Origin of the sequence: Acerihabitans sp. (genome assembly GCF_036398755.1) — a bacterium.
Taxonomy (GTDB): domain Bacteria; phylum Pseudomonadota; class Gammaproteobacteria; order Enterobacterales; family Enterobacteriaceae; genus Acerihabitans.
Genome location: NZ_DASWOM010000073.1, coordinates 1 through 54,982 on the forward strand (window position 1 = coordinate 1; position 54,982 = coordinate 54,982).

The window sequence follows — 54,982 nt, forward strand, 5'->3', positions numbered from 1 at the left end:
GGCCAATCATCCGCTGCCGCAGCAGATAACGCCGCAGGCGCGGGCCACGGTCGAGACGCTGACCGGCATGAAATACGAATCGCTGTGGGGCAATAACAATATCGGCTACCTTAACCGCCATAAAGGCGCGCCGGAAAAAGCGCTACCGCAGGAGCATACCGTTTAAACGCTAAAAAGAATAAGCCATAAAAAAATTGGCCTCATGGGTCAAGGGATAAATATGGGCATAACGCAGCAATTCACTCTTTTATTTCAATTTAAAATTAATTAAGGGTTGGTATAAAATGAAAACTTCTTATTTATGGTTGGTATTACCGTTAGTTTTTATCGCCGGCAACGCAAGCGCGGCGGAAATTATCAATAAAGACGGCAATAAGCTCGATCTGTATGGCAAGGTCGATACGCTGCATATGTTTAGCGATAATCCGGGCATTGATGGCGACCAAACCTATTTCCGTTTTGGCTTTCGCGGCCAGACACAGATTAATTCGTCCCTGACGGGCTACGGCCAATGGGAATATCAGGTCAACGCCAACCAGGCGGAAAGCGCCAGCAGTACCAGCGTGACCCGGCTGGGGTTCGCCGGCCTGCGCACCCAGGATTACGGGTCGGTGGATTATGGGCGTAATTTCGGCGTGCTGTACGATCTGGGCGCCTGGACGGATGTGATTCCCGAATTCGGCGGCGACGCCTACGGCATTGATAATTTTATGTTTAAACGCACCAGCAATCTGCTGACCTATCGCAATAATGTCCTGGTTGACGGCCTGAAGCTCACCGCCCAGTACCAGGGCAAGAACGGCAGCGCCACCGAAACCAATAACGGCCGCGATGCGTTGCGCCAGAACGGCGAAGGCTACGGCGCGGCGCTGATCTATGACTTTGGCGCGGGCATCAGCGCCGGCGCCACGTTCACCAGCTCCGATCGCACCGAGGGACAAAACAACCTGGCCTATGGTCATGGCGATAAGGCTGACGCCTATCGCGGCGCGCTGAAATATGACGCCAACCAAATCTACCTGGCGGCCACCTATACCGAAACCTATAACGCGACGCCGTTCGGCAGCAGCGGCCATAGTGTGTACGGTTTTGCCAACAAGGCCCAGGTAGTGGAACTGCTGGCGCAATATCAGTTCACAAACGGTCTGGCGCCGATCGTCAGTTATTTGCAAACGCGCAGCAAGAATATAGAAGGCTATGGCAACCAGGATTCGTTGAAATATCTGGCCGTCGGCGGCGCTTATTTCTTTAATAAGCGCATGTCCACCGACGTTATCTATAAAGTCAATTTGCTGAAGAATAATGACTTCACTAAAAACAGCGGCATTAATACCGACGATGTGCTGGCGGTGGCGCTGATCTACTATTTCTAATCCCGTCAATCGGCGTTCGGCTCACCGGGAAGTGGACCGAACGCCCGCCGCTACGGCCATCCTATCCCCGGCTTCATGGCCCATTCCCGCCTAACCCTGACGGCAGGATATCGCCGTCCACCCGCCAGCCGCCGCCGAGCGCGCGATAGAGATCGATCTGCGCCAGCAGCAGGTTGTTTTGCAATTGTATGACGCTGAGCTGGGTGGCGAACAGGGTCCGCTGGGCATCCAGCTCCTCCAGATATGAGGCGTAGCCGTTGCTGTAACGATTATGGGCAATGCGCAACGCTTCGCTGACCACCTGCGCTTGCCGCGTGGTCTCCCCCAATTGTTCCTCTAGCCGCAGGATGGCGTCCAGGCTGTTATTGACCTCGCCAAACGCCGATCGCACCACGTTTTCATAATTGTATAACGCCTGATTACGGGTGGCGGTGGTGATATCCACCTGCGCGTTCAGCGCCTCGCGGTTGAGCAACGGCGCCAGTACGCTCCCACCGATGCTCCAAAGCCTGAAAGGGTTATCAATAAGCTTTTCCAGGGCGTTGTCTTGAAGCGTGCCCGAGGCGGTAAGATTAATCGAGGGCAGCAAACCGGCGCGGGCGGAGTCAAGCGTCGCGTCGGCGGCAACCAACTGCCGTTCGGCCTGGATGATATCCGGACGGCGTCTCATCAGCGTCGAGGGCAGGACGGTGGGCAAGGGCAGGGGCCGCAGTGAATCGGCGTCGCCCCCGCGGCGGATGGGACCGGGGTTATTGCCCACCAGGATGCTCAGCGCGTTCTCCTGTTCGGTGATCTGATGGGATAATTGCGGTATCTGCGCGCTGGCGGCCTGGTATTCCGCCTGCGCCTGCACGTATTCCAGCCGCGACGAGTAGCCGGTTTCAAACTGTCTGCGCGCCAGGTTCAGCGAATTTTGCCGTGACTCAAGAGTGGCGCGGGTTAACGCCAACTGCCGGTCCAGGGCATGCAGCGTCAGGTACCCCGAGGCCACCGAAGAGGCGACCGTCAGCATGGCCGCCGCCGCCGCGGCCTGCTGCGCCTCCAGGCTGGCGCGCGCGGCGGCGGCGGTATCGGCCCGCCGGCCCCAAATATCCACCTCATAACTCGCCTGCAGCGCGCCCTGGTAAACCGTGCTGTAGACCGGCAGGCCGGTGGCTGACGACAGCACCCGGGCACGCGTGCCGTTGACGCCGGCGTCCAGCGACGGCAGACGATCGCCGTTGGCCGCGCGCAGGCGGGCGCGATACTCGTCAACCCGGGCGCGGGCGGTGAGGATATCGGTATTTTCGCGCAGGGCCTGCTCCACCAGCCGGCTTAATAGCGGATCGTTGAAAGACCGCCACCAGCGCGCCTCCACCGGCGCCGCGGGGCCCACCTGCCCGCGCCACTGCGTCGGGATAACCAGGCTGGTCTGGGCCACGCCTTCGCGGCCGGAGTGGCAGGCGCAGAGCATAAGGATCAGGCAGGACAGGGATAAACGCAGCGGGACGATCTTCGCCGGCATCAGCGTACCTCGCCTTGCCGGTTCTCGGCATTCCGGGTATCGATGCTGACCTCCACCGACATGCCGGGACGCAGACGCTGGAGGAAACGGCCGTCATCGTGGAGTTTTATCCGTACCGGGATGCGTTGGGCTATTTTGACGAAGTTGCCGGTGGCGTTATCCGCCGTAATGGCGCTGAATTCCGATCCGGCGGCGGGAGAGATATTTTCCACTTCCCCGCTAAGCGTGGCGTAATCCAGGGCGTCCACCCGCAGGCTGACCGGTTGCCCCAGCCGGATGCCGGCCATTTGCGTTTCCTTCATATTGGCTATCACCCACATCTGTTCGGGCACCAGCGACGTCAGGTGGGTGCCGGCGGTGACATAGGCGCCCTGCCTGACCGAAACCTGTCCCAGCTGGCCGTCGCGCGGAGCATTGATATGCGTATTGGCCAGGTCGATTTGCGTCAGTTCCAGCGCGGCCTGCGCATTGGCGACGTCCGCCTCGAGCGAAGCGCGGTTAACGATAACCGTTTGCAAATCCTGGCGCGACATTTCCAGCGCCGCCGTGGCCTGGGCGATATCCGCCCTGGCCTGGCTAAAGCTGGCGCGCGAGGCGTCGCGCTCGCGCACCGATAACGATCCGTCGGACATCAAATCCTCGACGCGCTTTAGATCCAGCCGCGCTTTTTCCGCCTGCGCCTGGGCATTGATAACCGACGCCTGGTTGCGCGCAATCGCCGCCTCGCTGCTGCGCCGCTGCTGGATATTATTGGCCAGGGCCGCCTTTTTCATCGCCAATTGCGCCATCGCCTGGTGTACACGTTGCTGATAGATGCGATCGTCTATGGTCATCAGGGGATCGCCCTGGCGTACCCGGGCGAAGTCCTGCACCAGGACCTGGGTGATATAGCCGCTGAGCTGCGGGCTGATAACGGTTACCTGGCCACGGACGTAGGCGTTATCCGTGGTCTGCGCCTGGCGGGTAAACGGCGGCAGTTGCCAGGCGTACAGGATAACCAGTACCCCGACGATGGCGATGGCCACCGCCACCAGGGTGGTCAGGATGCGGGCATAGCTGCTTTTTTCCTTTTCCGGCGCGGTGACGGGGCCGTCGGATTGCTGACTCATTGTTGCTCCATTTTTTAGTGAACCCGGCGCCGCGCCAGCATTCTCAGCCGGAACAAGCGCCACAAAACCCAGACCAGCGTCGCAAGCGCAATGGCCGCGGTCAGCATATACACATCGTTATAGGCCAGCGTGTTGGCTTCGCGGGTGGCGACGGCCTGTAGCTGCGCCAGTCCCTGCGCGCTCAGTAAATCAGGGTCGTTCAGCACTCCGCCATAGGCGGCGCTATAGCTGCCGACCCGCTCGGCCACCAGAGGATTTTGCAGGCTCAACGCGTCGACAATCTGGCTGGAGTGGAATTTCTCGCGTATGACCTGGAACGTGCCAAGCAGGGCGGAACCCATCAATCCGCCCAGATTCTGGCTCATGCCGAACAGTACCGAGAAGCTCACCAGGTTGCGCGGCTCCGTTACCACGCTGCCAATGCCGACCAGCATTGCCGGGGCCAGGAAAAAGGCGCTGCTGAAACCGAGCAGAAACTGGCTGAAATAAAAATTATCCGCTCGCGTCAGGCTGTTGGACCGCGCGTCCAGTAACGAGGCAAAGGTCATCAACACTAATGCAATAATAATAGGCTGGCTAAGCTTTTTGGGATTGATCGTCAGGGCGCTGATGACGATGCCGGCCACGATGCCGGTCAGGATCGCCAGGGATAAGCCGCGCATTTGGTCGTTGAGCAGGCCGATTTGCTGCAGGTAGCCGATGGCGCCGGTGTTTTGCTCGGACAGGACGATGCGAATGAGCAACATGATAAGCCCGAGACGCACGATGGCGCCGCTGCTGAGCCAGCGGGTGTTCAGCAACGGATTGCGCCGGTTGCGCTCCACCAGGATGGCGCCGGTTATCAACGCCACGGCCAGGGCCAGCGAGACGCCTATCCAGGGTGCCGACAGCCACCAATCAATGCGGCCAAGGGAAAGGACCGCGCAGATGAGGCCCATGCCGGGCGCCAGCAGCATAAACGTCAGAAAATCCTTTTTCTCAAAGACCTTAATGCGATCGCTCGGCGGCAATTTAAGCAACAGCACGCCGCCGAGCGACAGCAGGGCCAGCCCCAGTTCAAACAGATAAAGCCCGCGCCATTCGTTAAGCGCCAGCAGTTCCGACGAGAACAGCCGCGCGAGCGGAATAGCCACCTGGGACGCGCCGATGCCGATGGTCAGCCCTTTCAGGCGATGCCGGGCCGGGAACGCCTGGATCTGGTAGTAAATCGACAGCGAGCTCAACGCCGCGCCCACCATGCCGTGGGCCGCGCGCACCATAATGGCGGAATTAAGATCGTTAACAAACAGATGAAAAAACGCCACCAGTACATAGAGCACCAAAAAGGCTTCGGTAAAAACCCGCAGGCCGTACTGTTGACGAAACTTGACCAACAACAGGTTTATCGACACGTTGGTCATCAGGTAAACGGCCGGTAGCCAGGCAATTTCATTGGAGTAGGCGGCGAAGGTGCCTTGCAGATTGCTCAGGTTGGCCGTGACCAACGCATTGCCCAGGCCGCCGGTTATCGACACCAGTACGCCGACCACGCCATACGCGACGCGTTTCGGCACCGAATGCAGCGGTGTCGAGGGCGAACCGGGCAGCACGGGTTTCTCGTGCGCTAACCATTCGCGCGGGGCGTAGGGATCTCTTTTTGCCATGGTCCTCCGGCCGCTTAATGACCGATCGTGGGTAAACACCAATATTTCTTATCATTAGACAGAAAATTAAACCTAACATGACATATTAGCGGTTCAAAGCGGGTTAGCCGGTTTTTCTGCATTTCGGGCTTTTTTTACTTTAAAGCGTCCATTACGCAAGCGTTGAGGATTCTGCGCCGCATTCCGCCAGCGCTGTCTATACTTAAAAAGAAAAACAGGCGGCGAAATGGTGTAGCATCTGACGAATCCGGATGCGCGATCACAATTCTTTTACCTTTGGCTGTACAGGACTGCGTTGTCCAGGCCGATACTGACTTGATGCATTAAATAATTACTTTTTTAATTATTACTATTGACGTAATTCGCAGAGGCACACATGAATTATCCGCCGTCGGACAGGGATGAGGAAAAACGTCTTGCCGTGCTGGAAGAATACGGTATCCACGCCACATTATCCGAAGCAGGCTTTAACCGGTTGGTCCATCTGACCGCCAATATCTTTAATGCGCCTATCGTGCTGATTTCGCTGATCGAAACCGAACGCCAGCTGTTCGCCGCCAGTATCGGCGTCGCCACCTGCGAAACGCCGCGCGATATTTCCTTTTGCGCGCACGCCATTCGCCAGCCCGATATCATGGTGATCCAGGATACCCACCAGGATGTACGCTTCCGGGATAATCCCCTGGTGACCGGCGAGCCTTTTATCCGGTTCTACGCCGGTATTCCATTGCGCAACCAGGAGGGGTTCGCCCTCGGCACGCTGTGTATTATCGACCGCGTACCCCGACAGGGACTGAGCGTCGGCGATAAGCAAAACATGTGCGATTTGGCCGCGTTGGTCATGGACCGGCTGGAAATGCGCCGTTTGGAACGCGCGCGCAGCGCCAGCCAGTACCGTTTCGAAAATATCGCCCATACCTCGCCCGACGCCATTATCTGCGCCGACGAATCAGGCACCATTACCTTTTGGAATGCGGCGGCGGGCAAGATGCTGGGATATGACGCCAACGAGATTATCGGCCGCAACGTCAGCGTGCTGGTGCCTGACGGCCTGGTCGGCCGGCTACAGCGGCTGGCCGGCGCCAGCGGCGGCGCGCGGCCCGGCAGCACCCTGGAACTGAAGGTCCGCTCGGCGGCCGGCGTCTGGATCCCGGTGGAACTGTCCGCGTCCACCTGGGTTGACCAGGATCGGGTCAGCTTCGGCGCCATCCTGCGCGATATCACCGAACGCCGCCGCAACGAAGAACGCCTGTTCCAACTGGCGCATATGGATCATCTTACCGGCCTGGCCAACCGCACCCTGCTGGGCTCCTGCCTGGAGCAAACGCTCAGGGACGAGGACGCCGCCATCATCATGCTGGTGGACCTGGACGGCTTTAAGGATGTCAATGATAACCTGGGCCATGCGGGCGGGGACGCGGTGCTGGTGGACGTGGGTTTTAAGCTGCAAAACTGCGTACGCTCGGGCGACGTGGTCGCGCGTATGGGCGGCGACGAGTTTGCCCTACTGTTGCCCGGGCTGTCCGATGCCAAACGGGCGGCGGAAATCGCCGATCATATCATTGATGAAATCACCAAGATTGTCACCGTGGACGGCCAGCCGGTCAATATAGGCGCAAGCGTCGGCATCGTGCTGTATCCCATTCACGGGCTGACCATCCAGGAACTGCTGACCAGCGCCGATCTGGCGCTTTACCAGGCCAAGGCCGAAGGCCGCCACTGCCGTCGCTTTTTCACCCGCGAACTGCGCGAATTATCCCAGGCCAAGCGATCATACCAGGGCGAACTGGGCAGGGCATACGACCAGGATGAGTTCGAGCTGTTTTATCAACCGCAGGTGCGGCTGGCCGATGGCGCCATCGTCGGCGCGGAAGCCTTGCTGCGCTGGCGTCATCCCCAAAAGGGGCTGCTGGGTCCGGCGGTGTTTCTTCCGGCGCTGGAGTCAGGCCCCTGGGCCGAGCGCGTGGGGGAATGGGTCATCAGGACCGCCTGCCGCCAGGCGGCGGCTTGGCGCGATCGGGGCGTGAGCGATTTTCGCATCGGGGTTAACCTGTTCAGCGCCCAGTTCAGGACCGGCACGCTGGCGCAGCAGGTGCGCGCCATCCTGCGGGAAACCGGCTTATCGCCACAGGCGCTGGAGCTGGAAATTACCGAAAATATCATTCTGCGCCAGGATGAACATATGCTGCGGCCGTTGCGGGAACTGCGCGCGGACGGCGTCGGCATCGCTTTTGACGACTACGGCACCGGCTATGCCTCCCTGAGTATGCTGAAACATTATCCGGTGACCCGGCTGAAGGTAGACCAGACCTTCGTGCGCGCCATGGTGGATTCTCCCCCCGACGCCGCCATCGTGCGCGCCATTTTATATTTGGGCAGCAGTTTTAAACTGGAGGTGATAGCCGAAGGAGTGGAAACCTTTGAACAATGCGAACGCCTGAAGAAAAAAGGCTGCCTGGAAGCGCAGGGTTTTCTGTTCGGTAAACCCATGCCGGCCGCAGAGTTCGCCGAACGCCTGGGACTGGAACGCTGAGACGGCGTCAAAAGGGCGCGACCTGCGCCGATGCCGGCCAGAGAAGCCGCAGAGACGTTTTTATGCCTCTTATTGCGGCGGATAACATAGCAAGCGGTCCCGCAACGTCTGAGTATCTTTTTTCAAATGCGTCAGCAGTAGGTGCGTTAAGCTGAAAATCGTGAAATTATTTTCGAGGCCGCGATGGTTAATTCCACGGCTATCCGTATCTGACCGCGCCCCCGGCCGTGATTCACGATTCAGCGCAAGATTGTAATCTGCGCAAAGCCAGCAAAAATAGCACTGATTAGCGGTATTGAAATCGGCTGTCTTGAGTGTGTTGGTATGAAAATGCATGTCAATTTCCCCAGGGCGTGCTAGCTGCGCCAACTGCTGCCGAAGCCTGAAATTAAGCGACAGCATATCGGCGAATTCAGATTTTATCCGGCTGATATGTGATGGTGTATCCAGAAGCTTATCCAATTGAGCAACATCAATGCGGGGCATGTCGTTACCGGCAATCGAAACGACCGGGTCGAGAGTCATGGCTGCCGTAATCTTCTCCCATGAGAGGTTTTGCATTTCCGGGTGACCTGAACCGTAAGCGGTTAAAGGATAATGCGGCAGGCCGTCGAGCAGGTTATCACTATCCTTTTTTATTATGGAAAGCAGCTTATGGGTTAATTTGAATACCTTAACGTTTAAATTGCGCTCATCGACATCATATTCCACCGTAGGGATGCCGGGCTGTTTCGTCAGGTTCGTTAAGCCACGGAAAAAATTATTATAATCTTTCCAGAGCACGCAAATGCCGCATTCAGGCGAATTGTCCACATCGGCGGACTGAACAATTAAAGTATGCACGTGGCCCACGGCGTGGGAGGTCAAGGGGCTTGTCTTCATCAGCCGGCGAAGATTGGCATTTTGCGCAAGCGCCCGGTTTAAATCAATTATCAGCACACTGATATGGTCATTAATCCGCCATGTTTTCTCAAGTTGCGCCGGATTTACGCGCAGCATCCTATATCGACGCGTAGCAACCTCCGGACTGGCGGGGGATGCGGCGTTTTTTGCCGGGTGATTCGACTCGGGCAAGCCCGTGGCGCGAATCGCGGGAAGGGACCGAATACCGTCGAGCAGGATATCGGTGTCCTTTTTGACCAGGTGATGCAACGCGCAAGCAAGCGCTAACAGAACAGGGGCGCTATTGTGTTTTTGACCATGCTGATTGATGAAAAAATCGCCGGATGGCGCCCTTGAGGCTTTAATGGCGGTGAGTACCTGCTGGTAGTTTGCCCAAAGGCCACATATCCGGCATGGGGAAGACGCGCCGGGGGCCGCGGACGTCATCTCGGGCGCGTGCAGATGTTGCTGTCTGTGTGCGTGCGTCTCGTCGGTTTGCCGGATCAGTTCGCGCAATAGGGCGTTGCGCAAAAGGTCCTTTGATAATTGTGCTTTTAACGACCGCAGCTCCCGCTCAATGGGCCAGTGGAGGTTCATGTTTTCTGGCTGCAAAGGGTTTATCGGGAATGTATGCCTTAACCGCGCCGGGTTGGTTATAGCGATATCCTGCGGTTTAGGCGGAAATGACCGGGTTGATGTGTTGGAAGGATGAATATCATTAAGCAACGTCTGGCCGCCGGAAAAAGCATTGCCGCGTATGATAGTGCTGTCGGCAGGATGGCACAGGTTTCGGGCGCCGGAATATGATGTGGCTGTTGTCGATCCCGCATGCGCAAGAATACGGTTTTTTTTTGCCGGGACGGAGGGGGAATTGGTTATTTTTTGCAGCTTATGTTTGAGCAATGATCGCCCGGCGTTGTCTTCCTTATACCGGTTGACCCGGTGTCCCTTGATGACGCCGGAAATAAAACCCACGGAGTAGGATGTTTCGTTCATTGAATAGCCTGCCTTGTCGCAGCGGTAAAAAATAAAACCCATCGACTGTTTATTTAATTAAAAGTGTATGCTAATTATTTTTTGGGATTATATAAAATATTGTATTATCACAAAATTCATTCGTCCCTGATGTTCTGACTTACCTATTTTAAATAATGGGAGCTATACCTATCAACAATGAGTGTTTAACCCGTTGACTTGCCGCGCGGTCGTTTAAATACGCAGTGCTTACCGGCGGCGCGGGACCTGGCTACAAATCAATCCGCTCGAAGCGTAGGATCATGGCCAGCGCCAATCCCTGGGCCGGATCATAGCTATGGGAGAGAAAGCGGATTTGCGTATGGCCGTAGGCGAAAGAGAGGGTGGTGCGGCGCGCCGTGGCCAACACCTGTTCGGTAAACAGCGACGAGGTATTATAGGCGCAGTCGATAAGCAGGGTGCGCGGGTTGACCAGATGGATTATCTGGCTAAGCGCCTTGCCGAGCAATTCGCCCGCGCGGCCGATAACCTGTTCCACCACCTGCGGCGCCAATGCGCGACTGGCCCACTGCAACCCCGGCTGAAGCTGCCCCAGCTGCGCGTTAATGGCTCTCAGCCCGATCAGCGATTCCAGGCAGCCGCGTTGTCCGCAGGTGCAAAGCGGCCCGTCGGCGGCGACGTTGAGGTGCCCGACCTCGCCGGCGGTCCAGCTGCCGCCATAATAAACGCCCTGTTCGGTCAGCAGCGTGCCGCCGATGCCTTCGGCGATACGCAGGTAAAAACTGGGTTCGGCCCCCGGCTGCCGGGTGCCTTGCTGGCGCGATACCAGCGCCGCCGCCTTGACGATATTCATTACGCCGACCGGTATCGGCACGCTATGGCCCAGGACCGCCAGGAGATCGAGCTGCCGCCAGCCCAGGTGCGAGGATACGTGCATCAGGCCGGCAAGCGGATCGATAATGCCGGGAAAACCCACGCCGATGCCGATAAGCTCGGGATAACGCCGGTGCATCCATTGGACGATGCGGGTGATTTCCGCCAGTACCGGGACGGGATCGGTGGTATCGATAGCCAGCGTTTGCTGCTCGATGACCTCGGAAAAATAGTCATATACCGCCCAGTGCAGCTGCTGGCGCTCGACCATAATGCCCGCCGCCTTCATTTTATCGGGCAGCAGCGCGATATGGATTTTGGGACGGCCGATGGCGTTGGACTGGGCCGCGCCAAGTTCGGCCACGTAGCCCCGGGCGATAAAATCATCCACGATCAGCGAAATGGTATTTTTGCTTAATGACAGCGCGCGGGCAATATCCAAACGCGAACTGACGCGCTGTTGACGCAAGAAGGACAGGACATGCTTCTCATTGTACTGGCGCAGCAGCGCGGGTCCCTTTCCTGGCTCTTTCATCGGCTGGCTTACCCTAACCTTCGGCTGAATATCAGCGGGCATTATGGCATAACCATCGACGCCCGGAAAAACCTATTCATCCCGCCAGACGCATGCTCCCCGCTGATAAACGGCCTGCACGGACAATTCGCCGCGCCGGTCTTCGCCGAGCGCCACCGCGTCCAGCGGCGCGCCAACCGCCAGGCCGTGCCGCGTCGGCAGGTTCAGCAGCGCGGAGGGCCGTACCGATGCCATATCCCAGGCTTCGCGGCGCATGGCCAGGCCTTGGCGGATCAGGGTGTTGACGCCATACAACAACGAGCGCGCCGACCCGGCCAGCAGCCCTGGGTTATCGGCCAGCGACAACCGGCCCTCCGGGCTGAGCATGACCTCGCCGCCGATATGCAGCCGGTAGCGTCCGGGCGGCATGCCGGCCAGACTGGTGGCGTCGCTTACCAGGATGCCGCGTTCACCCTTGACGCGCATGAAAACCTTGATTACCGACGCCGGCAAATGTTCGCCGTCGCCGATCATGGCGCACCACAGCCGGTCCTGCGCCAGTTGCTCCCAGATATAGTTGGGGTGGCGCGGCAGCAGCAAATGCGCCCCATTGCCCAGATGGGTGGACAGGGTGGCGCCGGCCTCGACCGCCGCGTCAATCTGTTGCGCGTCGGCGGCGGTATGGCCCAGGGAGACCACCACTGCGTCCTGCACGCAGCGGCGAATGAACCCCGGGGCCTGGGGCCATTCGGGCGACAGGGTCAGCAGGCGTATATCCCCCTGCGCCGCGCGCTGGAAACGTTGAAACAGCGGCCAGTCCGGCGCCATGACAAAAGCTTTATCATGGGCGCCGCGCGGTCCGTCCTCAGGGGAAATAAACGGACCTTCCAGATGGATTCCGGCCACGCTTTGGCCAACCGGGGCAAAACGCCTGCGGGCATGGGCTATCGCCGCCACCATGCCGGCAATCTGCTCATCGCCGTTGGTGATGACCGTGGGCAGGAAGGTGGTGACTCCCTGCCGCCATAGCTGCCGGGTGACCTCCAGCACCGCCTGTTCTGCAATCGGGCTACGGTTAAAATCCACCCCCGCATAGCCGTTGACCTGTAAATCAACCAAACCCGGCGCCAGGATGGGCAGGCTATCGTCCTGCGGCAGCGCGCGGATTTCACTTATCAGTCCGCCGGCGGCATGGATTTCCACGGTGGTTAAATCCCGGTAGTCCCGGCCCCGGATACAGATATTACCCATGCGTGATCTCTCCATACGCGTCCAGGTCGGTAAACAGTGAACAGGCGGGGTGGGTTCGCAGGACGGTGGCGGGGCAGGCGGTGGTGACCGGCAGCGTTAGCATGCCTTGCAGCGCCGCGCGCTTGTTGATGCCCGGCACCATGCAAAACAGGCGCGATGCCGCCATCAGCGTGGGAATGGTCAGGGTAAGCGCATGGGTGGGCACCGCGTCGACCTCGGGGAAGCAGCCGTCGTTTACCTGCTGGCGGCGGCAGACCGGATCCAGCGCCACCACTTTCATGATCTCGGTATCGTGAAAATCCGCCACCGGCGGATCGTTAAACGCCAGATGCCCGTTTTCCCCCACCCCCAGGCAGACCATATCCACCGGCGCCCGGCCCACCAGCGCGGCATAGTCGTCGCAAACCCGCCGTCCCTCGCCCGCGGGTATCAGATGGACGTGTCCGGGACGGACAATATCGAACAGATGCTGGTTAAGATAGTGGCTAAAGCGCTGCGCCGAATCGGCGGGCAGGCCAATATATTCATCCATATGAAACGCCGTCACCCGCGACCAGTCTATATCCCCGGCCGCCGCCAGGGTGGCCAGAAACTCATTTTGCGATGGGGCGGCGGCAAAAATAATCCGCACGTTATCCCGGGCCTTAAGGCATTCGCGCAGCCAGGCGGCGGCGGCCTCGCCGGCGTGGCGTCCCATTTGCCGGCGATCGGCAAACACCTGGATGGATAAATTTTCGCACCGACGGCTCAGTAGCGGCAATGACATATAAAGCTCCTTAGTGTTGGCTGGATTCCGGTTTAGGCAGGCCATTGATGGGATCGGCGGCTTGGTGCGGGTCTTGATCCTGGTTCAACGCGTCCAGCAGGATATCCACCTGCGCACTGACCGGGCCGCGCCGCAGCATGCCCGCCAGCGTATAGACAATCAGCGAGGTGATGACCGGAATAGCGACGATTTGCGTGGTGCTCATGCCCGGCACCACGAATTTGACCGAGAAGAATGCCGCGATCCCAAGCGCCCAGGAACCGATGGCCGCCGTCGGACCGCACTTTCTGAACCAGGGCAGCAGGCCGAGCAGCATGGGAATCGAAATGGGTCCGACCAGGCCGCCGAACCAGACGATAAGCAGGGTAAGCACGCCGCCGAACCGGCTGGCGTTAACCGCGATAAGCAGGGTGGTGAGGATAAACAGCACCACGGTGACCCGCGCCACCACCAGGGAGGATTGGCCGTTACCGAACCGGCGCGGAAACAAAACCGGCAGGATATCGCGCGTGACCACGGCGGTGATGGCGTTGGAATCCGATGAGGTCATCGACAGGGTATGGGTAAACATCGCCACCAGCACCAGGCCTATCAGGCCGTTGGGCAATAGCTGCATCGCCATGATGGAATAGGATTGCGACGGATCGGCGATATGGGGGAACAGTACCGGCGCGGCCCACATCGGATAAAACAGCACCAGCGGCCATACCAGGTACAGCACCGAGGACAGCAGGGCGGCCTTATGCGCGTCCCGCCCGCGCGGCGAGGCGATAAAGCGCTGCGCCAGGTTCCAGGTGCCGCCGTTGTAGCTTAAGGTATAGATAATAAAATAGGCGAGCATAAAGCCCAGGGTGTAGGGCTCGCGGATAATATCGGTATGCGCCGGCGGCAATCGGTCCCAGACGGTCAGCAGTTCGTGCGCGCCGCCCAAATGGGACGCCACCGCCACCACCATGACAATCGCCGCGATAAACTGCACCACGAACTGGCCGAAGTCGTTGCAGGCATCGGCCCACAGGCCGCCCATGACGGTATAGAACAGGCACAATGCGCCGGAAATGGCGATGCCGTATACCGGCGCGAGTCCGGTGAAGACATTGATGATAATGGCGATGGCCGCCCACTTGGCGCCGACATCAAAGGTTTTCAGCAGCACGCCGCTCCAGGCCAGCAACTGCTGGGTCGGGACGTTGTAGCGTGTGGCGAGATATTCCATCGGCGATTCGATATGCATATGGATGCGCAGCCGGGCCCAGCGCGGGGCAAAAATAAACGAGCCGAGAAAGACCGCCACTGAAATCGGCAGCGCCCACCAGAAATAAATGGTGATGCCATAGCTGTAGGCCACCGCGGCGTAAGCGACGAACACCGCCGCGCTATAGCCCGACATATGGTGTGAAATGCCGGAAAGCCACCAGGGCATCTTACCGCCGGCGGCGAAAAAGTCCTTGGTGCTGCCCACTTTGCGCATGGCCCAAAGCGTGATCGCCACAATCATCAGCGCATACAGCGCCATGACCACATAGTCTGTTCCGTTCATAGCTCACTCCGGTAGCGGATAGGGTCAGCGCAGCGTGACGGGAACCGTGCGCCCACCTGGTGGATGATTTAGTCCTTTATTAGGACTAATTGATTAATACTTTACATGATCCCCATGAGGACATGTAACTGTTAGTCCTAGTTAAGGACTAATGCAACATAACATCCCCGTCAGGAGATGAAAGAGAGTTATATCACAATTATTCGCGAGCGCGGCGGGCGCGGCCATAGGACTTTTATATGACCTCGCCCGCCGTGGCGACGGCGATGAGTCCGCTACCGATGGCGGCTAATAATTACCCGGTTTATGAACCGACCCGAGCATCTGGTCATAGACATCGGTACGCCGGTCGCGCAGCACCTGGTTAAAGGCGTTCCAGTTGCGATGACGTCTGGCGTCGGCCAGGTTAATGGTCGCCATGATGATGTCGGTGTCCGTGGCGCTGGCCGGCCCCGCCACCGGCCAGCCGGTATAGCCGGCTATCAGGCTTTGGCCGATAAAAGGCTGGTTGCGTTCCACGCCCACCCGATCCGCCGCCGCCACAAACACCGAATTGGTGTGGGCCGCCGCCATGCAGATAATATTGGCCATGGCCTCGCGGTGGGGATCCTGTCCCGGGATCGGCACCCAGTTGGTGGGCACGCAGACAATCTCCGCGCCCTGCAGCGCCGCCAGCCGGAAGCTTTCCGGAAACCAGCAGTCATAACAGATATGGCACCCCAGGATGCCGATGCGGGTTTTGAATACCGGGAATCCCAGGTTGCCCGGCGCGAAGAAAATGGCTTCGTCTCCCCACAGATGCACTTTGCGGTAGCGGCCGATAAAGCCCTCCGGTCCGATAACGGCCGCGGCGTTATACAGCAGCTCGCCCTCGCGCTCGGTGATGCCGGCGACGATATACACCCCCAGCCGCCGGGCGCAGTCAATCCAGGCGCGGCAGCTGGCGCCGTCGGGCAGCGGTTCGCCAAGCGAAAAGGCTTCGTCGCGGGTGGCGAATACATAGCCGGTATTGCACAGCTCAGGCAACACCATCAGGTTTGCGCCCCGCGCCGCCGCCTGTTCAATCATGGCGATCGAGGTGTTGACATTACGCGCGGTCTCGCCGAATACCGGCTCCATTTGCAGGCAGGCAACGGTCACGAGGGCTTCAGTCGGTTTAGACGCCATGGCGGTCTCCGGGTGAGTCGGTTAAAGGATTGCCGGTAACCCGCGGCCTATCGGCTGGTCAGCCAGCCCAGCATATTGACAAGCAACTGTTTATAACCCGGCCAGTCGATAAAGCTCTGCGGCAGCCAATGCGGGCTGATGTCCGAAGTCCAGACCAGCGTCCGTCCCTGGCCAAAACCGCCGGTGACCAGCAGCGGATGCCCGCCCAGCTCGTCCGGCAGGCGCGCCAGCACCTCGCTGCCCGGTTTGGCCCTCACCTCGTTGGCGCCCAGCAGCAGCGGCCATTCGCCGCTGATATCGTTAAACAGCGCATGCGCCTGCTTCAGCGGGTCGATAACCGGACGAAATCCCTGCGGCACCTCGATGCGATCGTCATAAGGCAGGCATTCCACGGGCAGCGCCTGCTCCACCGCGGTGCGATGCCAACGCGCCTTGCCGTCGATGCCCTGGAAGCTCAAATAGCCGCCGAACATGGCCAGGGCGCCGCCGCCATAGGTCCAGTCGCGCAGCACGTCAAGGCGATTGGCCACCGTCTTGCCGTGCAGCCAGACATCGGGATGCAGCAGCAGCGAGTTGGCGCCGATATCCGACAGCAGAATGGCGTCATAGCGGCTAAGCGCTTGCCCGGTAAACGGGAATTCCTCCACCGCCTGGTGCGCCGGCATATGCGTCAAGGCAAATTCCGTGCCGGACAGCGCGGCGATCGCCGCCTTGGCGCCCGAATGGAAGGTCACGCTGCCGAACTGATCAAACCCCTTGAAATGGGTGGCCGAGGTGACCCAGGTTTCACCCACTAATAATATCTGTTTCTGACTCATTGCTATCGCTCTCCGCAAGCGTGGATCATTTTTGTGCGGCCGTGCACTTTTTCAGTGCGCTCGATCCGCTATTTATTGAACCGTTTCAATAGTAAAAATTGTCATTTTTATGATTATATATCAAGTGAAAATTTAATTTTAAAAGATTATTGACAAAAAACATTGAACCGTTTCAATATGCAGTTGATCGCTTATTTAATCTACCCGTCCCGCCGGAGAACCGAGAATGAAAAGACGTGCATTGTTGTTAGGAACGGTATTAGCCGGCGCCACGCTGCTGGGCGCCTTGATCCCGGCCCCCGGACCTACGGGAACCGCCGCCGCCGCGCAGCTGGCCAAGGTGACGTTTATCCAGGAATGGCCGGTGGCCGACGGTTTCTGGATCCCCTGGGTGGTGGGCAAGGACAAGGGATTTTACGCCGAGGAGGGCATTGACCTGGATATCGTCGCGCCGCCCACCGTCGCCGATACCATGAAATTCCTCGGCACCGGACGGGCCAATGTGGCCTTTACCACGGTCATGGACGTGATTTTCGCCAAGGAGCAGGGCGCGCCGGTGGAGGCCATCGGCCGCTATGGCAAGGAAAATAACTGGGGCATCATCAGCGCCCAGGGCAAACCCTATACCGTTGCCGAACTCAAGGGCAAGACCATCGGCATTTACAATGACGCCTGGAGTAAGGCGCAGCTGGCATTGATGCTGAAAAGCGCCGGCCTGGCGCTGACCGACGTCAACATGGTCACGGCGGCGGACGATACGGTGCCGCTGCTGCTGCAAAAACGCGTGGACGCCATTACCGGCATCACCAATGCCGAAGGGACCGAAATGACCACCATGGGTAAGCAGACGCCGGAGTTCCTGGCCGCCATCAAGCACGGCGTACCCAATACGCCCATCCTGATGTTCGCCGGCAACCAGGCCTGGCTGAAGGCCAATCCGCAGCTGGCCAAAGCCTTTATGCGCGCCACTGAAAAGAGCATCCGCTACGCCGTCGAGCATCCTGATGAAGGCGTCGCCGCCTTCGGCAAAGCCTACAGCAAAGCTTACGACGCGGACTTTATCCGCCAGCAATGGGCCGATACCGTGCCGCTGCTGGCGCCGGTGGACGGCAAGTCGCTGCAGATGGACCTGGCGGTATGGCGGGAATTGCTGACGGCCGTGCAGGCGCAGGGTATCGTTAAATCACCGCTGCCCGCCGAACAGTATTTCACTAATCAATACTTACCGTAACGACTGCGTATTCCGGGGGGACTATAATCAGTTCACCCGGGATTAACGCCGGTATAGCGCCATGTTCTCCTCTGCCGTCAACCCGTTTGCCGGCCACGTATGCCAAAGGATGCCGCCACCATGTCTTTATCTTCACCGCCGATGAAACCCGCCTGGACCTACCGCCCCGGACCGGATATCGCCCTTGAAGCCCCGGCCGGACTGCGCCAGGCGCAGCTTTTGGCCAAAGCCGCCGCCCAGGCGGGCCTGGCGGCGCTGCGGCCCGGCATAGCCGAATCCGCCGTGGAGGAGGCTATTCACGACTATCTGCGCGGCCAGGGCGCGGCGGGCATCTGGACCATTACCAACGTCGGCCTGGGCGAAAACGCCAAGGTCTGTTTTCCCACCCAGGGGCCGGGCGCCCAGGCCGCGGCGGCGCGCGACGTGCTGATGGTGGATGTGCATCCCATCACCACCGAGGGCTTTTGGGGCGACTGTACCCGCTGCCGCGTGCTGGGCGATTATCCCGAGGCGGCGGACGCGCTGCGGGATCTGGAAAATATCCACCGCGACACCCTGGCGTTATGCCGTCCGGGCATGCCGGCCGCCGAACTGTTCGGCCTGAGCCATGAACGTCTGGTGCGGGAAGGCTTTGTCCTGCTGGATTTACTGGGTAATATCGGTCACAACCTGACGGCCGGCGCCGCCTATACCCAGGGGTTTATCGACGCCGGCAATGACACGCCCATGTGGGGGGCCTGGGCCATTGAACCCTTTGCCCGGCGCGGCGACGTGGCGGTTAAAGTTGAGGACGTGGTCTGGTTCGGCCGTGAGCGATGCGAGATTTTGTAACTAAAACCGGTCTATTTCCAGCGTGCGTTATTCGCTAAAGGATAGCCAAGAGGCAACGTCATGACAGTCCCTAAGTTATCGATTCAACAGGTCACGCGGCGCTTTGGCGCCATGACCGCCCTGGCGCCCACCGATCTGGACGTGGATCCGGGCGAGTTTGTCTGCGTGGTCGGCCCGTCCGGCTGCGGTAAAAGCACCTTGTTTAACCTGATATCCGGCGTGCTCCCCCCCGACGGTGGTAGGATCCTGATAGACGGCGACGATGTCACCGGGCGCAGCGGCCACGTCGGCTATATGCTGCAAAAAGATCTGCTGCTGCCCTGGATGACGGTTATCGACAATATCGTGCTCGGCGCCATCCTCAAGGGCGGCGCCACCCGGGCGCAGCGCGCGCAGGGCGTGGCGCTGGCCGAGCGCTACGGCCTGGGCGAGTTTATCAATCATTATCCGGCGGCGTTGTCCGGCGGCATGCGCCAGCGGGTGGCGCTGATGCGCACCCTGGCGATGCGCCATGACGTGATGCTGCTCGACGAGCCGTTCGGCGCGCTGGATTCGCAAACCCGCCTGGCGATGCAGCAATGGCTGCTGACGGTCTGGGCGGAGCAGCACCGTACCGTGGTCTTCGTTACCCATGATATCGACGAGGCGATTTTCATGGCGGACCGGGTGGTGGTAATGACGCCCCGTCCCGGCCGCATCCAGCAGATTTTCAGCGTGGATATCCCGCGCCCGCGGCCGTTGTCCTGCCTGACCAGCCCGGAATTTACCCAATTGAAACGCCAGATCCTGGATCTTATCTATAACGAACAACCGGCACAGGAAGCCCATGCCCATGAACAACATCCGTAAGCTGTTATTGCCGTTGGGCGGACCCCTGGCGGCGTTGCTGCTGGTGCTGGCGGTCTGGGATTGCGCGGTGCGTTATTATCAGATTCCGGCCTATGTCCTGCCCTCGCCGCAGATGACCTGGCAGCACGCCCTGTCGGACTGGTCGGTACTGTGGATCGGGTTTCAGGCCACGTTCACCACCTTTTTGCTGGGCTTTATCCTTGGCGCCGGCGCCGGGTTTATTTTTGCCGTGCTGATGGATTCCACCCCCGGCGTGAGGAGCGTGCTGTATCCGATTTTGATCGCCAGCCAGGCGGTGCCGGTCATCGCAATTTCCGCCGCGCTGACCATCTGGCTGGGTTTCGGCCTGGCGCCGAAGCTGGTGATCGTGGCGCTGGTGGTGTTTTTCCCGGTGGTGGTCAACGTGCTGGACGGGCTGAACTCGGTGGATAAGGATATGCTCAACCTGGTCAGGTCCATGGGCGGCTCGCGCTTAAGCATTTTCCGTTACGTTAAGCTGCCGGCCACCTACACGCCGCTTTTTTCCGCCCTGAAACTTTCCGCCACCTTCAGCGTGACCGGGGCGGTGATCGGCGAATGGACCGCCTCCACCAGCGGCGGCCTGGGCGCCTATCTGCTGCAGGCCAATTCCAGGCTTAACACCGCCGGTACCTTTTCCGCCATCGGTTTTCTGGCCTTGCTGGGCGTGTTAAGCTTTCTGCTGGTTATCCTGCTGGAGTACCTGGTTACGCCGTGGCGTTCTTCATCAACCGCCAGACGCTGGTCGCGGCGCTACTGGCACCGTTAGTTTCACCCCTAAGGTTGGTTAATGAGCGACGACAGTTCCAAAGCCCTAAGCGCGGCGCGCCCCACCATTCGTGATGTGGCGCGTTTGGCCAAGGTGTCCATCGGCACCGTCAGCGCCGTTATCAACAACAGCGAGCGGCCGGTGGCGACGGACACGCGCGATCACGTGCTGCGCTGCATTGCCGAGCTCAACTTCGAGCCAAACAATGCCGCGCGCAGCCTGAAGCACCAGCGTATTTCCTCCATTGGTTTTATCGTGCCGGATCTGGGCAATGCCTTTTTTGCCGACGTGGCCGAGGGTATCCAGGGGGTGCTCGACCACGTCGATTGCCTGCTGGTGCTGTGCATGACCTGGTCGGATACGCAGCGCGAGGAATATTACGCCCAGGTGTTGCGCACCCAGCGCCTGAACGGGGTCATCTACCTGTCCGGCACCGGACTGCCCAGTCCGTCGCTGATAAGCCTGGCGCAAAAAGGCGCGGTGGTGTTCGTCGATGAATGCCTGCCCGGCATCGACGTGCCCTTTATCAGCTCGCAAAACCTGATTGGCGCGCGCACCCTGGCGCAGTACGTCCTGGGCCGTGGGCATCGCCGGCTGGCCATCGTCGGCGGGCCGCGCGGATTATGGACCAGCGAACAGCGCCAGGCGGGATTTCGTGAAGCCTTCGCCGGCGCCACTATCGTGCCGGACTCGGTGCCGGTGTTCCGGGGCGATTACACCGAGGCGTCCGGTCGCCGGGCGGCCGATGAGGTTATCGCGTTGCCGGCGCATCAGCGCCCCACGGCGGTACTGTGCGCCAACGACCTGATGGCCATAGGGTTTATCCGCCGCTGCCGTGAGCGCGATATCGCCGTGCCGCAACAGATAAGCGTCACCGGTTTTGACGACATTCCCGAGGCGCGGCTTATCAACCCCGAACTCACCACGGTGCGCCAGCCGGGCAACGCCATGGGCCGCGCCGCCGCCAACCTGCTGTTGCAGCGCATCGGCGCCCTCCCTGACGCGCCCGGCCAAAGCGATTTTCCCACCGAGCTGTGCATCCGCCATTCCGTGGCGCCGGGACCGGAGGCTTAGGCGGTGCTGGTCGATTGGGCGGAGCGCGGGCGGCAAGGCGGCGGGACCCTTTATCGCGTCGCGCCGGCGTTTGCCCCCGGCGCGGCCAGGGTCATTCCATGGCGCTTTTTATAGCGCCCGGAATAATGAACTCTTGCTGCGTCCCAAGTCATGTGAATTTATAAAATCATGACGTTAAGTCGGCTCGCTTGTTAATATTTATCAATTAATGTCTAAATATTTCTTTAAAATTTTCATGCGTTAATTTGTTCTTGATTTAACTAAAAAATTCTCTATTTCCGCGATGTAAATAAATAATCTCGTAAAATGCATATGCTATAAAGTTGATTAAATTCAGCGTATTAAAATATTAATCGTATTTATTTTAGGGCAAGTATATTATTTGCGCTTTTGCACGGCCTTGCCTAACATTAATTATATTGATGACGGGTCACGCTTATGCCGTCATCGATACGCAGATCAGGTTCGTTGACAGTAATTAAATAAGGTAATATTTAACGGCTTGATCCTATTATCTGAAATTGGAGGTTATCATGGCTGAACATCGTGGCGGTTCCGGCAACTTCGCAGAAGATAAACAGAAAGCATCCGAAGCAGGTAAAAAAGGCGGCCAGCAAAGCGGCGGCAACTTCAAGAACGATCCCGAAAAAGCCTCGGAAGCAGGCAAAAAAGGCGGCCAACATAGCCATGGCGGCGGTCGCGGTTCCTGAGTAATCTGATGTAGGAAATTGCCATTATCGGCATGGGAAACATCTTGCCAAAATAACTTCTGCATCCGTGCGGACCTATCGCAGGTTAATTCACGGGTAAGGTCGTTGACAACGCCCCAAAACCTTTCGTTTTGAGGGCGTTTTTATTTCTGGCCGGCACAGGAAATGCCGATCGGCAAGGGCAAGCGGCGCGCGGTGCGGGATCGGATATCGTGCGGCCGACATCCCTGTCCTGAGGCCTGGAAAATCAGCGGATTTTACGCCATACCCAATCCTTGACCTCGGGCAGATCGTCGCCGTGTTCGCGAACATAATGATAATGCTCGTCCAGCTTGTCCTTGAACATTGTGATGGCGGCGGCGGCCTTGGCCGAATCCTTTAAACCCGGGATGCGTTTGATGGCCGCGATGGCCAGATGGTAACGATCGAGCTTGTTCAGCACGGTCATATCGAACGGCGTGGTGGTGGTGCCTTCCTCCATAAAGCCGTGTACATGGATATTGGCGTGATTTTGCCGCTTATAGGTCAGGCGGTGGATCAGGAACGGATAACCGTGATAGGCAAAAATCACCGGGCGGTCGGGGGTGAACAGCCGGTCGAAAAATTCGTCGGTGTGCCCGTGGGGGTGCTGCTCGCGGGACTCCAGCGCCAGCAGATCCACCACATTCACCACGCGGATGCGCAACTCCGGCAGATGCCGTCGCAGCAGCTCGACGGCGGCCAGGGTTTCCATGGTCGGCACGTCGCCGGCGCAGGCCATCACCACATCGGGGGCGGTGGTGCCGTCCTCGTTGCCGGCCCAGTGCCAGATACCCAGTCCCGCGCGGCAGTGTTCAATCGCCTCGCTCATCGTCAGCCACTGCGGCGCGGGCTGCTTACCGGCGACGATAACGTTAATGCGATCGTAGGTTTTCAGGCAGTGATCGCCGACCCACAGCAGGGTATTGGTGTCCGGCGGAAAATAGATACGCACGATATCGGCCTTTTTATTGGCCACCAGATCGACAAATCCCGGATCCTGATGGCTATAGCCGTTATGGTCCTGGCGCCAGACGTGGGATGACAGCAGGTAGTTGAGCGAGGAGACGGGCTTGCGCCAGGGCAGGTCGCGTGACACCTTGAGCCATTTGGCATGCTGGTTGAACATGGAATCAACGATATGGATAAAGGCTTCATAACAGGAAAACAGCCCGTGGCGGCCGGTGAGCAGGTAGCCCTCCAGCCAGCCCTGGCACAGATGTTCGCTCAGCACCTCCATCACCCGTCCGTCCTGGGACAGCTGTTCATCGTAAGGTTTGGTCTCCTCCATCCACACCCGATTGGTGGCCTCGAACACGCTGCTTAACCGGTTGGAGGCGGTTTCGTCGGGGCCGAACAGGCGAAAGTTAACATTCTGCGCATTCAGCCGGAAGATATCGCGCAGATACTCGCCGAAGATTTTGGTGGCCTCGGCCTGGATATCGCCCCGATCCTTGACCGCCACCGCGTAATCCTCGATAGCCGGTACCGCCAGCTCCTTGCGCAGCAGTCCGCCATTGGCGTTGGGGTTGGCGCCCATGCGCCGTTGGCCGGTGGGCGCCAGCTCCCGCAGCTCCGGCCGCAGACGGCCGTTGCCGTCGAACAGATCCTCCGGGTTATAGCTGCGCAGCCAGTGTTCCAGGATCCGCCGATGGCCTTCGTCCTCGCGGCAGCCCGCCACCGGTACCTGATGGGCGCGCCAGAAGCCTTCGACCTTTTTGCCGTCCACCTCTCTCGGCCCGGTCCAGCCCTTGGGGCTGCGCAGGATAATCATCGGCCATTGGGGGACCGAGCGCGCGGGGGCGCCGCCGGCCAGCGCGCCGTTTTTAATGGCCCGGATCTCGTCGAACGCCCGGTCGAACGCGGCGGCCATCAGTTGATGCATTGTGTCCGGCTCATGGCCTTCGACAAAAATCGGCCGATAGCCGTAGCCCTGGAACAGCCGTAGCAGCGAGTCATCGCTGCTACGGCCAAGCAGGGTAGGGTTGGCGATTTTATAGCCGTTAAGATGCAGGATCGGCAGCACCGCGCCGTCGCGGGCGGGGTTGATGAACTTATTGGAATGCCAGCTGGCGGCCATCGGCCCGGTTTCGGCCTCGCCGTCGCCGATGACGCAGGCGGCGATCAGGTCGGGATTGTCGAAGACGGCGCCGTAGGCGTGGACCAGCGCGTAGCCCAGCTCGCCGCCTTCGTTAATGGAGCCGGGGGTTTCCGCCGCCGCATGGCTTGGTATGCCGCCGGGAAAGGAAAACTGGCGGAACAGTTTGCGCATGCCTTCGGCATCGTCGGAAATATCCGGATAAATCTCGCTGTAGGTGCCTTCCAGCCAGGTATTGGCCACCATGCCCGGACCGCCGTGCCCCGGCCCGCAGATATAAATCATATCCAGGTCGCGGGCGCGGATAACGCGGTTAAGGTGCGCGTAGATGAAATTAAGGCCGGGGGTGGTGCCCCAGTGGCCGAGCAGGCGCGGTTTGATATGTTCCGGCAGCAGCGAACGGCGCAGCAGGGGGTTGTCCATCAGGTAGATTTGGCCCACCGACAGGTAGTTGGCCGCCCGCCAATAGCGGTCGATCAGCGCCAGCTCGGCGGCGTCGGGGGCGCCGGCCCGCGAGGTCGTGTTTTCCATGTCATTGCTCCTTCGGAGTGGGTTCTACGGAATTTCTCTCCCTCAAGTCTAGCGTGGGATGACGGCCATGCCCGATGCATGGCCCCTGGAACTATGAAGAAATGTATCTCGGCCGGGCTAGCGGCGCGTGCCGCAGGACGAGCGGATAATCAGCTCGCCGCGCAATTGCAGATGGCGCGGCGCGTCCTGGGGGAACTGCAGACGGTTAAGCATCAGGAATATGGCGTTTCTGGCGATATCGCCAAAGGGCTGCTTATACGTGGTCAGGGGAATACCGAGCAGGGCGGAATACTCATTATCATCGAAGCCCACGACGTTGACCTGGCGGCCGATTTGTCCGCAGGTGGATAAGAATTTCATGGCGGTGAAATCATTGGCGCAGACAATATCAGTGGCGCCGCCGTCCAGGATGCCGTTGATAAAGTCTTTTTCACCCGCCCGCCCCTTATGGATCCAGCTTTCGGTCGCCGGGATGCCGGCGTCCAGCAGCGCCAGCCTATACCCCATGATACGCATCGAAACGGTATGCGCCGAATAGTCTTCACATAAAAAATCGACCCGGCGCGATTGATTTTTTAACAGATGGCGGGTGACTTCAAAGCCGGCGGCAATATTATCAATGCCCACCAGATCGTAGGCGCATTTATTGGGATAGGCTTTGAAGTCGCTATCCACCAGGATGACCCTGATATTAAATTGTGACAGTTTTTGCAAAATCAGTTGATTTATTTCGTCGGCGAACGGATGAAATTCAATCGGGATAAAAAATATTCCGTTCACGTTGTTTTTGATGTAGCGATCGATGATGTTTTCAATGGTCTGGATAATTTTTTGCTTGCTGGCGTCAATGCCCATGGTGACGATGCCGTTCCAGACCAGGGAAAAATTGAACTGCTGCGAGAGCGACGCAATGGATTTGAAAATTTGCTCGAACAGGAAGCCGCTCTCATTGGCCTCCATGCGCGGCGACAGGATGCCGAGAGTCAGCTCCCCCTGCGGGGCCGTCGATTCCGGCTGCCGCGCGTTGACGTAATGGCCGGAGCCTTGGGTGCTGCTGATAAGCCCCAGTTCCCGCAGTTTGGACAGCGCCTTGGAGACCGTCGGGCGCGACACCGCGAATTCCTCGCACAGCACCGATTCCGACGGCAGGCGCTGGCCTTCCTGATAAATATTGTCGCGAATGCGCTGCTCGATATTCAAAAAAACGCTATCCAGCTTACCTCTTTTCGCCATGATGATTCTTTTGCCCATGCTGAGATTAATTATCCAAAAGAAATGAGTGAGGACCGCTGGATTATTACATGTAATAGACAACATGTTCCGACCGATGTTGCAAAACACCATAAATGATAAAAGTTGTAAAATCAAGCGGGTTATTCTGCTGATAACTACGGCAACGCTTAACGCGTTTAGCGGCTAATTATCCCGTTTCAGGACGTAATAAACCCACGGTCGGCGCGCTAAATCGATATTTTTTTCCGTTTATTTTTTACCGGCCGGTCCCACCCTTGCCGATAAACCCAGCGGCCGCCGCCGTCTTTGCCCGCGGGCGGGCCGACATTCCCCTATGCTTTCCAAGGTCTCCCGCCCGCCGGCGCCGTCTCCGCGGCGCGCGGGGCACACTTGGCCGGCGGGTGACGAAAAAGGCCCTCACGGATATGTGATCCTTATCACTTAACTAAACATTTCATCAGAATATTTAACAATTCCGCGCCAAAAGTGTGATCAATATCGAAAGATTTGCTAAAAAATTATCGTATGTTGTATGCACATGTTAGCTAAATAATTTTACATATTAGCTCACTTGTAATTTTTTAGCGCCCGTCGTCAATGACCAAAAACAGGAGGATTTGCCGATGTACACCTACAAAAGCCTGGTAGAACAGGTGATAGCGGAAAACAGAACCACTCTGCTGGCCGTGGATGAAGCCGAAATCAATCATTTGATGGATGAAATTTGTAAAGCCAAGACTATTCAATTATATGCGATGGGAAGGATGCAACTTTCGGTGCGCGCTTTTGCCATGCGCCTGAAACATATGGGATTTGACAGTTACGTGGTGTACGACACCACCACGCCTTGCCTGGGCGAGGGTGATTTGCTGATCGGCCATTGCGCGGTGACCAACGTGGAACTGAACGTGATAAAACTGGCCAAGGAGGCCGGCGCCCGGGTGGCGTTGCTGACCGCCCACCCGGAAAACGAACACGGCGGTTATGCCGACCTGACCGTGCGCGTGCCGGGCCAGATCTTCGGCGGCGATCGGGAAGTGGCGTCGATCCAGCCTATGTCGTCTTTGCTGGAGCAGTCGTTATTTCTGTTTGTCGATATCATCACCATGCTGTTGATTGAAAAAACCGGTATTTCCCTCGACGAAATGAAAACGCGCCATACCAATCTGGAAGGGTTGCCGCAGAAATTTGCCTGAAACCCGTTCACCTATTTGAAAAGGTCTCACGATGAAAGACGGTGATATTATTCAAATAGCGCATCTGGTGGAAAACCTGGATGACGCTATGGCGCATTATTATCAAGCGTGCGATATCGGCCCCTGGGATGTGTATACCTACGGCCCGCATAATATTCGTAATTCACTCTATCGCGGTAATCCGGCGGAGCATATTTATAAAATAGCGGTGTGCTGGGTTAACGGTATTCAGATGGAATTAATGCAGCCGGTCAGCGGATATAGCATTTACGATGAATATATCGAAAAACACGGTTACGGCCTGCATCATCTGAAGCTGTATTTCCAGGATTGCACCCAGGCGATTGCGCGGTATGAGGCGCGCGGCTACCAGGTAGTGCAAAGCGGCAATATAGGCGACGATGTTTTTTATTACCTTGATACCGAAGAACGGTTTCAGGGCGCGGTTATCGAATTAGGCAATGCCGGCGCCATTCCGCAACCGGAAAGCCGTTATCCCGCCTGAATCAGCCAAGTCAGCGATAAGGAAAAACCATGAAAAAAATCAATGCAATTGCGCTCTATATGCTGTTGGGCGCCTCCGTCAGCCTGTTGCCCAATCTCAGCAGCGCCGCTGACAAGGAATTAACCATGGTGGGCATTCCAAAATTACGCTCCGCCTGGTTTAACGATTATGAAAAAGGGCTGAAGAAAGCCGGGAAGGATTTTGATGTCAAAGTCTATCAACAGGCGCCCGCTTCGCCGGATGAGGCGCAGCAGGTGCGCATTATCGAGGATTCAATCAGCCAGGGCGTTAATGCGCTGCTGGTGGTGCCGAATAACGCCAGCTCCTGCGAGCCGGTATTTGCCCGCGCCCATGAAAAGGGCATCGTGGTGATTACCCATGAATCGGTGAACCAGCCCAATGCCGATTACGATGTGGAAATGATTGAAAATGAAAAATTCGGCAAATATATGATGGATCAGTTTGCCGAGCATGCCAAAGAGGGCGGCGAATACGCCATTTATGTCGGCTCGCTTACCGTGCCGGCCCACAATATCTGGGCGGACGCGGCCATTAAGGAAGCCAAGGAAAAATACCCGAACCTGAAGCTTATCGCCGACCGTTTCCCGGTCAGCGAAGACCGCAACGCCTCGCGCCAGAAAACGCTGGAACTGTTGTCCACCTATCCGGATCTGAAGGGCGTGATTTCCTTCGGCAGCCAGGGCGGGCCGGGTGCCGCCCAGGCGTTGCGCGAAAAAGGTCTGGTGGGCAAGCTGACCGTGATGGGCACCACCTCGCCTAAGGAAAGCGCCTCGTTCCTGAAGGACGGTTCCATTACCACCTCCATATTGTGGAGTCCGGGCGATGCGGCTTATTCCATGACCTATATCGCCAAGATGATCATCGACGGCAAACGCGATCAGATCAAGAACGGCCTGGAAATTCCCGGCATCGGCAAGCCGGTTATCGACGGCAAGAATATTATTTTTGATAAGCCGCTGACCGTGACCAAAGAAAACTACAGTCAGTACGATTTTTAAGCGGAGCCACTTCCGGCGTGGATCCGCCCGGCCGGGGACCACGCCGTTACGCCTGAGGAATACGACATGGAATTTCTTGCCGTTGAGCATATTACCAAGACATTTGCCGGGGTCACCGCCCTCAATGATGTCAGCTTTGATATTAACGTCGGGGAAATTCACGGTTTAGTGGGTGAGAACGGCTGCGGTAAATCGACCCTGATGAAGATTGTCGCCGGGGTGCTGGACTACGATCGCGGTCTGTTGCGCATCAATGGCCGTACCATCGAGAAATATTCCGCCATCGAGGCGGTAAAACAGGGCATCGGCATTATCTACCAGGACCTGTCGTTGTTTCCCAACCTGACGGTGATGGAAAATATCTATATCAGCCAGATGATTAACGACCAGAAGCCCTGGGTTTTTTCCGGCGCTTACCAAGAGCAGGTGAAAGCCATTATCGGTCAGCTGGGCGTCAGCCTGGACCTGGATGCGCTGGTGGAGGATTTGCCCATCGCCAAGCAGCAACTGGTGGCCATCGCCCGGGCGCTTATCAATGATTCGCGGCTGATTATCCTGGATGAGCCGACCACCGCCCTGACGCGCACCGAAATCAAGCACCTGTTTACCCTGCTCAACCGCCTGCGCTCCCAGGGCATCTCGTTCATATTCATCAGCCATAAACTGAATGAACTGCTGGAAATTTGCGATCGCATCACCGTGATGCGCGACGGCAGGCTTATCGATACCGTCGACGCCCACGCGCTGACCACCGCGCGCATTGAAGAACTGATGCTGGGCTATGAACTGACCTATCCGCCCCGGGCCTCCCACGCCACGCGGGACGTGGTGCTAAGCGTGCGCCGGCTCGGCAGGCGGAACAGTTTCCAGGAGATAAGTTTCGATTTACACCAGGGCGAGGTACTGGGCATCGCCGGCCTGCTGGGCGCGGGGCGCACCGAGCTGGCGCTGGCGCTGTTCGGCGTGGAGCCGGCCCAGGAGGGGCAAATCCTGATCGACAACCGCCCGGCGCGCATCGGCAGCATCGCCGCCGCCGTGGCCAACGGCATCGCCTATGTGCCGGAAGACCGGCTGGCGCAGGGGCTTGTCATGGAGCAGAGCATTGCCGCCAATACCGCCATTTGTTCGCTGAAGGCGTATCTCAATCCGCTGAAGCTTATCAACAGCGGTAAAATGCGCGCCGCGGTCGGCGGACTGCTCAAGGGGATGCAGGTGAAATACGGCGGTCAGGACCAGGAGATCCGCATGCTGTCCGGCGGCAATCAGCAAAAGGTGGTGCTGGCCAAATGGCTGGCGACCCATCCGCGCATCCTCATCCTCGACAGCCCGACGGTGGGCATCGACGTCGGCGCCAAAAGCTATATCTACCAGACGGTGAAGGAAAAAGCGGCGGCGGGCATGGCCATCCTGTTTATTTCCGATGAACTGCCGGAGCTGCTGGCGAATTGCGATCGCATCATCATGATGACCCGCGGTCGATTCGGTAAGGAATACGCGACCGATGCCGTCGACAACGAGGCGTTGCAGCGGGATATGGAAAGTGCCTGATATCAAGAGGTGGTTTTATTATGGATTTCGTTAAAATATTCAAAGCGCGGGAAACATTGCTGTTAATACTGATTATCCTGTTTTCCATCGCCATCGCCCTGATTAATCCGGCTTTCCTGTCATTGGACAATATCGCCAGCCTGCTGAAATCCTACACGGTGCTGGGTATCTTCGCCCTCGGGGTGTTGCTGGTGCTGCTTTCCGGCGGTTTCGACGTCTCATTTACCGCTATCGCCCAGGTGGCGCAGTACGCCGTGGTGTATTGGTTTTTGCAGGCCAACCTGGATAACATTTACCTGGCGATCCTGTGCAGCATGGCTATCGGCGCGGTAATGGGCTTGTTAAACGGCGTCATCATTTATTATTTCAAGATTACCGCCATCATCGTCACCATCGCCACCAACAGCCTGTTTTACGGCTTATTGTATGTGGTGACCCAGGGCGATCTGATTTACGACATTCCACCGTCGTTCCTGGGGCTGGCGGAATTGAAAATCCTGCCGCTGCAGGCCGCCAACGGTTCGCTTTACGGCATCAGTTTTGTCACCTGCCTGTGGTTTTTGCTGGCGATTATCCTGCACTTTTTCCTGCGCCATACCCGCCTTGGGCGCAGCGTCTACGCGGTCGGCGGCAATGCCCTCTCCGCCGAGCGCGTGGGGTTTAACCTGAAAAAAACCACCTTGTTTATCTATACCCTGGTGGGCGCCATTTCCGGTTTTGCCAGTATCGTCCAGGTGTCCATCGTGCAAACGGTGATCCCCAATTCGATCGTCGGGTCGGAGCTGCAGGTGATCGCCGCCGTGGTGCTGGGCGGGGCGTCGGTCACCGGCGGGCGCGGCACCGTGCCGGGCACGTTGCTGGGGGTGTTGCTGTTCGCCATTCTCAGCAACAGCCTGACGCTGCTGAAGGTTTCTCCCTATTATTACAACGTGTTCACCGGGCTGGTTATCCTGATAAGCGTCGCGGCCAATGCGCTGCAGGTGATTAAACAGCGCCGTTCCCGGGTGCGTGTTTTGGTTGAACTCAAGGAGCCATCATGAAGGCTGTCGGCAACAATAATAAACTCCCGGCCGCGAGGGCGGGCCTGCCGCCTTTCCTGCGGGAAAACGCCTCGCTGTATGTGGTGATGGCGGCGGTGCTTATGGTGATGTACGCCTTAAACGGCGGCAAGTTCCTCAGCGTGCAGAACTTCAGCTCCATGGCGTATCAGTTGCCCATCGTCGGCTTCCTGTCGCTGGGCATGATGATTTCCATGCTGTCCGGCGGCATTAACCTGTCGATTATCGCCACCACCAATCTGAACGGCATTATCATTGCCCTGTTTTTGCAATCGGTCTCGGTCAACGGCATGAAACTGGCCTCGGGCGAGATGGTGGCGCTGGCCATTTTCCTGGGGCTGCTGGCGTGCATTCTGGTGGGCGTGGTCAACGGCTTGCTGATAGCCCTGCTGAAAATCCCGGACATTTTGGTCACCCTGGGCACCATGACGCTGATTTCCGGCCTGAACGTGGTTTTTACCAAGGGCTATACCATTACCGGTTTCCCGCCGGCGCTGGTGAATATCGGCAACGGCCAGACGTTCGGCGTGCCCAATTCGCTGTATCTGTTTGCCGCCGCCGCCGTCGTCGCGTCGGTTATCCTCAATAAAACCCGTTTTGGATTTAACCTGTACATGATGGGATCCAATCCGGTGGCCGCGCGGTTTTCCAACGTTGATACCGTCAAGGTGACGGTTTTCCAGTATGTGCTGTCGTCGTGTTTTGCCGCCCTGACCGCGCTGGTCATGATAGGCCAGTTGAACTCGGTTAAGGCCAGCTATGCCGATTCGTATCTGCTGGTGGCGGTGCTGGCGGCGTTTCTGGGCAAAGTCAGTCCGTTCGGCGGTTTCGGCCGGGTATCCGGCGTGGTGCTGGCGGTGATTATCCTGCAGCTTATTTCCAGCGGCCTGAACCTGCTGCGGCTGGATCCGTTTATGATCACCGCCACCTGGGGCGGCATTATTATCGTCATCGTGGTGTGCCGCGGCCTGTTTTCCTGGCTCGGCCGGCGGATAAAGCCGCGCAACCCGTGACCGTTAACCGAAAAACAAGGGTATCCGTATGTATATTGGCATTGATTTAGGCGGCACCAAGACCGAGGTTATCGCACTGGACCCGGCGGGCGGCGAGCAGTACCGTTACCGGGTGCCGACGCCGCGCGATGATTACGCCGCCACCCTGGCCACTATCTGCGACCTGATCCTGGGCGCGGAGCGGGCGGTGGGTGAACAAGGCTCCATCGGCATCGGCATCCCGGGCACCGTGTCCCGGATGACCGGCAAGATCAAGAACGCCAACTCGGTATGGCTTAACGGCCGACCGTTCCGGCAGGATTTGGGCGCGCTGTTGGGGCGTCCCATTACCGTTGCCAACGACGCCAACTGCCTGGCGATATCCGAAGCCACCGACGGCGCGGGGGCGGGGGAGGAGATGGTGTTCGCGGTCATTATCGGTACCGGCTGCGGCGGGGGGCTTGCCGTTAACGGGCGGGTGTATGCCGGCCATAACGGCATCGCCGGCGAGTGGGGTCATAATCCGCTGCCCTGGCCCGACGAAACCGAGTTGCAATACCAGCGCGAAGTGCCCTGCTACTGCGGCAAAACCGGTTGCAATGAGACCTTTATCTCCGGCACCGGCTTCGCCACCGCTTACCGACGCCTTAGCGGGGCGTCCCTGAGCGGCGAGGACATCGCCCGCCGCGCCCTGGACGGCGACGCGCATGCCGAACTGGCGCTGCGGCAGTATGAACATCGCCTGGCCAAGGCGCTGGCGGGAGTGATCAATACCGTTGATCCGCGGGTGATAGTGCTGGGCGGCGGCATGAGCAACGTGGACCGCTTGTATACCACCCTGCCGGCGCTATTGCCGCAATGGGTGTTCGGCGGCGAATGCGACACGCCGGTGCGCAAAGCCCGCCATGGCGATTCCAGCGGAGTACGCGGCGCGGCCTGGCTGCCGCGTATCGGTTAGCATGTAAATCATTTTCAATGATATGCATTAGTCGTAAGGAAACGCCGGTTAAAGGTCTATGCTTAGCGGTATAGGCCTTTTTGCATAATGACCGGAGCACAATACCATGACCAATGCCAAAACCGATGCGTCAACCGACGGCAAACCCCAGGGCGCAGAAGGACAAAAGCCCGAGGATGTCACCATCAGCCAGGGGCTGGGCAAACTGTTCGAGGCCGAAGAGGCGCTGACCGACGAGCAGACCGACGCCATGGCCGAAAAAGCCCGGGCGGCGGCGAAAGACAGCCAGGCCGAGCGTGATGACAAAAATGCCCAGATAGCTTCCAGCACCGATAAATAATCGCCCGTTCCCGGTATTTTTTGCGCCGGCGCGTCCGCGCCGGCATCCTGATGACCTTACCCAAGATTTCGTGATCTGCCTCTCAGCGCCTTATTCATTTGCCCAGATCATTGTGTTTCCCCGCGCATAACACTGTGCCGTTTGACAGTGTTGGCGGACACCCCTCTCTCTATAATAATTTACATTCCGATAACTTAACGCCGGTATCCGGCAAATAAACCGACCGCGCAGGGGCAAGGTTATGAAGATTACCGCAATTGAAGTGATGCGCGTGGCGATGCCGTTCACCTCCGGCAGAAGCAGCGACCGGACGGAGAGCGGCGGGGGCGATGCCTATAACGCCGCCTCGCGCGAGCTGACCCGCATGGAGACATTATTGGTGCGTTTAACCACCGACGAAGGCCTGCAGGGATGGGGCGAGGGCTTCGGTCATCTGTCCAATCCCATGACCTTTGCCGCGCTGGAAGGTCCGGTGGGGCGTTTCTTTCTCGGCCGCTCTTTTGACGGCACGCCCGAGGGGCTCCGCCAACTGATGGATCAGGCGCAGCGCGCGTTTCATGCCTTTGGCCGCAGCGGACCGGTGCAGTTTGCCCTGTCGGCGCTGGATATCGCCTTATGGGATGTGTGCGCCAAACGGGCCGCTAAACCGCTGTGGCAGCTATTGGGCGCCACCCGCGGGGAGATTGGCGTTTACGCCAGCCTGGTGAGCTATGACAACGATCCGGCGCAGGTGGCGGCCCATGCCCTGCGCGCCTACCGCGCCGGGTTCCGCGCCATCAAGCTGCATGAAACCGAGTATGCCGCCATCGCCGCGGCGCGCGATGCCTTGCCGGACGACGCGCAGCTAATGGTGGACGTTAACTGCCCGTGGTCGGTGGACGAAGCCTGCCGGCGGGCGCAGGCCCTGAATGAACTGGGGCTGACCTGGCTGGAGGAGCCGGTTTGGCCGCCGGACGATCTGTCCGGACTGGCGCGGGTGCGGGCCTGCGGCACACCCATCGCCGCCGGCGAAAATGCCCAGGGCGTGCAGGGTTTTTTACAGCATTTCGCGGCCGGCGCCGTAAGCGTGGCCCAGCCCAGCGTGGCCAAAATCGGCGGCATCAGCGCCGCCCTGGACGTTTACCGGCTGGCGCGCCATTACGGGGTAAAAGTGGTGCCGCATTGTTTTTATTATGGCGCGGCGCTGCTGGCCACGGCGCATCTGGTGGCCACCCTGCCGGAGGATATCGCGCTCGAGGTGCCCTACCTGCAATGGCCCGAACCCTTATATGCCGAGCTGGATTTCCAGCCGCGCCTGCGGCTGCCCACCGTCCCGGGGCTGGGATTCGCCCCGGATGAAGATCTTATCGCACGCTACCGCGTGGCCCATTGCAGCCTGACCCGGGAGAAAGCCTGATGTTTAAGCATAACTATCGTTTTATCGTGGCGTTGCTGCTGTTCGCCGCCGGCATGCTCAACTATCTCGATCGCGCGGCGCTCTCGGTGATGGCGCCGCTGATTAAACAAGACCTGCATATCGGCGATGCGCAGATGGGGATTGTGTTCAGCTTCTTTTTTGTCGGCTATTGCCTGTTCTGCTTTATCGGCGGCTGGGGCGCGGACAAATACGGTCCGCGCAAGGTGTATGCCTGGGCCGCCGGTTTCTGGTCGTTCTTTTGCGGCGCCACCGCCCTGGCCACCGGCTTCGGCCATCTGCTTATCTTGCGCATCCTGTTCGGCATTGGCGAAGGCCCGATGGGCACCACCACCAATAAATCCATTTCCAACTGGTTTCCGCGCCGGGAAGTGGGCAGGGCGGTGGGCTTTACCAACGCCGGCCAGCCGCTGGGCGCGGCCGTCGCCGCGCCGATTGTCGGCCTGGTGGGGCTTAACTTCGGCTGGCGCGTGTCGTTTGTGGTGATTGCCTGCCTGGGCTTTGTCTGGCTGGCGCTGTGGCTTACCTTCTTCCGCGACCGGCCCGAGCAGCACCGCCGCGTTTCCCCGGCGGAAGTGGCGATGATCGCCGCCGACCGCCCGGCCAAACCCGCGGCCCCGGTCGCCGGCGCGCAGAAACACGGCGTATTCTTTTTTGTGCTGTCGATGCCGGTATTGGGCGTGGCGGCGGCGTTCTTTTGTTTTAACTATATCCAGTTCTTTTTCCTTTCCTGGCTGCCCAGCTACCTGACGGATTTCCAGCATCTGGATATCAAGAGCATGAGCATCGTCGGCATATTGCCGTGGCTTGGCGCCACCGTCGGCTTTATCGGCGGCGGGTTTATCTGCGACGCCCTGTTTCGCAAAACCGGCAACTTCCTGCTGTCGCGCAAGCTGGTTATCGTCTGCGGCCTGGCCATCGCCGCGCTGTGCGTGCTGATGACCGCCTATGCGTCCAGCCTGGGCACGGCGGTAACCCTGATAACCATTGCCAGCCTGTTTGCCTATATGACCCCGCAGGCCTGCTGGTCGCTGTTGCAGGATATCGTGCCGGCGCAGCGCATCGGCTCCGCCGGCGGTTTTGTCCACCTGCTGGCCAACCTGGCCGGCATCCTGTCGCCGGGCATTACCGGCTTCCTGATCCAGTATGGCGGCGGCTACCATGCGGCGTTTATCCTCGCCAGCATCCTGGCGGTGGCCGGTATCGTGGTCATGCTGCTGTTTGTGCGCCAGCGCAAGGTGGACAGCCTTCGCCTGCAGGCCGCTTAGGCTCGGCCCCCCACGCCCGCGATGGCGCGCCTGGCCGTCGCGGGCGCGTCGCTTCGCGCCGCCGTCCGGCGGCGATATGCTCTGCCCAAAAGAGGCGTCTCATTGCCCGCCGTTTGTCGCCGCGCCGGTTTTCCCCGGTTATTTGATGATCCACGACAATAACCCCCGCCGTTCGGCGACTAAAATGAATCGCGCCACGCTTAGCCTTATGTCACAGGAAAGTCGCGAGGCGCTGAACAGAGTGTCGGTTGCGCTTATTTTTCGGCAATAATGCCGGTGGAAACCTCAGGGTGGGAAAGCGATGAATGAAGACGCGTTTCGTCTGTTGATCGATCGATGGCGCAACGATCCGGCCGGCACTTATCAAAGCTGGTTTTTATGGGATCAGCGCATTAAGAATTTTCGATCGATTCGCCGGGGCATTACGCAAGTGGTGGGGGAAATCGAGCGTGGCGTGTTCGGCAATCAATATCGCGGCTCATCATTGGAAACCATTGTCCATTCCATTGCCGAACAGCGGCAAATTTTCAAGGGGGCCGACCACGCCTTTTTATGGAAACCCAAGCTGCGAATACCCGATATTTATGAAAATGCGGACCATCAGCGCGCCTTCGGCCATTTGCTGTTTACCTGTGCCGGTTGCACCGGCGCCGATCAGATTATCTCCGCCATACACCAAATAGATCGGCTGGCAATCAAGGGGCTGGGGCCGGCGGTGGCCAATTTGCTCTATTTTCTCCATCCGACGCTGATGCCGCCGTGCAATACCGCCATCATCAAAGGCCGGCTTTTAGTCGCGTGGCCGATATGAAGGTGCGTTACCTGCCCTACAGCGAATGGGCTCATCATCGCGAGGCGCTGGCGCGTTTCGGAAACGGCATCAAGGGCATGTCCGCCATCTCCAGAGATCTGGCCTGACAATGCGGCTAAACCGGCGCGGTCCACCGCATTGTCCCCCACGCCGGATTAACCGAAATCAAAGCGCGTGCTGACCTCATCGCGTTCATTAAAAGACACCTCGACCGTTTCGCCGGTTATTTCCACGTCATCGCGGTCCGCCAGTTCGGCCAGGCAGGCTTCGGAGACGTAAATATATTCCAGATGCAAGGTGTCGCGGATCCACGCCACTTTAGGCCGGCGGTAATCAATGCGGTTACAGGTTTTTATCGCCACCGCCAGCGCCAGCCGGTCGTTGGGCAGGATAAGCGGCAGTTTGCCGGAATTGAGATTGGTGGAGGTAATGACATTGGTGTAAAAAGCCGAGAAATCTATTTTATTAAAAAATGCGCTGGTGATGATATCGGCATTATTGATGCAGGCGGCATTGCCGTGGGAGGCGGCGGTCAGGTCGCGGACCCATATTTTCTGAATCGGCGGCGCGATAAATCCCTCCTTCACCCCGGACGCGTTGCGGCCGGTGACGTTGGGGTCCATGCCCGCGCCGCTTATCTCCTTACCGAAACGTTCGACCACCAGCACGTCGATACTCTCAAGCAGCAGTTTCGGCATCCGCGACTTGGCCTGCTGTAATAGGGCCGGCTCGCCGGCGGCGATCCGCTCCACCGGCAGCGCGACGATATCACAGGTCTGGTCATAGGCATTTTCCACCAGGCCGATGCCGACGGCGATCGGCGCCTTTTCCATCACCAGCGCCGCCGCCAGCGGCACCAGTTGCCCGAAGGTGGCGATCTCATGGGAATGAATGGAACTGGCGCCTTTATGCTTGCCCAGGCCGATGACCATCATTTTCTGGATGCCGCTTTCCACCGGCCCTTTAAAATCCGTATGGGGCTTGACGCGGCCCAACGCTATCACCGCGTCGCATTCATAGGCCGCCTTATCGAACCAGATGGTCAGGCCGTTTTCCAGCCGGCCGAGTTCCACCGTCTCCATGGAGCTTATTACCGGGCAGCCGATATTGTCTTCGGTAATGCCGAATTCAGCAATCGCCTGCCGCTGGCCCGCCGCCGTGGCGCCGCCGTGGCTGCCCATGGCGGGAACCACCAGTGGGCTGGCGCCGCGCTGTTTTATCTCGCGCGCGATGGCGGTGATAATAGCCTGTAAATTGGCGATGCCGCGGCTGCCGGCGGTGATGGCCACCCGCATGCCCGGCCGGATTTTTTCGGAAATCGCGGGTTTGGCGAATTCGGCGGCCACTTTGGCCTCGATATCGTCGATGCGGGCGCCGTCGAATTTTTGTTTAACGCGATACAGCGTCGGCCAGGCGATATCAAAACCGCCCTCGAGTTTTATTTCCGTGTGTTCAAACATGGCCTGACCTTATTAAGCGGCATCGTTGCCGACGGTTAAGGGGACGCGCGCCATCGGGGCGCGCGTTGCGATGGCGGCCGGCGCCTAGGGTTTGGCGGCTTTCGCTATCCCGGCGTGCGCGGGGGCGACGGCGGCGCGGCCGAACGTGCCGGGCAGGGTCAGGGTGACGAGAAAGCCCGCCAGCAATATCCCCGCCAGGCAATAAATGCCGGTGTAAAAGCTGTACTGCGCGGTCATCCAGCCTATCATCAGCGGCCCGACAAAGCCGCCCAGGTTGCCCAGCGCGTTGATAATGCCCCGGGCGCCGCCCGCAAGATGGTGGGGAAACAGCACCGGCGGAATGGTCCAGAACACGCTGGAGGCGGATTCATAGAACAGGCCGCACAGCACCAGAAAGGTAAACGAGATCCAGATGTGCTGGCTGAACTGCGCCGAACCAATCAGGAACACGGCAAAGCCCAGAAGCGATAAGCCGATATAAAATTTGCGGTTGTTTTTACGATCCGACAGGGAGGAAATGGCATAGGTGCCGATCAGCATGGCGACGTAAGGCAGGGTGGAAAGGAACCCCACGGCGCCGATGCCCAGCGAAGTCAGGTTCTTTATCATGGTAGGCAGCCAGAAACTAAAGCCGTAGATGCCGGTTTGATAGCAGAAGTAGATCACCACCAGCTTCCAGAGATTCTGCTGTCTGATTATCTCCAGCAGCGAACCGGAGGCGACGCTGGCCGCCTGTTCCTCCTGGATTTTGCCGTTTATATAGTCGCGTTCGGCATCGCTTATCCAGGCGGCGTCATCCGGACGATTGCTGATGATCGGAAACCAGATAAACAACAATAATAACGACATCACCCCTTCAATAATGAACAATTCACGCCATGTCCAGCGGCTGATAATCCAGCCGGCAATGGGGCCGTTGATAAAATTGGCAATAAACACAATGCCGCCGATAAATATGGCGTTGGCGCGCGCGCGCTCCGCATTGGGAAACCAATTGGAAATAATAATCAGCAACGCCGGGAACACCCCGCCTTCCGCCACCCCGAGCAAAAACCGCAGCGTCAGGATTTGCCAGTCTTTTTCCACAAAGCCCATCAATATCGAGGTTATCCCCCAGCCGACGATGGTGTAGGCGATAAATTTCTTGGCGCTGCCGCGCGCGGCGATAAGGCCGCCCGGCACCTGCAGCAGCAGGTAGCCGATGAAAAAGATCCCGGCCACCAGGCCGGCGAACGTGGTCGATAATCCCAGATCCTTATCCATGCCGCCGGCAATGGCGAAGCCGATATTAACCCGATCCATCAGCGCGACGATGTACACCAGCAGTATCGGCGGCAAGATCCGGAGCCACCGTTTTTTAGGTATTGCCTGTGGAGCATTGAGCATAGCCATTCCTCAAATGATGTTTCTATTAATTTTGTGAAGTTGCTCTATTTGATAACGCGGTTTTAATAAAAGATGTCTTGTCTGTTAACGAGATTATGAATAACCTGTAATCCTGTCAAACAGGTTGTGAGGTTTCAGCGGGCTGTTTTACTGAAATGCGAAACTAATCACAAAAAAGTCAACGAGGCTTCGGCATGGTCATGCGATCGAATAAAAACATCATATAAGTATATGATTAAATTATTATTTATAGTATTGCACCGCCGATCGGGCGGCATGACCAGCCCGTGGATTACGGCATTGACGGCGATGCCGGGACCGTATTTACCCTAACAAGCGAGCGGCTGATGAAAACATTTGACGATTTAGGCTTTTGTAAGGTCGATACCGATCGGGAAACCAGGACCGGCTTTCCGGAGGTGATTTTTTGCCAGGGCAAAACCACCGCCCAGATTGCCGCCATCTTCCGCCGGCTGCTTGACCATCACGGCAAGGCCATGGCGACACGACTTGACGCGGCGGGGGCGCAGTCGCTATCCGTCCTGTTCCCCGAGGCGCGTTATGACGCCGTTTCGCGCATTTTCAGCCAGGGCGGCGCGGCGCGTCGTTTTAACGGCGAGGTATTGGTGTTGTGCGCCGGCACCGCCGATGTGCCGGTGGCGGAGGAGGCGGCCCAGACCGCCGAATGGATGGGGTGCCGGGTGGGGCGTCGTTACGATGTCGGGGTGGCGGGCATTGACCGGCTGCTGGCCTATCGCGACGAGGTGGCGCGGGCCGGGGTGTTGATTGTGGTGGCGGGCATGGAAGGCGCGCTGCCAAGCGTGGTGGGGGGCCTCACCGGCAGCCCGGTCATCGCCGTGCCCACCTCGGTCGGCTACGGCGCGCATTTCCAGGGGCTTACGCCGTTGCTGACCATGCTGACCTCCTGCGCCGCCGGGGTCAGCGTGGTGAATATCGATAATGGTTTCGGCGCCGCTTACCAGGCGTCGCTCATCATGAAACTGGCTCACGAGGGATGCCGCCATGCCGCTTCTCTATCTTGACTGCCAGTACGGGATTTCAGGCGATATGACGCTGGCGGCCCTGATCGACGCCGGGGCGGATTGCGATTATATCACCCGCTCGCTGCGATCTCTGCCGATCGATGCCTTTGTATTGGGCGTAACGCCGGTTGACCAGCAGGGTATCCAGGCCAAAATGCTGCGGCTTTTTTTCCCGCTTGACGACCATAACAGCCGGGCGGGCGCTAACGCGCCGATGGCGTCGCGCGCCGCGCCGGCCGGTCCTTCGGCGCTTCATCATCATCATCACGGCCCGGAGCGCAAGGCGGCGGCGATACTGGCCATGATTGCCGCCAGCGAACTGCCTGAACGCGTCCGGCGGCGCGCCGGCGCGGTATTTAGCGCTCTGGCGCGGGCCGAGGGCAAAATCCACGGCGTGGCGCCGCAGGAGGTGCGGTTTCATGAAGTGGGGGCGATGGATTCCATTATTGATATCCTCGGCGTGTGCCTGGCGCTGGAAAACCTGGATATCGAGACCATTATCGCCTCGCCGGTGGCGACCGGCCAGGGCAAGCAGCGCATGGCCCACGGCTGTTATCCTATCCCGGCGCCCGCCACGGCCGAACTGCTGACCGGTATTCCGCTGGCGGATTTCCCGGTCGAGGGCGAACTGACCACGCCCACCGGCGCCGCGTTCCTGAGCGCGCTGGTGAGCGAATTCCGCGCCTTGCCGGCGGTGACCATCGGCGCCATCGGCTACGGCGCCGGTAAACGACGGTTCAGTCATCCCAATATCCTGCGCGTTTTTGTTTGCGCCGCCCGCGGGCTTGAGCCGGAACGGGAAACCGTCGCGACGCTGCAATGCGAGGTGGATGATATCAGCGGCGAAAACCTGGGGTATGTCATGCAGGAGCTGTTCGACCAGCGGGCGCTGGATGTCTACTACACCCCGGTCTATATGAAAAAAAATCGCCCCGGCACCCTGATTACCGTGCTGTGCCGCCCGGAGGATACGGCGATGCTCGAGGAAATCCTGCTGGTGGAAACCCCGACCTTCGGCGTGCGCCGGTCGCTGCACTCGCGCCTGGCCCTGCGGCGGCGCAGCGAAACGGTGCCGACGCCGTACGGCGATATCGCGGTGAAAATCGGCTATCGGGGCGAGCGAATCTATCAGATTTCACCCGAATATGAGCATGTGCGCCGGGCGGCCAAAAACGGCAATGTCCCCTATGACCTGGTGTGGGGAGCGGCGCGTCAATCGGTACAGTCGCTATGGGCCTCGGCCTGGCGCAAGATGAAATAAGGAGAAACGGATGCTGGAACAAAAATACGCGGCGCTGCAACGCAGTCTGCTGGCACTGGGCGATGTGGTCATCGCTTTTTCCGGCGGGGTGGACAGCACTTTCCTGCTGAAAGCGGCCATCGATACCCTGGGACGGGATAAGGTGCTGGCGGTGACCGCCGACAGCGAGACCTACCCGCGCGAGGAGCTGCGCGAGGCGCGGCAGCTTGCCGCCTGGCTCGACGCGCAGCATGAGGTGATCGCCACCTCGGAGCTGGGCATCGCCGGTTATGCCGAAAACACGCCGGATCGCTGTTATTTCTGCAAAAAGAATCTGTTTGATAATATTTTGCCGCTGATGACGGCGCGCCGCTACCATAACCTGGCTTTCGGCCTTATCGCCGATGATATGGGCGAGCACCGGCCCGGCACCCGCGCGGCGCGGGAATACCGGGTCAGGGCGCCGCTGCAGGAAGTGGATCTGTACAAAGAGGAAATCCGCACGCTGGCGCAAGGCCTGGGACTGCCCAACTGGGACAAACCCTCGTTTGCCTGCCTGTCGTCCCGGGTGGTGTACGGCGAGGAAATCACCCTGGCGAAACTGCGCCGCATCGATGAATCGGAGCGGTTCATCCGCTCACTGGGCATCCGCCAGGTCAGGGTGCGCACCCACGGCGAGATGGCGCGCATCGAGGTGGAGCCGGCGGCGATGTCGCGCCTGCTGGAATGCCATGAGCAGATTTTACAGCGCCTGCGCACGCTGGGATATGAATGGGTGGCGATGGATCTCGGCGGTTACCAAAGCGGCAGCCTGAACCGCATTCTGGTCAGGGAAATACAGAGTCCCTGAGGCTTGGCGGGCGGCATGGCGCCCGGTTTGTCCCGCCCTACAGCGCCGAAATGGTTTTACCGGCCCGATCGCCCGCTTGTTCAATCAGCGAATTGACCGCGGTGTCAAAATGCTCGGCCATGGCCCGTTTGGCGTTTTCGGCGTCGCGGGCGCACACGAAGTCGCAAATCTTCTGGTGCAGCGCCACGATGCGCTGCTCATATTGCCGATGCTCCTTCTGCGCCTCCAGACCGTCGTAGACCGACTGTTTCAACTGCGCGTGCAGCGCCTGCAGCAAAATGATAAACAGCGGATTTTTCGAGGCCTGGGACAGGATCAAATGGAAATGAATATCGTGCTCGACAAAGTCCTCGGTATTGTGGAAGGTGTCGCGAATCAGCTTCATTTCCTGTTGCAGCAGGGCGAAATCCGCCTCGGTGCCGTTTTGCGCCGCCAGCTCGGCGCAGCCGATTTCCAGCCAGCGCCGCACCGAGAGGATCTGTGATGAGGTCACCTGCTCGGTGGCCGAGGCGAACCCCAGGATCAACTGCAATACGCTGGCGTCGAAATGCTTGATGCGCGGCACCTTGCCGCTTTTGATTTCCAGCACGCCCAGCGCCGACAGCGAGCGGTAGGACTCGCGCACCACCCCGCGGCTGACGCCCAGATCCTGGATGATCTGCATCTCGCTCGGCACCGCCATGCCCGGGGTCAGGTTTTCCCGCGGAATCAGCTCCAGGATATATTTTTGCACCTGGGCGGACAGCGTTTGATGTTCAAGAGGCATTTTTATCGTCATAGCGTTTCCATTCCCTCTGGCGTGAACGGACTACATCCAGCCATTCAGTCCGGTGAAGACATGCCGGCAACCCGCGGAGATAGCCAGCGTCTCGTCATTACCGGCGTTAACAGGGCGTATTGTCCAGCAAATAACAATTAAAGACCAGACGCAGCGTTTGCCTTATGGCGGCTTTGCCGGCGCATGTTATCTAAAAGTGTGATCCTATTATCAAATATGTTAATGATCCTGTAAACCTGTTTGACAGGTTTAGCGGGTAATTATACTCTCCTCTGAAGCGTTAAGTTGCCTTTTTTTTGCCAGGGGCCCTCCCTGCCGACAACCTAATAGGATGATAAATATGTGGAAAAACGATAAAGAGCTGTTTGGGCTGATGCGCGGCACACTTTTTACCGCCGTGGTGGGGGACATCATGGATACCCTGGGTTATCTGCATCAGTTTGTCTCGCCGGCGATCAAACCGCTGCGCCCGGATATGGTGGTGGCGGGGCGGGCCATGCCGGTGCTGGAGGCGGACGTCTATGAAATGCGCTCAAGCTCCGGGCGCACCTCGGTGGGGGAACAGCCGTTCGGCATCATGTTCGAGGCGCTGGATTCCCTGCAGGAAGACGAGGTGTACATCACCACCGGCAGTTCGCTGCGCTACGCTTTATGGGGCGGTTTAATGTCGACCCGCGCCATGCACTTGCGCGCCGCCGGCGCGGTGCTGGATGGTTTCGTGCGCGACTCGGGCGAAATCCTGTCGCTGGGGTTTCCCACCTTTTCCCATGGCACCTACGCGCAGGATCAGGGACCGCGCGGCAAGGTGATCGATTACCGCGCGCCGATCGAATTCCATGGCGTGCGGGTAAATCCGGGGGATATTGTCTACGGCGATCGCGACGGCCTGCTGATTATCCCGCAGGACATCGAACAGGAGGTGATCGGCCGGGCGCTGGAAAAAGTCGCCACCGAAAGCGATGTGCGCCGGGCGATAAGCGATGGCATGAGCACCGTCGAGGCGTTTGAGAAATTCGGCGTGATGTAAGGCGATTGCCCGGGCAGGCCCGACCTGCCGGGAAATTTAACAGTATGCCGGAGACAACGTATTTCCGGCGGCGCGGAGACCAGGCAATGTTTAAAAGACATTATTCAAAAATCATCTTTTTATTGTTCATCGCGGGCATCGTTAACTATCTCGACCGCGCGGCGTTCTCCGTCGCCATGCCCTATATCAAAGATCACCTGCACCTGTCCCCCACCGAAGTGGGCGTTATGCTCAGCAGCTTTTTTTTCGGTTATGCCCTGTTTAATTTTGTCGGCGGCCATTTATCGGATATCTACGGCCCGAAAAAAGTGTTCGCCATCGCCATGGTGTCATGGTCGCTGTTTTGCGGGCTGACCGGCCTGGCGTTCGGCTACACCATGCTGTTTATGGTCCGGCTGCTGTTTGGCATGAGCGAAGGGCCGATCAGCACCACCATCAATAAAGCCATCACCCATTGGGTACCGTTAAGCCGCCGTTCCCGCGCGGTCGGCATCGCCAACGCCGGCAATCCGCTGGGCGGCGCCATCGCCGGGCCGATCGTCGGTTTTATCGCGGTGATGTGGAACTGGCGCATCTCCTTTATCATCCTGATGTCGCTGGGGTTTATCTGGACCTTTTTCTGGCTGCGTTCCTTTACCGATAGGCCGCATGACAACCCCCACGTATCGGCGGCGGAGATCGCGGAATATGACGAGGGCCAAAAAGCGGCGCCCGCCGCGCACGCCGGCCGGCAGAAACTGCCGCTGCGGTTCTACCTTGGCCAGCCGATTGTGCTGTTTACCGGACTGGCGTTTTTTGCCATCAACTACATTCTTTATTTCTTCCTGACCTGGTTTCCCAGCTATTTATCGATGGCCAAGGGACTGGATATCAAGGAAATCAGCATTGCCTCGGCTATCCCGTGGCTGCTCGGCAGCATCGGTATCGCCATTGGCGGCGCCGCCTCCGACTGGGTGTTTCGCAAAACCAAGAATTTATTGTTCTCGCGTAAATTGATGCTGGCGGGCGGGCTGGTCCTTTCCTCGATATGCATCAGCCTCGCCGGCAGCGTCTCGTCGGTGAGCGGCGCGGTGATCATGATGGCGCTGGGGATCTTTTTTATGTATCTCGCGGCGGCGGCGCCCTGGTCGCTGATTTCCGAGCATATCGCGGCGGATAAAGTCGGCGGCGTGGGGGGATTTGTCCACCTGTTGGCCAATACCTCGGGCATGATTGCGCCCATCCTGACCGGAGTGATTGTCCAATATACCGGCAGCTTTATCGCCGCCTTTATTCTGGCCGGGCTGGTGGGCGTTATCGGCGCCGCGGGCGTGGTGGTGTTCGTCCGACCGATCAAACCCGCGGGCGATGCCGGCGTGGCCGGCCGCGACCTGATAAAAACCCTATCCAAATAATACCGGGGGTTGTTGATGAAAGCTTTAGTGATTGATACCGAAAGCCGCACCCGCTTTACCGAATTGACGCCGCCCGAATGCCGGGCGGACGAAGTGTTGATTAATGTGCGGCGCGTGGGATTGTGCGGCTCCGATTTAAATACCTGGCGGGGGTTTAACCCTTTGGCGGTCTATCCCTGCATTCCCGGCCACGAGATTGGCGGCGTGGTCGCCGCGGTGGGGAGCGGCGTGCGCGCCGTCGCGCCCGGCGACCGGGTGGTGGCGTTGCCCTGTACCGAATGCGGCGTGTGCAGCGCCTGCCTGAACGGCCGGCCGAACGCCTGCAAGGATAACCAGACGCTGGGCGTCCAGCGCCAGGGCGCCATGACGCCGATGGTGGCGCTGCCGGCGCATAAGGTGCTGGTCGCCAATGAGCTGGGCTATGACGAACTGGCCCTGGTGGAGCCGCTGTCGGTGGGGCTGCATGCCGCCAGGCGGGCGCAAATCAATGTCGGTGAATGGGTGGCGGTGATCGGCTGCGGCGTCATCGGCCTGGGCGCCATCGCCGCCGCCGCCGCGATGGGCGGCCGGGTGGTGGCCATCGATATCGACCGGCGCAAGCGGGAAGTGGCGGGCGCGTGCGGCGCCGAGCGGTTTTATGACAACCGCGAGACCGATATCGCCGCCGCGCTCGGCGAACTGGACCAGGGACGGGGGCCGGCGGTAGTGATTGAAGCGGTGGGATTAAGCGCCACCATTGAACAGGCGATTGAGCTGGTGGCGTTTACCGGACGCGTGGTGTATGTCGGGTACGCCAAGAAGCCGGTCAGCTACGACAGCGCGCGCTTTCTGCTCAAGGAGTTGGATATCAGGGGTTCGCGCAACGCCACCGTGGCCGATTTCCGCGCGGTGCTGGCGCTGATGGCGCTGCGGCGCTATCCGGTTGAGTTGATTATCTCCGGCCATTATCCGCTCGGGCAGGCGGATCGGGCCTTTGCCGACTGGGCCGCCGACCCCGGCGCCTACACCAAAATCATGATTGACGTTTGACATCCGGGCGGGAGCACCTGTTATGACGATTCAAAATGCATTTTCACTGGCGGGAAAAACCGCGCTTATCACCGGCGGCGCCAGCGGCCTGGGCTACGCCATGGCGCAGTGTATGGTCGCCGCCGGGGCGCGGGTGATCATCGCCGGGCGCAATGGCGAGGCCGGGGCGCGGGCGGTGGGCGAGCTTGGCCCAAACGCCGCGTGGTCGGCGTTTGATATCGGCGACACGGAAAAGACCCAATCCTGGGTGGACGACCTGTTAACGCGGTATGGCCACATCGATATCCTGGTCAACAACGCCGGCAACCACTGTAAAAAACCCATTGAAGAAATGACGGTGGGTGATTTTACCGCGGTGCTGGATGTGCACGTGGTCGGCGCCTTTGCGCTCACCAAGGCGCTGGCGCCGCAGATGAAGCGGCTCGGCAATGCCAGCGTGCTGTTTATCGCCTCCATGACCTCGTTTCTCGGCCAGCCCAACGTCAGCGGCTACGCGGCGGCCAAGTCCGCCTACCTGGGACTGATCCATGGCCTGGCCACCGAACTGTCCGGGGCGGGAATCCGCGTCAACGGCATTGCGCCGGGCTGGATTGACACGCCCATGCTGCGCAAGGCCATCGAAGGGGATGACGAGCGGAAAAATAAAATTCTCGGCCGCACGCCGATGAAAAAATTCGGCAAGCCGGCGGATATCGGCTGGGCGGCAACCTACCTGGTTTCCGAGGCGGCCGCGTTTGTCAACGGCCATGTGCTGGTGGTGGACGGCGGCGCGTTAATCGGTTTTTGATATTGCTAATCCGGGCCTTGCAGGCCCGTTACAGGAATCTTGCCATGACAAAACGGGCATTGTTGTTGAACCCGCGCGATAACTGCGTGGTGGCGTTGACCGATATTCTGCCGGGCGATCGGGTCAGTTATGAGCAGGGGGAATTTATCGCCCTGCACAACGTCACGCTTGGGCACAAACTCGCCATCGGCGCCATGGACACCGGCGCGCAGGTCATCAAGTACGGCGCGATAATCGGCTCGGCCACGCAGCCGATTGCCCAGGGAGGGCATATCCATACCCACAATCTGAAGAGTAACTATATCGAAGGCTATCACCATGATGATGCCGGTTATTCCGCCACCGGGGAGCACGCATAATGCAAGGCTATATCAGGCCGGACGGTAAAGTCGGCATCCGTAATTCGGTACAGGTGATTTTTATGGTGGAGTGCGCCAGCCATGTGGCGAAGCATATCGCCGAGTCATTCCAGCGTCCGGACGTGCAGTATTTTGGTTTTTCCGGCTGTTATCCCACCGACTATGGTTATCGGCTGGTGCGCAACCTGGCGACCCATGTCAACGTCGGCGCGGTGCTGATCGTTTCGCTGGGGTGCGAAAACTTCGATCGCGACCGCCTGGCGCAGGATGTGCTGGCCAGCGGTCGCCCCTGCCATAAACTGGTGATCCAGGAAAACGGCGGCACCACGCAGAGCATCGCGCGCGGCAAGGCGCTGGTGGCGGCGATGCTTGAGGAGATTGCTGTGGTGGCGCAACGGGAAATTACCTTTAGCGATTTGATTATCGGCACTATCTGCGGCGGCTCCGACGGCACCAGCGGCATTACCGGCAACCCGGCGGTGGGCCGCGCCTTTGACCAGTTGTTGTCCCAGGGCGCCATCTGCATGTTTGAGGAAAGCGGCGAGCTTATCGGCTGCGAGGATCATATGATGGCCAGGGCGGAGACTCCCCTGGCGCGTGAACAGATCGACCTGGCGATGCAAAAAGCCAAACGCTATTACTCCATCATGGGGCTGGGCAGCTTTTCCAACGGCAACGCCGTGGGCGGATTGACCACCCAGGAGGAAAAATCCCTGGGGGCCTATACCAAGTCCGGCGACAGTCCGATCGCCGGGGTGATCCTGCCGACGGAAATTCCCACCCGTTCCGGGCTGTATTTAATGGACGTGGTGCCGGACGGCGAACCGCGCTTCGGTTATCCCAATATCAACGATACCTCGGAAATCATCGAACTTATCGCCACCGGGTGCCATGTGGTGTTATTCACGACAGGCCGGGGATCGGTGGTGGGATCGGTGATTTCGCCGATTGTGAAAATCTGCAATAACCCACAGACCTACCGCAATCTCAGCGAGGATATGGACGTCAACGCCGGACGCATCATCAGCGACGGCGCTACCCTTGCCGATGTGGCGGAGGATATTTTGCAGTGCATCCGCGCGGTGGCCGGCCAGGAGCTGAGCTGCGCCGAAAAGCTGGGGCACAGCGAATTTGTCCTGACCTACAAAGCCTTTGATTATGAAAAAAGCGGCTGCCGCATTGCCTGAGCGAGCCGACGCCTATGCCCATATCCGTTCAATGGGCATAGGTTACCCCTCCACTAAAAATGATCATTGCGCATGCGAGGGGTCGTGAGCCCGATCGCTTCACGCTATCTCCCGTCATCTCTAGTATATCTCCCCTCCACGGATAGGCATGATGGCGTTCACGCCGGTTGTGCATAATCTAGCCGTTATATCATTTGTTGAAGATTCCGGCTGTTTTAATGGTTACCGCTGTTTTCTGAAAACAGCGCTGAGCATAATATTTAATTAATGATTTATTATTCCAGGTTATTTATTTGATGATTTTATACACGGCCGCGCCCTAGGGTTACGCGCGTTAAATAATATAGGGTTTTCACCGGCTGGTTACCCTGCAAGTACGGCGGTTCCAAGGGGGCCGCCTACGGTGCCGACCAGCCGGCCACGGGCTGAAACCGTCGCTTGGGTGTCCGTCAAAAATGCCATCGGCAGTGACGTTTCGACACCCGCGGCATCCCCCGAGTGTCGCGGGCCGTAACCCTGGCGATGCGGCGGTAAAGCGGCGCCCGGCGCTTAATGACGCGCTTCGCCCGGTCGCAGGTAAATGAACCAATAGGTCAATCCCACCAGCAGGCCGCCGCCGATAATATTGCCGATGGTCACCGGTATCAGGTTATCCACGATAAAGTTACCCATCGTCAGCGAAGCGAACTGATCCGGGCTGGCGTGGGCGGCCAGCCAGAATGCCGGCGGGGCGAAGTCGCGGATAAGGACGGCCAGGGGGATCAGGAACATATTGGCGATGCTATGCTCAAAACCGCTGGCGACAAACATGCCGATGGGCAGCAGCATGGCGAAGATTTTATCGCTGAGCGAATGGCCCGAGTAGCTCAGCCACACCGCCAGGCACACCATCAGGTTGGCCAGGATCCCCAGGCAGACCGCCTCGATAAAGGTATGATGCATCTTATGATCGGCGGTTTGCAGCACGTTTAGCCCCCAGCCGCCGCCGCCCGCCATATACTGGCCGGCGAACCAGATCAGCGCCACGAAAAACAGCGCCCCCGCCAGGTTGCCAAGATAGACGTTAAGCCAGTTCAGGCTTAATTGCCGCCAGGTGATTTTGCCGCTGGCCTTGGCCACCACCGTCAGCACCGTCGAGGTAAACAGGTCGGCGCCGCACACCACCACCAGGATAAGCCCCAGCGAAAAGCATATGCCGCCCACCAGTTTGGTCAGGCCGCCCGCCGGCCCCGGGCCGGCGGTGACGGTAATATAAAAAGCGAAGGCAATGGAGATAAACATACCGGCGGTCATGGCCAGGAAAAAGGTCATCTCCGGTTTTTTCATGGTCTTATAGACGCCGGCCTGCTCGGCCATTTTGGCCATTTCCGCGGGAAGGCGCAAATCGAAATAATTTTCACTATTCATAATGACTCCCGGTTATTTTTGCAATAATTGCTTGTTATTTACCGTCAGTGCGCATGCTTATAGGGATAAAAAAGAGGGTCGGCAGGGTTGATGCATTTCCCATACCAGAGTTGATTAATGATAAGATGGTCAACAAAGAGGGAGGGTTAATCCAGGGTATTGAGTGACAAGGAAAAATGTAAAAGAGAACTATTCACATTGCGACGGAAATAATCGGCGGCCGGCGTGTAATATAAAGCGTAATATAATTATGTATATAACGAAAGCGCTGGATTTTAACGTTATCCGGCGCCGCTGAGAAAAGAATAAAATCAAATACCGCATCAGATCAAATTAATGAACCGCGTGAATACTTTTTCCCGCCGCTCTCCTCTAAAATGCATCCTAGGAATTAATGTGAATAGCGCGAAGCAAGCCTGATGCTGAAAACGTCGAATGATACTGAACATAGCGGGTTATGGCAGGATGCAATCATCCGGCTCTCGCAGCAGCTTTTTTTCCAGCGCGACGCCGAGTCCCTGCTGGCCGCGTTGCTGCCGCTGCCAATCCCTTGCCAGTACATTGATTTGCAGCTTTCGCTGCCCAAACGGCAGCTGAGTTGCGATAAGAACGGCGCGCGCGCCGCGCCTGCGTCCTGTCCTGGCGAGCCCTTGCCGGAACACCACAGTAGCTGTGCATTGCCGGTGTCCTCTCCCCGCAGACAATTCGGCGAGGTGATATTTACCCGCGCCGACGGCTTTCATTACAGCCGGGAGGAACGGGCTTTTTTGCGCCGTCTGGCGCAACTGCTGGCGCTGGCGCTGGAGAACCTCGCCGTCCATGAAACCCTGCGCCAGGAAAACGACAGGCTTCGCCATGAGCGCGACCATCACCGCATCCTGGTGGATGTGACCAATTCGGTGCTCGCCTGCCTGGATATGGATTCGCTGGCCGCGGAAGTGTCGAAGGAGATACACCGTTTTTTCGGCATCGACTATATCAGCCTGGCGCTGTGCGAAGGCAGCGGCGAAAACGCCTGGCTTAACGTCTACCTGACCCGCTATATGGCGGGTAAACCGATGCGCCGCGAGCAAAAACGCGTGCCGATGGCGGCCAGCCGCCTGGCGGCGCGGGTGCTGGCGGAGTGCCGTCCGCTGCTGGTGAATCTGCGCGACGCGCCGCGGATTGGCGATGAAGATCCCCATTTGGCGGCAATGCTGGACGACGGGCTGCATACCTTGTGCCTGCTGCCGCTGGTGTTCGGGCGCAAACCGCTCGGCATCCTGAAACTGGCGCTGTGCAGCAGCGAAACCTTCAGCGAGGACAATCTGCGCCTGCTCGGCCAGGTCAGCGCCCGTATCGCCATCGCGGTGGACAACGCCCGTTCTTATGATGAGATTTCCCGGTTAAAAGATAACCTGGAACATGAAAACATCTGGCTGAACGAGCAGATACACAATAGCGGCAGCTTTGGCGAAATTATCTGGCAAAGCGCGGCGATGAGCGCGCTGCTTGAGCAGGTGGAGATGGTGGCGGACAGCGACAGCACGGTGCTGATCCTGGGTGAAACCGGCACCGGCAAGGAGCTGATAGCCCGCGCCATCCACGACCACAGCGCGCGCAGCGGCAAACGCATGGTGAAAATGAACTGCGCCGCCGTCCCTTCCGGCCTGTTGGAAAGCGATTTGTTCGGCCACGAAAAGGGCGCCTTTACCGGCGCCACCACCACTCGCCAGGGGCGTTTTGAACTGGCGGAGGGCGGTACGCTGTTTCTTGATGAAGTGGGAGACATGCCTCTGGAGCTGCAGCCCAAGCTGCTGCGGGTCTTGCAGGAACGGGAAATCGAGCGGCTTGGCGGCAGCAGGGTTATCCCGGTGAACGTGCGGCTGATCGCCGCCACCAATCGCGACCTGAAGCATATGGTGGCGGACCGTGAATACCGCAGCGATCTGTACTACCGGCTGAACGTCTTTCCTATCATCATCCCGCCGCTGCGCGAACGGCCGGAGGATATACCGCTGCTGGCCAAATTCTTTACCCAAAAAATCTCCCGGCGCATGAATCGCGCCATCGACAGCATTCCCGCCGACACCCTGCGCCAGCTCAGCCAGTTACCCTGGCCGGGCAATGTGCGAGAGCTGGAAAATGTCATCGAGCGGGCGGTGATACTCACCCGCGGCAACACGCTGAACCTGCGCCTTGATGAGTTGCAGCACGCCGCGCCGATGCCCGAGGCGGCCGCGCCCGTCACGGTGTCTCGGAAAAGGCTCGACGCCGCGCCGCCGGAAAACGACGAGGTGGAACGGACGCGGATCATCCAGGCGCTGCGCGAAGCCAATGGTATCGTGGCGGGACCGCGCGGCGCGGCGTTCAAGCTCGGGGTCAAGCGCACCACGCTGCTGTCGCGCATGCAGCGCCTCGGGATTTCACCTCAGGAGTGGTAGCCCGCCTCGTTGCCGGACCCGCCATGCCCGGCGGGTGAAAAGCCGGTTTGCGTCCGGCTGTTTTTGATGACGCCATTACCGGCTATCGGGGTGATACCGGCTGGCGCGGGTTGGGTCGGCGGGCGTTTTGCTGGCGGGGCAGGGTTATGCCTGGGCGAGGGTGGTTTTGCTTTTATGATAGGTCGGGGAGGGGTTGGTTGGTGGCTTTGCTTTTATGGTAGGTCGGGAAGGGTTTGTTGTTGATTTCGATTTTATGGTAGGCCGGGGAGGGGTGTGTTGTTGGTTTTGCTTTTATGGTAGGTCGGAGAGGGTTTCGCTTGCCATGCGTTGGGGGGTATAGGTATTGCCGGGTGCCGGCAAGCGACCAGAAGGGGCGCCCGCGCGCCCCTTCTGGACTTCCCCGCGTCCGGCAGGTCGTGCGCCGCTGCGCGGTCCCCGGCAGCGCTTCATCCCGGCTGTTGGACCGCCCGGCATGCGTTCCAGACGCAAGCCGGGCTTTCGCCGCTCCCGGCGGCTCATCCAGCCGCGATGCGCGCTGCCGGCGCACTCTATGCCGGCAACAAGGTCAACACCAACGTCTGGAGGAGGGTGCGTTTTTGTTGGATTTTTAGCGTATGCACTTACCGGGCAAAAGATCGGCGTGAATCATTGGCTAACGGCTCATGAGTCATGATTAATGACTTATGACTAACGGCTCATGGCTCATGATTATGGCTAATGGCTAATGGCACATGGCTAACGGCTAATGGCTCATGATTAATGGCTCATGGCTCATGGCTATATGCTGAGTGGTAATGCTAAGTCTTGAGCCTTGAGCCTTGAGTAGTGAATGTTGATGTTTCCCAGGTAAAACCTGATATTCCGCTGTGCCATAATGATGAGCAGCATCTAAATTGCGTGCTCACTCTGATAAACAGCAGCGACGCTATTGTCCCCACAACAACCTGACTGACCGCGACATAGGTCCCGGCATAGAGCGCGCTGACGACGTCTGTGGCCCCGGCATGAGCCGCCGGGAGCGGCGAAAGGCCCGGTAGCGCCGGGAGCGCTAACTGTTGTGGCTTAATGATTTTGGACACCGATTGAGGTTATATTGAGATAACTTTAGGAGGTGTTTCTATGGTTGCTAATCGTTCTTTCTCTCCTGATTTTAAGCGCGAGGCCGCGAGTCTGGTGCTTGATCAACGCTATTC

The 54,982-nt window shown here is 58.8% G+C and carries 45 protein-coding genes; 29 read left to right on the top strand and 16 right to left on the bottom strand.

The window, feature by feature from the left end; translation table 11 throughout:
* Window positions 1–284: 284 nt before the first annotated feature.
* Window positions 285–1,373, top strand: coding sequence for a porin OmpC (locus VGC33_RS11780; RefSeq protein ID WP_331120946.1), 1,089 nt, complete (start codon window positions 285–287; stop codon window positions 1,371–1,373).
* A 73-nt stretch (window positions 1,374–1,446) separates the two neighbouring features.
* Here the strand turns inward: VGC33_RS11780 and VGC33_RS11785 are convergent, their stop codons facing one another.
* Genes VGC33_RS11785 through VGC33_RS11795 form a run of 3 tightly spaced genes read right to left on the bottom strand, consistent with a single transcriptional unit; the run spans window position 1,447 to window position 5,629 of the window.
* Window positions 1,447–2,877, bottom strand: a complete 1,431-nt coding sequence (locus VGC33_RS11785) for an efflux transporter outer membrane subunit (RefSeq protein ID WP_414636924.1) — start codon at window positions 2,875–2,877, stop codon at window positions 1,447–1,449.
* Entirely contained in the window at window positions 2,877–3,986 is a 1,110-nt protein-coding gene (locus VGC33_RS11790; RefSeq protein WP_331120947.1) for an HlyD family secretion protein, read from the bottom strand. The genes VGC33_RS11785 and VGC33_RS11790 overlap by 1 nt, the downstream gene beginning before the upstream one ends.
* A 14-nt stretch (window positions 3,987–4,000) precedes the next feature.
* On the bottom strand, window positions 4,001–5,629 hold the full coding sequence (locus VGC33_RS11795) for an MFS transporter (protein ID WP_331120948.1): 1,629 nt from the start codon (window positions 5,627–5,629) through the stop codon (window positions 4,001–4,003).
* 376 nt (window positions 5,630–6,005) lie between these two features.
* Here VGC33_RS11795 and VGC33_RS11800 point away from each other — a divergent pair, with 376 nt between their 5' ends.
* Window positions 6,006–8,162: a putative bifunctional diguanylate cyclase/phosphodiesterase gene (locus VGC33_RS11800; RefSeq protein ID WP_331120949.1), complete on the top strand. Its 2,157-nt coding sequence runs from the start codon at window positions 6,006–6,008 to the stop codon at window positions 8,160–8,162.
* Window positions 8,163–8,231: 69 nt separating this feature from the next.
* On the opposite strand, the gene VGC33_RS11805 is transcribed toward VGC33_RS11800, so the two are convergent.
* The 7 genes from VGC33_RS11805 to VGC33_RS11835 all read right to left on the bottom strand — a co-directional run bounded on the left by VGC33_RS11805 (window position 8,232) and on the right by VGC33_RS11835 (window position 16,948).
* Entirely contained in the window at window positions 8,232–10,040 is a 1,809-nt protein-coding gene (locus tag VGC33_RS11805) for a hypothetical protein (RefSeq protein ID WP_331120950.1), read from the bottom strand.
* 250 nt (window positions 10,041–10,290) lie between these two features.
* The gene (locus VGC33_RS11810) at window positions 10,291–11,427 is read right to left on the bottom strand and encodes an ROK family transcriptional regulator (protein ID WP_331120951.1); all 1,137 of its coding nucleotides are present in this window, start codon (window positions 11,425–11,427) and stop codon (window positions 10,291–10,293) included.
* Between the two features lie 72 nt (window positions 11,428–11,499).
* Window positions 11,500–12,657, bottom strand: coding sequence for an N-acetylglucosamine-6-phosphate deacetylase (locus tag VGC33_RS11815; RefSeq protein WP_331120952.1), 1,158 nt, complete (start codon window positions 12,655–12,657; stop codon window positions 11,500–11,502).
* Window positions 12,650–13,423: a glucosamine-6-phosphate deaminase gene (locus VGC33_RS11820; RefSeq protein WP_331120953.1), complete on the bottom strand. Its 774-nt coding sequence runs from the start codon at window positions 13,421–13,423 to the stop codon at window positions 12,650–12,652. Before VGC33_RS11820 ends, VGC33_RS11815 begins: the two co-directional genes overlap by 8 nt.
* Window positions 13,424–13,433: 10 nt before the next feature.
* Window positions 13,434–14,963 (bottom strand): sodium:solute symporter family protein, encoded by a 1,530-nt coding sequence (locus VGC33_RS11825; RefSeq protein ID WP_331120954.1) that lies wholly within the window; start codon window positions 14,961–14,963, stop codon window positions 13,434–13,436.
* 288 nt (window positions 14,964–15,251) lie between these two features.
* Window positions 15,252–16,130: a nitrilase family protein gene (locus VGC33_RS11830; protein ID WP_331120955.1), complete on the bottom strand. Its 879-nt coding sequence runs from the start codon at window positions 16,128–16,130 to the stop codon at window positions 15,252–15,254.
* A gap of 47 nt (window positions 16,131–16,177) precedes the next feature.
* Window positions 16,178–16,948, bottom strand: coding sequence for a glutamine amidotransferase (locus VGC33_RS11835; RefSeq protein WP_331120956.1), 771 nt, complete (start codon window positions 16,946–16,948; stop codon window positions 16,178–16,180).
* 226 nt (window positions 16,949–17,174) lie between these two features.
* On the opposite strand from VGC33_RS11835, the gene VGC33_RS11840 reads away from it, so the two are divergent.
* From VGC33_RS11840 to VGC33_RS11865, 6 genes are all read left to right on the top strand, one after another.
* Window positions 17,175–18,179, top strand: coding sequence for an ABC transporter substrate-binding protein (locus tag VGC33_RS11840; protein WP_331120957.1), 1,005 nt, complete (start codon window positions 17,175–17,177; stop codon window positions 18,177–18,179).
* 120 nt (window positions 18,180–18,299) lie between these two features.
* Complete coding sequence (locus VGC33_RS11845; protein WP_331120958.1) at window positions 18,300–19,010, top strand: M24 family metallopeptidase; 711 nt, start codon at window positions 18,300–18,302, stop codon at window positions 19,008–19,010.
* A 60-nt stretch (window positions 19,011–19,070) separates the two neighbouring features.
* On the top strand, window positions 19,071–19,859 hold the full coding sequence (locus VGC33_RS11850) for an ABC transporter ATP-binding protein (RefSeq protein ID WP_331120959.1): 789 nt from the start codon (window positions 19,071–19,073) through the stop codon (window positions 19,857–19,859).
* Entirely contained in the window at window positions 19,843–20,646 is an 804-nt protein-coding gene (locus tag VGC33_RS11855) for an ABC transporter permease (protein WP_331120960.1), read from the top strand. Before VGC33_RS11850 ends, VGC33_RS11855 begins: the two co-directional genes overlap by 17 nt.
* A gap of 21 nt (window positions 20,647–20,667) precedes the next feature.
* On the top strand, window positions 20,668–21,720 hold the full coding sequence (locus VGC33_RS11860; RefSeq protein ID WP_331120961.1) for a LacI family DNA-binding transcriptional regulator: 1,053 nt from the start codon (window positions 20,668–20,670) through the stop codon (window positions 21,718–21,720).
* A gap of 533 nt (window positions 21,721–22,253) precedes the next feature.
* Entirely contained in the window at window positions 22,254–22,430 is a 177-nt protein-coding gene (locus VGC33_RS11865) for a con-10 family general stress protein (protein ID WP_331120962.1), read from the top strand.
* 247 nt (window positions 22,431–22,677) lie between these two features.
* Here VGC33_RS11865 and VGC33_RS11870 read toward each other — a convergent pair whose 3' ends face one another.
* Together VGC33_RS11870 and VGC33_RS11875 are read right to left on the bottom strand one after the other, a co-directional pair.
* Window positions 22,678–25,077 (bottom strand): phosphoketolase family protein, encoded by a 2,400-nt coding sequence (locus tag VGC33_RS11870; protein WP_331120963.1) that lies wholly within the window; start codon window positions 25,075–25,077, stop codon window positions 22,678–22,680.
* Window positions 25,078–25,194: 117 nt separating this feature from the next.
* Window positions 25,195–26,310, bottom strand: a complete 1,116-nt coding sequence (locus VGC33_RS11875; RefSeq protein WP_331120964.1) for a GntR family transcriptional regulator — start codon at window positions 26,308–26,310, stop codon at window positions 25,195–25,197.
* 623 nt (window positions 26,311–26,933) lie between these two features.
* On the opposite strand from VGC33_RS11875, the gene VGC33_RS11880 reads away from it, so the two are divergent.
* From VGC33_RS11880 to VGC33_RS11930, 11 genes are all read left to right on the top strand, one after another.
* The gene (locus VGC33_RS11880; protein ID WP_331120965.1) at window positions 26,934–27,506 is read left to right on the top strand and encodes a phosphoheptose isomerase family protein; all 573 of its coding nucleotides are present in this window, start codon (window positions 26,934–26,936) and stop codon (window positions 27,504–27,506) included.
* Between the two features lie 31 nt (window positions 27,507–27,537).
* Window positions 27,538–28,011 carry a VOC family protein gene (locus VGC33_RS11885; RefSeq protein WP_331120966.1) on the top strand — a complete coding sequence of 158 codons (474 nt, stop codon included), beginning with the start codon at window positions 27,538–27,540 and terminating at the stop codon, window positions 28,009–28,011.
* 29 nt (window positions 28,012–28,040) lie between these two features.
* Entirely contained in the window at window positions 28,041–29,030 is a 990-nt protein-coding gene (locus VGC33_RS11890; RefSeq protein ID WP_331120967.1) for an autoinducer 2 ABC transporter substrate-binding protein, read from the top strand.
* 66 nt (window positions 29,031–29,096) lie between these two features.
* A complete protein-coding gene (locus tag VGC33_RS11895; RefSeq protein ID WP_331120968.1) occupies window positions 29,097–30,578 on the top strand; it encodes a sugar ABC transporter ATP-binding protein in 1,482 nt (493 codons plus the stop codon).
* Window positions 30,579–30,598: 20 nt separating this feature from the next.
* Window positions 30,599–31,618, top strand: a complete 1,020-nt coding sequence (locus tag VGC33_RS11900; RefSeq protein ID WP_331120969.1) for an ABC transporter permease — start codon at window positions 30,599–30,601, stop codon at window positions 31,616–31,618.
* Window positions 31,615–32,649: an ABC transporter permease gene (locus tag VGC33_RS11905; protein WP_331120970.1), complete on the top strand. Its 1,035-nt coding sequence runs from the start codon at window positions 31,615–31,617 to the stop codon at window positions 32,647–32,649. The genes VGC33_RS11900 and VGC33_RS11905 overlap by 4 nt, the downstream gene beginning before the upstream one ends.
* 28 nt (window positions 32,650–32,677) lie before the next feature.
* On the top strand, window positions 32,678–33,586 hold the full coding sequence (mak, locus tag VGC33_RS11910) for a fructokinase (RefSeq protein ID WP_331120971.1): 909 nt from the start codon (window positions 32,678–32,680) through the stop codon (window positions 33,584–33,586).
* 106 nt (window positions 33,587–33,692) lie between these two features.
* Window positions 33,693–33,926 (top strand): hypothetical protein, encoded by a 234-nt coding sequence (locus VGC33_RS11915; RefSeq protein ID WP_331120972.1) that lies wholly within the window; start codon window positions 33,693–33,695, stop codon window positions 33,924–33,926.
* A 241-nt stretch (window positions 33,927–34,167) separates the two neighbouring features.
* Window positions 34,168–35,322 carry a mandelate racemase/muconate lactonizing enzyme family protein gene (locus VGC33_RS11920; RefSeq protein ID WP_331120973.1) on the top strand — a complete coding sequence of 385 codons (1,155 nt, stop codon included), beginning with the start codon at window positions 34,168–34,170 and terminating at the stop codon, window positions 35,320–35,322.
* The gene (locus VGC33_RS11925) at window positions 35,322–36,608 is read left to right on the top strand and encodes an MFS transporter (protein WP_331120974.1); all 1,287 of its coding nucleotides are present in this window, start codon (window positions 35,322–35,324) and stop codon (window positions 36,606–36,608) included. The genes VGC33_RS11920 and VGC33_RS11925 overlap by 1 nt, the downstream gene beginning before the upstream one ends.
* 301 nt (window positions 36,609–36,909) lie before the next feature.
* Window positions 36,910–37,419, top strand: coding sequence for a hypothetical protein (locus VGC33_RS11930; RefSeq protein ID WP_331120975.1), 510 nt, complete (start codon window positions 36,910–36,912; stop codon window positions 37,417–37,419).
* 155 nt (window positions 37,420–37,574) lie between these two features.
* On the opposite strand, the gene VGC33_RS11935 is transcribed toward VGC33_RS11930, so the two are convergent.
* Entirely contained in the window at window positions 37,575–38,879 is a 1,305-nt protein-coding gene (locus VGC33_RS11935; RefSeq protein ID WP_331120976.1) for a nickel pincer cofactor-dependent isomerase, group 22, read from the bottom strand.
* An 84-nt stretch (window positions 38,880–38,963) separates the two neighbouring features.
* Window positions 38,964–40,265 carry an MFS transporter gene (locus tag VGC33_RS11940; protein ID WP_331120977.1) on the bottom strand — a complete coding sequence of 434 codons (1,302 nt, stop codon included), beginning with the start codon at window positions 40,263–40,265 and terminating at the stop codon, window positions 38,964–38,966.
* Window positions 40,266–40,612: 347 nt separating this feature from the next.
* Between VGC33_RS11940 and larB the strand changes: the two genes are divergently transcribed.
* Genes larB through larE form a run of 3 tightly spaced genes read left to right on the top strand, consistent with a single transcriptional unit; the run spans window position 40,613 to window position 43,398 of the window.
* Window positions 40,613–41,308, top strand: a complete 696-nt coding sequence (larB, locus tag VGC33_RS11945) for a nickel pincer cofactor biosynthesis protein LarB (RefSeq protein WP_331120978.1) — start codon at window positions 40,613–40,615, stop codon at window positions 41,306–41,308.
* Entirely contained in the window at window positions 41,289–42,569 is a 1,281-nt protein-coding gene (gene larC / locus VGC33_RS11950; RefSeq protein WP_331120979.1) for a nickel pincer cofactor biosynthesis protein LarC, read from the top strand. The genes larB and larC overlap by 20 nt, the downstream gene beginning before the upstream one ends.
* Window positions 42,570–42,579: 10 nt before the next feature.
* Window positions 42,580–43,398: an ATP-dependent sacrificial sulfur transferase LarE gene (gene larE, locus VGC33_RS11955; protein WP_331120980.1), complete on the top strand. Its 819-nt coding sequence runs from the start codon at window positions 42,580–42,582 to the stop codon at window positions 43,396–43,398.
* Between the two features lie 37 nt (window positions 43,399–43,435).
* Here larE and VGC33_RS11960 read toward each other — a convergent pair whose 3' ends face one another.
* Entirely contained in the window at window positions 43,436–44,176 is a 741-nt protein-coding gene (locus tag VGC33_RS11960; protein WP_331120981.1) for a FadR/GntR family transcriptional regulator, read from the bottom strand.
* A 340-nt stretch (window positions 44,177–44,516) separates the two neighbouring features.
* Here VGC33_RS11960 and VGC33_RS11965 point away from each other — a divergent pair, with 340 nt between their 5' ends.
* The 6 genes from VGC33_RS11965 (at window position 44,517) to VGC33_RS11990 (ending at window position 49,959) form a co-directional block, all read left to right on the top strand.
* Window positions 44,517–45,203, top strand: a complete 687-nt coding sequence (locus VGC33_RS11965) for an RraA family protein (protein WP_331120982.1) — start codon at window positions 44,517–44,519, stop codon at window positions 45,201–45,203.
* Between the two features lie 86 nt (window positions 45,204–45,289).
* Window positions 45,290–46,597, top strand: coding sequence for an MFS transporter (locus VGC33_RS11970; protein ID WP_331120983.1), 1,308 nt, complete (start codon window positions 45,290–45,292; stop codon window positions 46,595–46,597).
* A 15-nt stretch (window positions 46,598–46,612) separates the two neighbouring features.
* Window positions 46,613–47,626 carry a zinc-binding dehydrogenase gene (locus tag VGC33_RS11975; protein ID WP_331120984.1) on the top strand — a complete coding sequence of 338 codons (1,014 nt, stop codon included), beginning with the start codon at window positions 46,613–46,615 and terminating at the stop codon, window positions 47,624–47,626.
* Between the two features lie 22 nt (window positions 47,627–47,648).
* Window positions 47,649–48,413: an SDR family NAD(P)-dependent oxidoreductase gene (locus tag VGC33_RS11980; RefSeq protein WP_331120985.1), complete on the top strand. Its 765-nt coding sequence runs from the start codon at window positions 47,649–47,651 to the stop codon at window positions 48,411–48,413.
* A 44-nt stretch (window positions 48,414–48,457) separates the two neighbouring features.
* Entirely contained in the window at window positions 48,458–48,772 is a 315-nt protein-coding gene (locus tag VGC33_RS11985; RefSeq protein ID WP_331120986.1) for a UxaA family hydrolase, read from the top strand.
* Entirely contained in the window at window positions 48,772–49,959 is a 1,188-nt protein-coding gene (locus VGC33_RS11990) for a UxaA family hydrolase (RefSeq protein WP_331120987.1), read from the top strand. Before VGC33_RS11985 ends, VGC33_RS11990 begins: the two co-directional genes overlap by 1 nt.
* A gap of 549 nt (window positions 49,960–50,508) precedes the next feature.
* On the opposite strand, the gene focA is transcribed toward VGC33_RS11990, so the two are convergent.
* The gene (gene focA / locus VGC33_RS11995) at window positions 50,509–51,366 is read right to left on the bottom strand and encodes a formate transporter FocA (protein ID WP_331120988.1); all 858 of its coding nucleotides are present in this window, start codon (window positions 51,364–51,366) and stop codon (window positions 50,509–50,511) included.
* A gap of 419 nt (window positions 51,367–51,785) precedes the next feature.
* Here focA and VGC33_RS12000 point away from each other — a divergent pair, with 419 nt between their 5' ends.
* On the top strand, window positions 51,786–53,789 hold the full coding sequence (locus tag VGC33_RS12000) for a sigma 54-interacting transcriptional regulator (protein ID WP_331120989.1): 2,004 nt from the start codon (window positions 51,786–51,788) through the stop codon (window positions 53,787–53,789).
* Window positions 53,790–54,982: the final 1,193 nt, after the last annotated feature.

What these genes read in the sequence shown, in the direction of transcription:
- VGC33_RS11780 (WP_331120946.1), top strand. Translation starts at nt 285, where the DNA reads ATGAAAACTTCTTATTTATGGTTGGTATTACCGTTAGTTTTTATCGCC.
- VGC33_RS11785 (WP_414636924.1), bottom strand. Translation starts at nt 2,877, where the DNA reads ATGCCGGCGAAGATCGTCCCGCTGCGTTTATCCCTGTCCTGCCTGATC.
- VGC33_RS11790 (WP_331120947.1), bottom strand. Translation starts at nt 3,986, where the DNA reads ATGAGTCAGCAATCCGACGGCCCCGTCACCGCGCCGGAAAAGGAAAAA.
- VGC33_RS11795 (WP_331120948.1), bottom strand. Translation starts at nt 5,629, where the DNA reads ATGGCAAAAAGAGATCCCTACGCCCCGCGCGAATGGTTAGCGCACGAG.
- VGC33_RS11800 (WP_331120949.1), top strand. Translation starts at nt 6,006, where the DNA reads ATGAATTATCCGCCGTCGGACAGGGATGAGGAAAAACGTCTTGCCGTG.
- VGC33_RS11805 (WP_331120950.1), bottom strand. Translation starts at nt 10,040, where the DNA reads ATGAACGAAACATCCTACTCCGTGGGTTTTATTTCCGGCGTCATCAAG.
- VGC33_RS11810 (WP_331120951.1), bottom strand. Translation starts at nt 11,427, where the DNA reads ATGAAAGAGCCAGGAAAGGGACCCGCGCTGCTGCGCCAGTACAATGAG.
- VGC33_RS11815 (WP_331120952.1), bottom strand. Translation starts at nt 12,657, where the DNA reads ATGGGTAATATCTGTATCCGGGGCCGGGACTACCGGGATTTAACCACC.
- VGC33_RS11820 (WP_331120953.1), bottom strand. Translation starts at nt 13,423, where the DNA reads ATGTCATTGCCGCTACTGAGCCGTCGGTGCGAAAATTTATCCATCCAG.
- VGC33_RS11825 (WP_331120954.1), bottom strand. Translation starts at nt 14,963, where the DNA reads ATGAACGGAACAGACTATGTGGTCATGGCGCTGTATGCGCTGATGATT.
- VGC33_RS11830 (WP_331120955.1), bottom strand. Translation starts at nt 16,130, where the DNA reads ATGGCGTCTAAACCGACTGAAGCCCTCGTGACCGTTGCCTGCCTGCAA.
- VGC33_RS11835 (WP_331120956.1), bottom strand. Translation starts at nt 16,948, where the DNA reads ATGAGTCAGAAACAGATATTATTAGTGGGTGAAACCTGGGTCACCTCG.
- VGC33_RS11840 (WP_331120957.1), top strand. Translation starts at nt 17,175, where the DNA reads ATGAAAAGACGTGCATTGTTGTTAGGAACGGTATTAGCCGGCGCCACG.
- VGC33_RS11845 (WP_331120958.1), top strand. Translation starts at nt 18,300, where the DNA reads ATGTCTTTATCTTCACCGCCGATGAAACCCGCCTGGACCTACCGCCCC.
- VGC33_RS11850 (WP_331120959.1), top strand. Translation starts at nt 19,071, where the DNA reads ATGACAGTCCCTAAGTTATCGATTCAACAGGTCACGCGGCGCTTTGGC.
- VGC33_RS11855 (WP_331120960.1), top strand. Translation starts at nt 19,843, where the DNA reads ATGAACAACATCCGTAAGCTGTTATTGCCGTTGGGCGGACCCCTGGCG.
- VGC33_RS11860 (WP_331120961.1), top strand. Translation starts at nt 20,668, where the DNA reads ATGAGCGACGACAGTTCCAAAGCCCTAAGCGCGGCGCGCCCCACCATT.
- VGC33_RS11865 (WP_331120962.1), top strand. Translation starts at nt 22,254, where the DNA reads ATGGCTGAACATCGTGGCGGTTCCGGCAACTTCGCAGAAGATAAACAG.
- VGC33_RS11870 (WP_331120963.1), bottom strand. Translation starts at nt 25,077, where the DNA reads ATGGAAAACACGACCTCGCGGGCCGGCGCCCCCGACGCCGCCGAGCTG.
- VGC33_RS11875 (WP_331120964.1), bottom strand. Translation starts at nt 26,310, where the DNA reads ATGGCGAAAAGAGGTAAGCTGGATAGCGTTTTTTTGAATATCGAGCAG.
- VGC33_RS11880 (WP_331120965.1), top strand. Translation starts at nt 26,934, where the DNA reads ATGTACACCTACAAAAGCCTGGTAGAACAGGTGATAGCGGAAAACAGA.
- VGC33_RS11885 (WP_331120966.1), top strand. Translation starts at nt 27,538, where the DNA reads ATGAAAGACGGTGATATTATTCAAATAGCGCATCTGGTGGAAAACCTG.
- VGC33_RS11890 (WP_331120967.1), top strand. Translation starts at nt 28,041, where the DNA reads ATGAAAAAAATCAATGCAATTGCGCTCTATATGCTGTTGGGCGCCTCC.
- VGC33_RS11895 (WP_331120968.1), top strand. Translation starts at nt 29,097, where the DNA reads ATGGAATTTCTTGCCGTTGAGCATATTACCAAGACATTTGCCGGGGTC.
- VGC33_RS11900 (WP_331120969.1), top strand. Translation starts at nt 30,599, where the DNA reads ATGGATTTCGTTAAAATATTCAAAGCGCGGGAAACATTGCTGTTAATA.
- VGC33_RS11905 (WP_331120970.1), top strand. Translation starts at nt 31,615, where the DNA reads ATGAAGGCTGTCGGCAACAATAATAAACTCCCGGCCGCGAGGGCGGGC.
- mak (WP_331120971.1), top strand. Translation starts at nt 32,678, where the DNA reads ATGTATATTGGCATTGATTTAGGCGGCACCAAGACCGAGGTTATCGCA.
- VGC33_RS11915 (WP_331120972.1), top strand. Translation starts at nt 33,693, where the DNA reads ATGACCAATGCCAAAACCGATGCGTCAACCGACGGCAAACCCCAGGGC.
- VGC33_RS11920 (WP_331120973.1), top strand. Translation starts at nt 34,168, where the DNA reads ATGAAGATTACCGCAATTGAAGTGATGCGCGTGGCGATGCCGTTCACC.
- VGC33_RS11925 (WP_331120974.1), top strand. Translation starts at nt 35,322, where the DNA reads ATGTTTAAGCATAACTATCGTTTTATCGTGGCGTTGCTGCTGTTCGCC.
- VGC33_RS11930 (WP_331120975.1), top strand. Translation starts at nt 36,910, where the DNA reads ATGAATGAAGACGCGTTTCGTCTGTTGATCGATCGATGGCGCAACGAT.
- VGC33_RS11935 (WP_331120976.1), bottom strand. Translation starts at nt 38,879, where the DNA reads ATGTTTGAACACACGGAAATAAAACTCGAGGGCGGTTTTGATATCGCC.
- VGC33_RS11940 (WP_331120977.1), bottom strand. Translation starts at nt 40,265, where the DNA reads ATGCTCAATGCTCCACAGGCAATACCTAAAAAACGGTGGCTCCGGATC.
- larB (WP_331120978.1), top strand. Translation starts at nt 40,613, where the DNA reads ATGAAAACATTTGACGATTTAGGCTTTTGTAAGGTCGATACCGATCGG.
- larC (WP_331120979.1), top strand. Translation starts at nt 41,289, where the DNA reads ATGCCGCTTCTCTATCTTGACTGCCAGTACGGGATTTCAGGCGATATG.
- larE (WP_331120980.1), top strand. Translation starts at nt 42,580, where the DNA reads ATGCTGGAACAAAAATACGCGGCGCTGCAACGCAGTCTGCTGGCACTG.
- VGC33_RS11960 (WP_331120981.1), bottom strand. Translation starts at nt 44,176, where the DNA reads ATGACGATAAAAATGCCTCTTGAACATCAAACGCTGTCCGCCCAGGTG.
- VGC33_RS11965 (WP_331120982.1), top strand. Translation starts at nt 44,517, where the DNA reads ATGTGGAAAAACGATAAAGAGCTGTTTGGGCTGATGCGCGGCACACTT.
- VGC33_RS11970 (WP_331120983.1), top strand. Translation starts at nt 45,290, where the DNA reads ATGTTTAAAAGACATTATTCAAAAATCATCTTTTTATTGTTCATCGCG.
- VGC33_RS11975 (WP_331120984.1), top strand. Translation starts at nt 46,613, where the DNA reads ATGAAAGCTTTAGTGATTGATACCGAAAGCCGCACCCGCTTTACCGAA.
- VGC33_RS11980 (WP_331120985.1), top strand. Translation starts at nt 47,649, where the DNA reads ATGACGATTCAAAATGCATTTTCACTGGCGGGAAAAACCGCGCTTATC.
- VGC33_RS11985 (WP_331120986.1), top strand. Translation starts at nt 48,458, where the DNA reads ATGACAAAACGGGCATTGTTGTTGAACCCGCGCGATAACTGCGTGGTG.
- VGC33_RS11990 (WP_331120987.1), top strand. Translation starts at nt 48,772, where the DNA reads ATGCAAGGCTATATCAGGCCGGACGGTAAAGTCGGCATCCGTAATTCG.
- focA (WP_331120988.1), bottom strand. Translation starts at nt 51,366, where the DNA reads ATGAATAGTGAAAATTATTTCGATTTGCGCCTTCCCGCGGAAATGGCC.
- VGC33_RS12000 (WP_331120989.1), top strand. Translation starts at nt 51,786, where the DNA reads ATGCTGAAAACGTCGAATGATACTGAACATAGCGGGTTATGGCAGGAT.